General features: G+C 65.0%; 31 protein-coding genes and 1 pseudogene. 18 read left to right on the top strand and 14 right to left on the bottom strand.

Annotation, left to right across the window (positions count from 1 at the left end; genetic code table 11):
• Positions 1-53 precede the first annotated feature (53 nt).
• The 4 genes from B7Z66_11220 to B7Z66_11205 all read right to left on the bottom strand — a co-directional run bounded on the left by B7Z66_11220 (position 54) and on the right by B7Z66_11205 (position 2,948).
• Positions 54-530, bottom strand: a complete 477-nt coding sequence (locus B7Z66_11220) for a hypothetical protein (GenBank protein OYV75879.1) — start codon at positions 528-530, stop codon at positions 54-56.
• A gap of 5 nt (positions 531-535) precedes the next feature.
• Positions 536-853, bottom strand: coding sequence for a transcriptional regulator (locus tag B7Z66_11215; GenBank protein OYV75878.1), 318 nt, complete (start codon positions 851-853; stop codon positions 536-538).
• A 165-nt stretch (positions 854-1,018) separates the two neighbouring features.
• Complete coding sequence (locus B7Z66_11210) at positions 1,019-1,474, bottom strand: phosphatase (protein ID OYV75877.1); 456 nt, start codon at positions 1,472-1,474, stop codon at positions 1,019-1,021.
• Positions 1,475-1,658: 184 nt separating this feature from the next.
• Positions 1,659-2,948 (bottom strand): MFS transporter, encoded by a 1,290-nt coding sequence (locus tag B7Z66_11205; protein OYV75884.1) that lies wholly within the window; start codon positions 2,946-2,948, stop codon positions 1,659-1,661.
• Positions 2,949-3,307: 359 nt separating this feature from the next.
• Here B7Z66_11205 and B7Z66_11200 point away from each other — a divergent pair, with 359 nt between their 5' ends.
• Positions 3,308-3,619 carry a transcriptional regulator gene (locus B7Z66_11200; GenBank protein ID OYV75876.1) on the top strand — a complete coding sequence of 104 codons (312 nt, stop codon included), beginning with the start codon at positions 3,308-3,310 and terminating at the stop codon, positions 3,617-3,619.
• A 531-nt stretch (positions 3,620-4,150) separates the two neighbouring features.
• Here the strand turns inward: B7Z66_11200 and B7Z66_11195 are convergent.
• Both B7Z66_11195 and B7Z66_11190 read right to left on the bottom strand, forming a co-directional pair.
• Entirely contained in the window at positions 4,151-4,762 is a 612-nt protein-coding gene (locus B7Z66_11195) for a hypothetical protein (protein ID OYV75875.1), read from the bottom strand.
• A gap of 469 nt (positions 4,763-5,231) precedes the next feature.
• Positions 5,232-6,127 (bottom strand): annotated as a pseudogene (locus B7Z66_11190) (hypothetical protein).
• Between the two features lie 108 nt (positions 6,128-6,235).
• On the opposite strand from B7Z66_11190, the gene B7Z66_11185 reads away from it, so the two are divergent.
• Both B7Z66_11185 and B7Z66_11180 read left to right on the top strand, forming a co-directional pair.
• Entirely contained in the window at positions 6,236-6,976 is a 741-nt protein-coding gene (locus B7Z66_11185) for a hypothetical protein (GenBank protein ID OYV75874.1), read from the top strand.
• A 373-nt stretch (positions 6,977-7,349) separates the two neighbouring features.
• Positions 7,350-9,272 carry a phosphoesterase gene (locus tag B7Z66_11180; GenBank protein ID OYV75873.1) on the top strand — a complete coding sequence of 641 codons (1,923 nt, stop codon included), beginning with the start codon at positions 7,350-7,352 and terminating at the stop codon, positions 9,270-9,272.
• Positions 9,273-9,693: 421 nt separating this feature from the next.
• On the opposite strand, the gene B7Z66_11175 is transcribed toward B7Z66_11180, so the two are convergent.
• The 6 genes from B7Z66_11175 to B7Z66_11150 form a co-directional block, all read right to left on the bottom strand.
• Positions 9,694-10,059, bottom strand: a complete 366-nt coding sequence (locus B7Z66_11175; protein ID OYV75872.1) for a hypothetical protein — start codon at positions 10,057-10,059, stop codon at positions 9,694-9,696.
• Positions 10,060-10,115: 56 nt separating this feature from the next.
• Positions 10,116-12,596: a hypothetical protein gene (locus tag B7Z66_11170; protein OYV75871.1), complete on the bottom strand. Its 2,481-nt coding sequence runs from the start codon at positions 12,594-12,596 to the stop codon at positions 10,116-10,118.
• A gap of 410 nt (positions 12,597-13,006) precedes the next feature.
• Entirely contained in the window at positions 13,007-13,948 is a 942-nt protein-coding gene (locus B7Z66_11165; GenBank protein OYV75870.1) for a paraslipin, read from the bottom strand.
• A 4-nt stretch (positions 13,949-13,952) separates the two neighbouring features.
• Positions 13,953-14,399 (bottom strand): hypothetical protein, encoded by a 447-nt coding sequence (locus B7Z66_11160; protein OYV75869.1) that lies wholly within the window; start codon positions 14,397-14,399, stop codon positions 13,953-13,955.
• A 211-nt stretch (positions 14,400-14,610) separates the two neighbouring features.
• Positions 14,611-16,545 carry a hypothetical protein gene (locus B7Z66_11155; protein ID OYV75868.1) on the bottom strand — a complete coding sequence of 645 codons (1,935 nt, stop codon included), beginning with the start codon at positions 16,543-16,545 and terminating at the stop codon, positions 14,611-14,613.
• A 29-nt stretch (positions 16,546-16,574) separates the two neighbouring features.
• Positions 16,575-17,057, bottom strand: a complete 483-nt coding sequence (locus B7Z66_11150) for a hypothetical protein (protein OYV75883.1) — start codon at positions 17,055-17,057, stop codon at positions 16,575-16,577.
• Positions 17,058-17,605: 548 nt separating this feature from the next.
• Here B7Z66_11150 and B7Z66_11145 point away from each other — a divergent pair.
• From B7Z66_11145 to B7Z66_11120, 6 genes are all read left to right on the top strand, one after another.
• Complete coding sequence (locus B7Z66_11145; protein ID OYV75867.1) at positions 17,606-20,737, top strand: hypothetical protein; 3,132 nt, start codon at positions 17,606-17,608, stop codon at positions 20,735-20,737.
• A gap of 398 nt (positions 20,738-21,135) precedes the next feature.
• Positions 21,136-22,242, top strand: a complete 1,107-nt coding sequence (locus B7Z66_11140) for an oxidoreductase (GenBank protein OYV75866.1) — start codon at positions 21,136-21,138, stop codon at positions 22,240-22,242.
• Between the two features lie 520 nt (positions 22,243-22,762).
• Complete coding sequence (locus tag B7Z66_11135; GenBank protein ID OYV75882.1) at positions 22,763-24,151, top strand: cytochrome D ubiquinol oxidase subunit I; 1,389 nt, start codon at positions 22,763-22,765, stop codon at positions 24,149-24,151.
• Entirely contained in the window at positions 24,148-25,383 is a 1,236-nt protein-coding gene (locus B7Z66_11130; protein ID OYV75865.1) for a glutathione synthase, read from the top strand. The genes B7Z66_11135 and B7Z66_11130 overlap by 4 nt, the downstream gene beginning before the upstream one ends.
• The gene (locus B7Z66_11125) at positions 25,380-26,912 is read left to right on the top strand and encodes a hypothetical protein (protein OYV75864.1); all 1,533 of its coding nucleotides are present in this window, start codon (positions 25,380-25,382) and stop codon (positions 26,910-26,912) included. Before B7Z66_11130 ends, B7Z66_11125 begins: the two co-directional genes overlap by 4 nt.
• 608 nt (positions 26,913-27,520) lie before the next feature.
• On the top strand, positions 27,521-27,898 hold the full coding sequence (locus B7Z66_11120; GenBank protein OYV75863.1) for a hypothetical protein: 378 nt from the start codon (positions 27,521-27,523) through the stop codon (positions 27,896-27,898).
• A 46-nt stretch (positions 27,899-27,944) separates the two neighbouring features.
• Here B7Z66_11120 and B7Z66_11115 read toward each other — a convergent pair whose 3' ends face one another.
• Complete coding sequence (locus B7Z66_11115; protein ID OYV75862.1) at positions 27,945-30,005, bottom strand: hypothetical protein; 2,061 nt, start codon at positions 30,003-30,005, stop codon at positions 27,945-27,947.
• A gap of 412 nt (positions 30,006-30,417) precedes the next feature.
• On the opposite strand from B7Z66_11115, the gene B7Z66_11110 reads away from it, so the two are divergent.
• Complete coding sequence (locus tag B7Z66_11110; protein OYV75861.1) at positions 30,418-31,113, top strand: hypothetical protein; 696 nt, start codon at positions 30,418-30,420, stop codon at positions 31,111-31,113.
• Positions 31,114-31,329: 216 nt separating this feature from the next.
• Here B7Z66_11110 and B7Z66_11105 read toward each other — a convergent pair whose 3' ends face one another.
• The gene (locus tag B7Z66_11105; GenBank protein ID OYV75860.1) at positions 31,330-33,228 is read right to left on the bottom strand and encodes an ABC transporter ATP-binding protein; all 1,899 of its coding nucleotides are present in this window, start codon (positions 33,226-33,228) and stop codon (positions 31,330-31,332) included.
• Between the two features lie 465 nt (positions 33,229-33,693).
• Here B7Z66_11105 and B7Z66_11100 point away from each other — a divergent pair, with 465 nt between their 5' ends.
• The 8 genes from B7Z66_11100 (at position 33,694) to B7Z66_11065 (ending at position 40,849) form a co-directional block, all read left to right on the top strand.
• Positions 33,694-33,984: a hypothetical protein gene (locus B7Z66_11100; protein OYV75859.1), complete on the top strand. Its 291-nt coding sequence runs from the start codon at positions 33,694-33,696 to the stop codon at positions 33,982-33,984.
• Positions 33,985-34,054: 70 nt separating this feature from the next.
• Positions 34,055-35,233 (top strand): hypothetical protein, encoded by a 1,179-nt coding sequence (locus B7Z66_11095; GenBank protein ID OYV75858.1) that lies wholly within the window; start codon positions 34,055-34,057, stop codon positions 35,231-35,233.
• Positions 35,234-35,311: 78 nt separating this feature from the next.
• Positions 35,312-35,809 carry a sulfurtransferase gene (locus B7Z66_11090; protein ID OYV75857.1) on the top strand — a complete coding sequence of 166 codons (498 nt, stop codon included), beginning with the start codon at positions 35,312-35,314 and terminating at the stop codon, positions 35,807-35,809.
• Between the two features lie 161 nt (positions 35,810-35,970).
• Positions 35,971-36,486, top strand: a complete 516-nt coding sequence (locus B7Z66_11085; protein OYV75856.1) for an adenine phosphoribosyltransferase — start codon at positions 35,971-35,973, stop codon at positions 36,484-36,486.
• A 90-nt stretch (positions 36,487-36,576) separates the two neighbouring features.
• Positions 36,577-36,819, top strand: coding sequence for a hypothetical protein (locus B7Z66_11080; GenBank protein OYV75855.1), 243 nt, complete (start codon positions 36,577-36,579; stop codon positions 36,817-36,819).
• 376 nt (positions 36,820-37,195) lie between these two features.
• Positions 37,196-37,420: a hypothetical protein gene (locus B7Z66_11075; protein OYV75881.1), complete on the top strand. Its 225-nt coding sequence runs from the start codon at positions 37,196-37,198 to the stop codon at positions 37,418-37,420.
• 206 nt (positions 37,421-37,626) lie between these two features.
• A complete protein-coding gene (locus tag B7Z66_11070; GenBank protein ID OYV75854.1) occupies positions 37,627-39,093 on the top strand; it encodes a hypothetical protein in 1,467 nt (488 codons plus the stop codon).
• 589 nt (positions 39,094-39,682) lie between these two features.
• The gene (locus tag B7Z66_11065; protein OYV75880.1) at positions 39,683-40,849 is read left to right on the top strand and encodes an NRAMP family metal ion transporter; all 1,167 of its coding nucleotides are present in this window, start codon (positions 39,683-39,685) and stop codon (positions 40,847-40,849) included.
• The last annotated feature ends 26 nt before the right edge of the window (positions 40,850-40,875 follow it).

The raw sequence follows: 40,875 nt of genomic DNA, 5'->3' as shown, positions 1-40,875 counted from the left end.
AAACTTTATTCCCTCCGTCCCCTTAAGACCCACAGGGCGGCCTCGTTCCGCCGTCAGGCGGCGGCGTAGGTCATCGGTTCTCCGGTCTCGAGCAGGCTCTTGAGGCTGCTGATGACGGCCGGCCAGCCGTTGTTGATGCCGCGGAACGTGTCGGGATTCGCCTCGAGGTCCTCCGGCAGGAGGTTCTCGTGGATCAGACGCAGCCGGACCTGCCGGCCCACCGGCGTAAGTTCGTAGGTGACGCGCGAAGGACCCTCGCGCATCGCGGCGACTTCGGGCGCGTCCTTCATGCTCCAGGTGTAGACCAGCTTGCGGCAGGGTTCCCAGACCAAAACCTCACCGGTGTGATCGCCGCACCCTTCCGTGCCCTTGGGCGCAAGGATGCGGATCCGTCCGCCCGTCCTCGGCTCCAGCTCGATGCGGAAGCCGAACCAGTATTTCTCGCTGAAGTCGCCGTTGGTCAGCGCCTCCCAGAGTTTCTCGGGCGTGGTGCGGATATAGGTCGCATAGACGAATGTCGGCTTTTCCATGGTGGTCATCCTTTTTTGCGGTTTTCGAGACCCTTTTTCAGTTCACTCAAGGCCTGCAACCGATGGCGCTCGTATTTGCCGATCCAGCGCGCGTAGATCTCGTGCAGTGGCATCGGGTTGAGATAATGCAGCTTCTCGCGCCCGCGCCGGACCACGGCCACCAGGTCCGCCGCCTCGAGCAGCGCCAGGTGCTTCGCAACCGCCTGCCGCGTCATGTCGAGGTGCGCCGACAGCTGGGTCAGCGTCTGGCCGTTGTCCTTGTACAGTTCATCGAGCAGCTTGCGGCGGCTCTCATCTGCCAAGGCCTTGAACACGGCATCCATGTGACCCGATAATATGCAACTGAATGGTTGCATGTCAAGCCGTCCCATACGACGGGCACGACCGACCAGGGCGCCACGGCACGGCACGGCCTGATAAGGATGGGACGTTCGTTGGATGCCTGCGGGGCGCCGCTACCCTGCCCAAGCGCGCGCGGGACGGCCCCGTCACGCCCGTTGGTGCGGGGCTTCCGGCGGCTGCGCCATGAAGGCGCGCCACGTCGGGTTCGGCTGCCAGGCCGGGAGCAGCGCCGTGCGCGCCTCGTCTTCAGGCATGCCCTGCCAGCGGCGATAGAGATAGAGAAAAGCGGACACGCGGTAGTTCGCGGCGCAGTGTACCCAGACGCGCTCGTCCTTAAGGCCCTCCATGAGGCCGATGAAACGCTTGAGGTGTTTGGGCCCGGGCGCGTCGAACGGCACCGGGATGTGGTGGTAGCTCATGCCGAGCTCGGTGACGATGCTGCCTTCCTCGGGGATGGCGCGCTCGGAATCGGGCATCGCCAGGTTGATGACCGCGCTGAATCCGGCCGCCGCGATGGCCTGGAACCCCGCCTCGTCGGGCTGGCCGGACGAGCACAGCCGCTCCGAGATGCGCAGGTAGTGGGTAATACGTTCAATGCTCACGCCCTCCCCCCTCCCGTTGCGGAACCGCTAACCATCCCCCACACAGGGTGTAATAGGCCCCGCGATTGCACCGGACGGCACGACAGGAACCGCCCGTGGCTTCCGGTCGTTCCACCCAACTGCGCTGCGCGCACTGTGCCCGACCCGGCTTTGCCGATGCGGGTGAAATTGACCCGTCCCCGCGTTATTGCCCCGTCTCCTCCCGCAGGTTGGTCGCGGTCCCGATGCCGGTGGCCACCGCCGGCAGGATACCCCGCTCCACGTAGACCGGCCGCGCGATCGCGCGCAGCGCCGGCAGTTTGCGCGCGAACACGACGGCGCCGATGACGCAGATCACACCGCAGCCCAGGACCGTCTCCGGCGCCCCGACGCGCGCGGCGATCGCCCCGGCGAGCAGGCTGCCGAACGGGGTCATTCCCATGAACGCCATGATGTAGAGCGCCATCACCCGGCCGCGCATCTCCTCGCGCACGAGGACCTGGACCAGGGTGTTGCTGGCGGCCATCTGGATCATAAAGCCGACGCCCGTCACGGCCATCAGGACGAGGGACAGGGGCAGCGAGCGCGACAGGCCCAGGGCGATCAGGCTGATCCCGAACGTGCCGGCCGCCAGCGGAATCAGCCGTCCGAGACCGAGCACCGTGCGCCGCGTAGCGAGGAACAGCGCGCCCGCGAGTGCCCCGACCCCCATGGCGCCCATAAGGAAGCCCAGGGTATGCGCGCCACCGTGCAGGGTGCGGGCGGCGATGACGGGCAGCAGCACGGTGTAGGGCATGCCCACCAGGCCGAGCAGCACCAGCAGCAGGAGTATGGCGCGGATGGGCGCAAACCCGTGGACGTAGCGCACGGCGTCGCGCAGTTCGTGCAGGACCTTGTGCGTGCTGCGCGCGGGCCGGCGCGCGATCACACCCATGGCGAGCAGCGAGGCGATGACTGCCAGGTAGCTGACGCCGTCGGCGAGAAAGCACCAGCCCTCTCCCACCCAGGCGATGAGCAGGCCGGCGATGCTGGGCCCGATCAGGCGCGCGGCGTTCACCATCGAGGAGTTGAGCGCCACGGCGTTGGGCAGGTCCGCGCGGTCCTCGATCAGGTCCACCAGCAGCGCCTGCCGGGTGGGCATGTCGAAGGCGTTGATCCCGCCCTGCAGCGCCTGCAGCACGAGGATCTGCCACACCTGGATGGTACCCGAGAGCGCCAGCGCCGCCAGGACGAAGGATTCCACCATGGCCAGGGCCTGCGTGACGATCAGCAGGCGGTGGCGGTTGAGCCGGTCGACCCACACACCGGCGAACGGGGCGAGCAGGAAGGTCGGCAGCTGGCCGACGAAACCGAGCAGCCCCAACACGTCGGCGGAACGGGTCAGGCGCCACACCAGCCAACTGGTGGCCAGGCGCGTCATCCAGGTGCCGATGAGCGAGATGCTCTGGCCGGCGAAATAGAGCCGGTAGTTGCGATGCCGCAGCGCGCGCAGCAGCAGCGACAGCCGCGGCTCGGTGTGCCGCACTTCGGTGTTGCGCCGCCACCCCAATGGCTCCGCCCTCTACGTAGTCCCGTCATCGGCCGAGGCGTCAGGGTACCGGGAAATGCGCTGGTCCGAAACGCACCGTGCGGCGTGACTAACGGTCCACGATCGGTCGTGCCGCCCGGAGATGGATGGGTCCCGTCAGCGTGCTATCGGCGCGAGATCGGGTTCAGAAACCGTGGGTGTCCCGGTTTTACGTCCCGGTTTTACGCCGGTTTTACGGGGTTGGAGCCCCGCGGGCCAGAAGCGGGCCGGCTATTTAGTAAAGTCTTTGGTTGACTATTTGTGGCGGGCGTTCGATAGTAAAGCTTATGCTTAACTCTTTGGCACCGCTCGACGGGGTGTTCCGTGCGCTGGCGGATCCCACGCGCCGCGCAATCGTGGAACGGTTGATGCGCGAAGACGCCTCGGTCAGCCAACTTGCCAGGCCCCTCCCAATGTCGCTGGCGGCGGTCGTGCAGCATGTCGCGATACTCGAAGAAAGCGGCCTGGTGCGAACGCAAAAGACCGGTCGGGTCCGCACTTGCCGAATCGATCCACAGGCCCTAGCCGTGGTTGAGGACTGGCTCGCGCAGCGGCGCTGCATCTGGGAGGGGCGCCTCGATCGCCCTGGACGGCACTGAGGGCGGTGCGGGCACGTCCTCACGAGAGCACGGCACGGCCGCGCACTTGGATCGACTCGGGCAGCTCTTTAAAGAGCGCGGTTGCCCATGCGGCGTTGCGGACGCCACTGCGGTGCCCATTTACTTGGGTGTAAATTGCGCTTCTCGCAGGGGAAATCGGGGACAGACCACGAATCCCACGCAACTTCCGGTAGCAAGGTAGAATCCGTGGTCTGTCCCCGATTTTCCGTCCCCGATTTTCCGATTTCCCCCTCGTCGGTCTCCGTCAAGGGTCCTCCCGGTGCAACGCCGTCTCCATGCCCCGAGGGGACAGGAGAATCTCGGATTCCGTTTCTTGCGTGCCGGAGCTGCCGTCGATCCGTCAGCGGCTAAACGTCAGGTATCCGACCCGGACCGACCCCTCAAATGTCCCGTCTGCGGAAACGACGGCCGGCGGCAGTCGACCGCTGGGCGAGGGATCCCCCGCTCAGCGGTCAAGAAATATCCGTTGGCCTCCGAAATCAGGTCAGACCGACGCGAGCGAAATAATAATTATGCGGCCTTGCGGCGGCGCAGAAAGACCAGTCCCCATCCGAGCACCCCGGCACCGAGCAGCGCGAGCGTGGGGGGGTCGGCTACAGTTGGAGCGGACGCTTGCACATCGACTGTGAAGCTTCGATCCGCTCCCGTCCCCCACGTCCAGACGTAGGTGCCGGGCGTCAGCCCGAGGGAGGCGAAACTGCCGTTCCATGTTGCGCTATTGGTGAGATTGGTATCGGAGACGTAGTTTGCAGGGACGTACACGTCGGGATAATAGTAGTTGGTATTGGAAACATTAATTCCGACATCCGAACCGGATGAGCTGGCAGCAGCGGTAAAACCGCCAGTCCCAAAAGGCTGCGAGACAAGGGATGGGATCGTATAAGCCCAAAGGGTTGGGGAAGCGCCCATGCTTATGAACGATGCCGATGGGTCTACATGCGACGTGTGAGATGTGTAGGTGAATGAACCGAGGCCGGTCGTATCGATCGCACCGCTACCATTCGCGACGACATTGCTGCCCTGCTGCGTGAGTGTCACCGTGTAGGGACTCGCCTGAGCGTGCGGGGCGGTCAGCCCGACAAGCATGAGACCCAGCGAGCCGGCTAAGAGAAGATTCTTCATGGCCTTGTCTTCCTCAATCCATGTGGATGAAATTTCGGTTGCACCTAACCTAGGCACGAGTGCAGCCCGCGTTCGGAGCAGCTTCGCGGGCGCTGAGGCAAGAATGGGGCCATCATAATATTAACTTTACATATCAAATAGATAAAATAACTCTTGGGCTTCGTGACCGATCTGCGGGCAGACTCTGTAAAATTCCGTGACGTTGGGTCTCCGGCCCATACCCGGGAAGATTCTACATATCATTTAAAAACAATATGATATATTAAACGTACGCGATTGAGGTCGCGTCGCTCATATTGTTTTACATAATTATTAATATATAGTTATAAAAATGTCATTTCGTAGCGCAGCGTAATTCAACTTACTGTTAATAAACTAGAAAAAAATTTCGTAGGCCTGTAAAAAAACTGACACTGGGATCCTCCTGAGGTCGCAGGCATGGCCATCGCGGCCCGGTAACCATTCCGGTTCAGGGCCCGTTACGTCCCAGGTCCAGGTGGTACTTGTTGGCGAGGGCGTAGAACGTGGGGCGGGTGATGCCCAATAGTTCCGCGGCCTGGGAGACGTTGCCGTTGGCGCAGCGCCCGCAGCAGCGCCTGGCACTCGGCGTTCTCCCGCACCTGGCGCAGGCTGAAAGGCAGGGGGTCCGCGTCGCCGGGTTCCAACTCCAGCTCCTGGGCGGTGATCTGCTTGCCCTCGGCCATGATCACCGCGCGTTTGACGCGGTTCCCCAGCTCGCGGATGTTGCCCGGCCAGGTATGGGCCTCGATCGCCTTCAATGCGTCGGCGGAGAAGGAGAGCACCGTGCGTCCGTGCTGCTGGGCGTAGCGGTCCAGAAAGTGGCGGGCCAGTACTACTGCCTCGCCTTGGCGTTCACGCAGCGCCGGGATGCGGATGGTCACTTCGCTGATGCGGTAGTAGAGATCCTCGCGGAACGCGCCCTCCGGAACCAATTTCTGGAGATTCCGATGGGTGGCGCATACCACGCGCACGTCCACCGGAATCTCTTCGAAAATGAGCATATACAAATTGGTTTCAATCCGCGCCCGCTCTCACTAGCGAGCGATGCTGCCGAATCTGCACGAGTGGCGCCCAGAAATTACGAGCTTCAATCCGCACATCTGCCGTAATGAACGTCTTCCACTGAATGGTGTTAAAATGTCGCCAGCGTCGCGGGCGGCTATCATAGCCCGGTACCGCCGCATTGCAGTGCGGACAGCGCAACGGGACATCCGCTCGCCACTGAACGGTGACGGCAATCTCCCCCAGCGGGCGGTCGGCCGAGGCTTGCGTGACGTTCACTGCCGTTACCTCCCATGGCAGGGTGAGGCCCAAAAGCGTTTGGTAGAGTTCCGTATCGCGCATAGTTCCGCGATACTCCCCCGGGGCCAGGGTTTAGGCTAGATCTCCTCTGCCCACTCAGGAACCCTGAAGAGCCACAATTTTTCACCAATTGTTGCGGGAACTGCAATCATGGCCCTTAAAGTCATTGGCGCCGGATTTGGGCGGACCGGGACATTGTCGGTGTACACGGCGCTCAAGCAACTTGGCTTCCCGTGCTACCACATGTTCGAAGTGCTGGAGAACAAGGACAACAAGTCGCACCTGGACTTCTGGCGCAAGGTGGCCAATACGGAGGCGGGTACGCAGCATGACTGGGAACAGGTATTGTCAAAATATACCGCAACGATAGACAACCCCGCCTGTTGTGTATGGCGTGAACTGTTGGCCGCGTATCCCGACGCCAAGGTGATACTTACGCTGCACCCGCGTGGTGCCGACGCCTGGTATGAGAGCACCATGGACACCATCTATTTCACGGAGACCATGTGGCAGTTCAAGGTGCTGAAATTTACCACACCCTTCGGGCACAAATTTGGCGACATGTCTCACAAGCTCATCTGGGAACGCTCACACAAGGGAACGATGAATGACCGTGGAAAGGCCATCGCCCATTATCATCAGCACATCGCGGATGTTAAGCGCGCGGTTCCGGCGGATCGGCTGCTGGTATTTTCCGCCGACCAGGGTTGGAAACCCCTTTGTGATTTTCTTGGTGTCGCGGTACCTGAAACCGAATTTCCCAACGTCAACGATCGCACCGCCATTAAAAAGACGTTGAGTGACCTGACCCGGGGCGCCTATGGCATCCTTGGCATAGGCGCGGCGCTCATTGCCGGTTCGATTTATGAAGCAGTGCGCTTGTTCGGCTGAATGCGGACGCAAACGGTGACTGGTTCTGTCTCACGACCCGGCGATTCACTGCATCGCAGGTCGATGCGTTCCCAACATTGATAAACTGATCCACCCCCTTACCCCCGCGCTCCAATCCACTGATTAACGGCCAGCAGCCGTGGTCCCAATGCCGGCTTCGCTCCGATTTCGTCGTGCCCGTTTCATCCATCGACAAATATTGTGTTGCATTTTTCACTACAAATAGTGGCCCACGTGGCGTGACGTCGTGCGGCCTTCGCGTTTCATCCTGGCGTCATTTTCCGGTCACCGTGCGGCAACACCACGGTGGATAAGCTACGCGACGACTGCTGAGTCCCCCGCCGGGGGCGGCGTTTGAGGGAAGGAGGGTGTCATGGGACCAATCGGAAAGAAACCGCTGACGGTCGCGCTTGGTACGCTACTGGGAAGCGCACTGGGAGCGATATCACCGCTGCACGCTCAGGATCACGACCAGCATATCCACGCGACTGCCACACCAATCAAGCACGTCATACTAATCATCGGCGAGAACCGCACGTTCGATCACGTGTTCGGCACCTTCAAGCCGAATCCGGGGGAAACCATCGAGAACCTGCTGTCCGAAGGCATCGTCAACGCGGATGGCTCACCGGGGCCGAATTTCAACCGTGCCATTCAGTGGCAAGCCACCGATACCGGCGCCTACTCGATCCATCCAGTTAAAACCGTGCCTTACCAGACCCTCGGCCCGGTAACCACGACTGGGACACCAGCGGACGCGCCCTACTCCTCGGTAAGCGCCGCGCAGGCAGTCGAGCCGGCGCTTCCGACCGACGCGTACCGCCTGCTTACCATCGGCGGCAGCGGCTTGGCGGCGGGCAGCACCGTCGACACGCGTTTCCCTGCCGATCTGGCCAATGGCCCCTACGACATTACCCAATATCTCAGCTACGACGATTACGCCGGCAGCCCCGTGCATCGCTTCTTCCAGATGTGGCAGCAGGCCGACTGCGACCGTAGCGCCGCGACGCCACGTAACCCCAGTGGTTGCCAGAACGATCTGTGGCCCTGGGTAGAGGCCACCGTGGGCGCCGGCAGCAATGGCAAGCCGCAAGCCGCCGACTACGCCCAAAACGGCTACCACGAAGGACCGATCTCCATGGGCTTCTACAACATGGCGGACGGAGACGAAAGTTACTTCGCGCAGCTGGCACGTGAATATGCCATGAGCGACAATTTCCACCAAGCGGTGATGGGTGGGACAGGCGCGAATCATGTCGCGATCGGCTACGGCACGGCGCTGTACTACGCCAACGCCAAGGGCAAACCGGCCACACCGCCCGCGAACCAGATCGAGAACCCCGATGCGCAGCCCGGTACCAACAACTTTTATACCGAGGACGGATACAGCGGGGGCTCCTACGTGAACTGCGCGGACGCTGCTCAGCCCGGAGTGGCTCCGATCCGCGACTACTTGAAGTCGCTCCCGTACCCGGCGTTTCGCAACGGAGATTGTCAACCGCACGCGTACTATCTCGTGAACAATTACAACCCCGGCTATTTGGGCACCGGACAGCCAGCGCCGCTCGGGCCGGACAAGTTCACGGTCCCTCCAACCCGACAGCCCAACCTGGGTCTGCTGCTAAGCCGCCATCACATCTCGTGGCATTACTATGGGGAAGGCTGGGCCGGCGGGCAGGAGACCGGTGAGAATAGCTCGTACTGCAACATCTGCAATCCGTTCCTGTATTCCACCCAGATCATGACTAACCCCGCGTTGCGTCAGAACCTCAAGGGCATACGCGATCTGTACGCCGACATCGGGGACGGCACGCTCCCGGCGGTATCGATCGTCAAACCCGACGGCTACCTGGACGGCCATCCCGCGTCCTCGAAATTCGAGCTGTTTGAAGCGTTCTCGCGCAAGATCGTCGACGCGGTGAAGGCCAATCCATCGCTATGGAAGGATACGGCTATCATCATTACGGTGGATGAGGGCGGTGGTTACTACGACTCGGGTTATATCGAACCGATCGATTTCTTCGGCGATGGCCCGCGTATTCCGCTTATCGTAGTATCGCCGTACTCCAAGGGAATCGGCGTAGTTCATACTTACGGCGATCACATTTCATTCGATAAGTTCGTCGAAGCGAACTGGCGGATCGGGACCATCTCGTCGCGCAGCCGCGACAACTTGCCCGATCCGATCACGGCCAAAGGCAATCCTTACGTACCGATCAATGCACCTGCGATTGGCAACCTGATGACGATGTTCGATTTCGGGCATCGGGAAACGGACGACCGCGAGCGTCACTGACCAGACGTTCGCGCTCCGCGACTTGAGGGCGGCGGATGCCGCCCTCTTTTTTTCGGCTAAACGCGACCACCCATTGGTCAGTCTGATTTCGCAAGCGAGCACCATCCACCGCAACGGTTCGTGACGGCGGGGAACCGGCCACGGCGTCGGTAAAGTTGGACGACCGCCTCGCATGCATTATGGAATTGGGCATTATCGGGAATGTCTCTTAGTTGGTGCCCGGGTACCCGTATCGTTAAAGAAATGTCCACGGAACCCACGAACCAAGGTCCGAGGTTCACATACGTTCCATGGCTGACCTCAGCACGGCTTGGCTGGGGGCTTGAACGCCCGGCCCTTCGATAAGCACCATCGGATTAGCGGGATTCAAGTATGAGCCCCTACTCGCCCCCCTTACCCCCGGGATGCTTTCGGCTTGTGCTTATTCGTCCGACCCCGTCGCAGCTTGCTGACGGCGGAGGCGTACCATCAAGGTCGCGACCGCCCTGCTATAGGGCGCGCGCGGGTGCGCCGCGCAATATCGTTTGATCCAAGCCATTGCGCCATTGAATTTGGGGCGTGCGATGATATTGTCGGTTTTTGGGCTAAACATGTCGTAGGCCGTGATGAACCCCGCCGTCCATTCCCTGTACACGAAATACTTCGGCTTCGATTCGGACATTGACATAAACTGGCCGCAGGAGTGCGCACCGATTCCATACATGCGGGATTGGCCGTTCGAATCGGCGGCCAGAACCGGGGCAGTCAAGATCACCCCGGTCAATGCCAACAATAATAGCTTACGCATACGATTCCACCTCCATGGCCGTCCGGTGCGCACGTACCGGGTCACGTCAACGGAACTTAGAATAAATGTGGCACCGGCGGCGGGGGCGGTCCGCCCTGGCCCTTTACCGTCGGGGCGTAGCGCCCGCGGAAGGTGATGAAAACGGCACCGGGATCGTCGATGCCGGCCGGCTGGCCGGTACGCGAATTGATGCGCACCGTCACCAAGCCCGGTGGCTGCGGGAGGAATCTTTCCGGCTGCCCCTTGAGCGCCGCGCGCATGAACGACATCCACATCGGCAGTGCCGCGCGGGCACCGGTCTCGGCGTGGCCGAGCGGCGTCACATGATCGAAGCCGACCCATGAGACCGTGACCAGCGCCGGATTGAACCCCGCAAACCAGGCATCACGTTGACGATTGGTGGTGCCGGTCTTCCCGGCGAGATCGTTGCGCCCGAGGGCGCGTGCCGCCTGGCCGGTGCCGTGCTGAATCACCCGGTGCAGCATCTGTACCATTAGATAGTCGTTCTGGGCGCTGATCGCACGCGGTGCGGGTCGCGGCGCGGCCGGTGGGGCCGCGGCCGCCGCGGTGGCATCGGAGGCAGTGGCATCGGACACTGTTGCGTCGGAGACAGTGGCATCTTCGGCGCTCGCGGGTAACGCCGCGGCACCGGCACCGGCCGCGGCCGGCTGGGGGGGCTCGGATACCGGGCAATCGGGGCATGCCACTTCGGGATCCGACTGGAATACGACATTGCCCTGCTGATCGACGATACGGTTGATGAACCACGGCTTGATCCGGAATCCGCCGTTGGCGAATACGCTGTAGGCGCGCGCGGATTCCAACGGAGATATGCTTCCGCTGCCGAGTACCAGGGTCAGATTATCCGGGATGCGCGCCGGGTCGAACCCGAAGCGCGCTGCGTACTGGCGCGCATAGTCAACGCCAATATCCTGGAGGATGCGGATCGAGACCAGGTTGAGGGAATCGATCAGGCCGGTCTGCAGCAGTACCGGCCCCAGGAAGGTCTTTTCGTAGTCCTCGGGACGCCAGTCGAATCCCTGCCCGGCGGGGAGCACGACCGGGGCGTCATTGATCATGGTAGCCGCTGTGAATCCCTTGGCCAGCGCGGCGGAGTAGACGAACGGCTTGAAACTCGACCCCGGTTGGCGATAGGCCTGGGTAACGCGGTTGAAATGGCTCAGCCGGAACGAGAAGCCGCCGACCAGCGCGCGGATTGCGCCGTCGCGCGGCGCGATCGACACGAGCGCTCCCTGGACCTTGGGGATTTGGGCGAGGCGCCAGGAACCGTTGGCGAGGTGCTGAATACGCACCACATCGCCGAGCTTTGCGATCTGCGCCGCGTTCGCCGGCACCGGGCCGGTGTGATCCTGATCGACATAGGGCCGAGCCCAGGAAAGTCCACTCCAGCCGACCGTCACTTGTTTACCGGCGCCGAGGTAGACCTGGATGCTGTTCACCCCCACCCCCGACACAACCCCGGGCACTAGGCCGGCGATCGTACTGAGCCGCTGCAGCGCCTTGTCCATCGCCGCGGGGCTCAGTTCTGCGGCGTTGAGGTGCGCCTCCGGTCCGCGATAGCCATGTTCGGTGGTGTAGCGCAATAAGTCCCAGCGCAGTGCGTGGTTGGCGGCGGCCTGCAGGCGGGCGTTGATTGTCGTATAGACCCGGTAACCGTCGGTCAGCGCGGCGGAGCCGTAGCGCTGATATACCGCGTCGCGCACCATTGCGCCGACGTAGGCCGCATCCACCTGCGGTGCGAACGAGTGCAGGGTGGCGGTAATGGGCGCCGCTGAAGCCGCTTGGTACTCTGCCTCACTGATGTCGTCCAGGTCGCGCATGCGCCCGAGCACGTAGGCACGCCGATGCAGCGCGGCGGTGGGATTGGTGATCGGGTTGATCTCCGAGGGTGCCTGCGGCAGACCCGCCAACATCGCGATCTCGGGCAATGTCAGCTGCATGAGGTCCTTGCCGTAATAGACACGCGCCGCTGCCTCGATCCCGTATGCCCCCTGTCCCAGGTAGATTTTATTGAGATAAAGCGCCAAGATCTGCTGCTTGGTGAGCAGTTGGTGCATACGGATCGCAACCAGGATCTCGCGTGCCTTGCGTGCGTAGGTCTTGCGCGCCGTCAAGAAGAAATTGCGCGCGACCTGCATGGTGATCGTGCTACCGCCCTGGTCCTTGCGCCCGGTGAGCACCAAGTGAATCGCGGCGCGTAACAGTCCCTCCCAGGAGACGCCCGGCTCGTGGAAGAAATTGGCGTCTTCCGCGGCCAGAAATGCCTCGCGGACACGTGCGGGGATGCGCTCATAGGGGATCGGGATGCGCTGTTTGGTGCCGTATTCGGCGATCAGCCCGCCGCCCGCCGCGTATACGCGCAGCGGTTCCTGCATGTGCATGTCGCGAATCTGCGCCGCAGTGGGTAGGCCCGGCAACACCACACGATAGACCCATACAGACGCCGCCACAGCGACCATCGCGCCCAATGCTGCAAGCGCGATCATGGTGCGGCCAAACCAGCGTCGGATGGACATGGGCAGGGGTGGACCGTTTCAATACGTCTTCGGCGGCATGCGTACCGGCGCGCCGGCGGAGCGACTGGCGCTAAAACCGAGGGATGCCGGACCTCAAGTTTACAACAGTGCCCGCTCATTGTTGAACGTTGCACACGCTGGGGCCGCCCAGGCCCGCAGGCCGCCCATGCAGGGATTGGATTCGGAACCGCCCCAACGGTTCCAATGCAAGACAAGGCAGGCGCCGCTGTCAGCACTACATAAAATAACAACTAAATGTATTTATTAATATTTAAGCGGTGAGAACCCGAAGCAGGTTTATCTTCCCGGCACACGCGATCCACTGGGACGGAGATCGCGTGTGTCGCCAAGGCGGGAAAATAAACCTGGGTCGTTTGTCACTGGGCAGCGCCCAGGATGACGCGCGGTGCTTACTTGGGGACGGACCCGCCGGTCGCGGACTTGACCCCTTCCACAATGCGAAACGCGGTGCCCACCGTCTTGGCAATATCGCCCATATCGGCCGGTACGATCATGACGTTTGCTTGCTTGGCGATGCCACCCCATTGGGCGATAAACGACTCCGCAACCTGCATCTGCATGGCGTCCCGGGCCCCCGCCGCTTCCAGGGCTTTACCTACCATCTGCAGGGATTGGGCAGTCGCCTCGGCTACGACCAAAATGGCCTTGGCCTCGCCTTCGGCGCGCAATACGCGGGCCTGCTGCTCACCCTGTGCTTGATTGATAGCGCCCTGACGCGCGCCCTCTGAGACATTTATCGCCTGCTGGCGTTCGCCTTCCGACGTGGCCACGCGCGCGCGTTTCTCCCGCTCGGCCGTGATCTGCAGTTCCATCGCGCGAATGACATCTTCGGGCGGCGTAATGTCTCGGATTTCATAACGCAGCACCTTGAGCCCCCAAGTCGTCGCGGCTTTGTCGAGCTCGGAGACCACGGCCGCGTTCAGCGCCACGCGCGAGGACAGGACCTCATCCAGATTGCGCTGGCCCACATCAGAGCGCATAACAGTCTGGGCCAATTGAATCATCGAGGCGGTTGGATTACTGGTCCCATAGGCCGCGGCCTTAGGATCGGTGATCTGAAGGTATAGCACCCCGTCGATCGCGATCTGGGTATTATCTTTGGTGATACACACCTGCTTTTGGACATCAATCGGTGTTTCCCGCAGATCAAAGGCGTATGCCACTCGGTCCATGACGGGGATCAGCACGTTGAGTCCGGGCCCGAGCACCTTATGAAAGCGGCCCATGCGCTCCACAACCAGGGCGTGCTGCTGGGGGACTGTTTTGATACCCGCTCCTGCGATCAGTAGCGCGACTACGGCCAAGACGGCCAGAACAATCAGTAGGTCCATGGTATTACTCCGGGGTGGTGCGGTGAGTGTCCAAGGGGGCGAGTTGCAAGGTGTTGCCCTGGCGGCCAGCGATGCGCAGCAAGTCACCGGGCTGAACCGGGTCTACCGGCAACTCCAACAGTTTCGCGCCCCAGGTCGTGCCACGGTATTCGACCCGAAAACCTTCGGGCAGGACGGTCTCGACACGTACCAATTGCCCCGTATCTTCCGCCTCCAACTGGCGCGTGCCCGCAGTGGGTTTAAGCAGGCGCCGGCGCAGGAAGTGCGCCACCGGCAAGCTCACGAGGGCCGCCACGGCGACCCCGCCCAGCACTACCGTTGTAGCAAACCCCATAAAGGCGAGCGCACTGCCCACCGCAAACGCCGCGGCGATCGCCATCAGATAAAACGTCAGGGTCTGGATTTCAATGGCCAGCGTGACGGCGGCCAAGACTGCGAGGATCAGGCCCATCGGGCACCTCCGCGCATAGGTCGTAACGCGCTACGGATATGATTGTACATTGCTTATGACCGAACTGCACCAAATGGCACAACGCAACCGACCGTCATATTCATCCGTGCCGGGTTCCGGCAACTGCACGGGGCACCGGCACGGCACGCTCCCACGCCGAACGCCGAACGCCGAACGCCGAACGCCGGTTCGATATGATCCGCCGCCGGCTTCAGAAGTAGTGCTCCCAACCCAGCTCCACGCTTGCCAGATTGTAGCGCTGATGGCCATAGCTGGCCGTCAGACGTAGTCCGTTTTGTTTTCCCAACGTGAATTGCGCGCTGGCGCGCAAACGCCAGCCGGGCACCGTACCACCCAGCATCCGGCCCTGCCAGTGGGCTGAAACCTCACTGGTAACACCCCGCGGCCACTGTGCCGCCAATCCCGCCCGCACCCCGCCGGCCAGCGCATAGTTACCACTCACCGAACCGTTGACGTCGAGCGCTGCGATCGAAAATACATAGGCCTGCAGATGGTCCGTAAGAGGCCATGCCATGCCGGGGCCACCCTCCAGGTAACCGCCGAGGTCGCCGCGCGGTGCGGCCCGTTCCCCGTCCAGCCCGTAGCGGCGCACGCCGGTGGCGACCTGCCAGGACCAAGGATGAAACAGGCCGTCGCGCATACCAAGCTGCTGCACACTGAGCACCCGCGCGTCGGCCAAGGTCACCTGGCCGGGGCGAACCAGAAGTCCGAGGTTCAGAAACTCGATCTCGCTGCCCTTCAGGTACCCGCCGGGCGGATCGAGCCGGTCATGGTAAGCGGGCCGCCAGCGCAACAGTGCCGCGGTGGTTCCGTCGCTTGCGCGCATACCGAGACTCACCCGCCCGCTGGCGTGGCCCTCGTCCGGAGACAGCCGGGGCTGCTGCAACGCCTCGAAGTTCGGTTGCTGCTCGATCTTGCTGCGTGCCAACAGCGCCGCGCGATCGCGCGGCAGTCCCGCGGCGCGTTTCAGACTGCCGTTCTGGAAGTGGTAATACAGCGCTTCGTGGGCCACCTCGAGTTCGCCCGCCTGTTGGGCTGGACCGCCGGGCGGTGGCAGTTTTCGGCGCCCATCCACATAGCCGCGCACCCAGGCGCGCTGCGGGGCACCGAGCTGTCCATACCGCCAGCGCAACCGCCGCGCGGCTGACGGCTGGTACAGTGGCTTGCCCACCAGTCCGGCGTCACGCAGCCGACGCACCGTGTCGATCGGGATCGCGTAGGGTATGCCGCGGTCGAAACGGCGCGTGAGGTCGATCGTCGGGACGGTAACGGCCAATAGCGTCAGCAATTCGTAGGAACAGTTGCGCGAGAAAAAATAATAGCGGCTACCGATACCGCGCAGCTCCCATAGGTGCCACAGCAACATCTGCTTCTGGCGGGCGTCGAGCCGCAGTGGATATTCCCACAGGTCGCGGTGATCGAAACCTTCGTACTGGCGGATCTTGTCGTAGTAGGGCATCACGGAATAGTAGCCGGTGAAGTTGCCAGTCAGCCCGCGTAGCGCGTAGCTCATGCCGTTGACGGTGCCGGTCTGAGCAGCGTAGTTCACCGCATAGGCCAGATAGCGCTCGCCAGGCACCTCCGTTTTCTGATCAACACGCAGTAGCGTGTGTCCAAACATCGAGGCTGGACTATCGAGATCGTTGGCGGCGAACACGACGTAGATCCGGCCCACGTCGAGCGCCTTGAGCCAGTCAGTAAGGGCTGGGCAGGACGGCGGCGGAAGCCCCTGCGGATTGAAGTGGAGCTGTGTATCGAGCCACTCGTAGCGCGCATGGAAGCGGCACGCGACACTCTCGCCCGCCACGGACGGATGGCCGAAAAAGCCTGCCAATGTGGCATTTAGCTCCGCCTGCGGGTTGCGGCGGCCACGCTTCGCGAGGAAGAAGAGCGGGTCGGAGATCTGGCTTTCGAGGGCGCCCAAGGATCCCGGTTCCATGTGCAGCAGGCGCAGCCATTCCGGTCGCCGCGCCAGTCCTAGCGCGGCAGCGCGACGCTGCAGCGCAATCAGGTAGGGCGCGTGATCGTTCGCGGCGATAGCGCGCCGCGGCGCGGCCGTCAGCCCGAGCGCCAACAGCAGAATTGCGGCGATCGTTGGTCCACAAAAAAGGGCAGCAGCGCGCAACGCTGCCGCCCTGTGACAGCGGTCCGGGATCAGGCCGCGTAGCGCGCCAGGCGCGCGTCGGATTTCAGAAGTGTATCGAGCGTGGATACCATGTCGTTGGAGGTCGTGGCGCTGCTCGGGAACAACTTGGCGTAGTTCTTCTGGGTCAGCGCGTAGAACGCCGGGCGGTCTGCATTGGCCACGCGATACAGCGAGGCCAGCGCAGTGAGCGCCGCACCGTGACCGGCGGCCATATCGCCAGACAATTGGTCGAGGTTGGCCTTGGCGAACAGCGGAATGCGTGCCGAGGCGGTGACAACACCGTTCTGGCTGCAGCCCAGCGTACCGGAACTGATGCCGAAGGTCTGGTTGCCGAACGATCCATTGGTGGTCGCCGCAAGCAGCTTGTACGGTGTACCGCTCTGACCGGCCCAGATCTTTGTGCCGGCGCCGCAGCCGGCGTCCGGATCGGCGTGCGCGACTGCCAACGGTGCGAGCGCCAAAATTGCGATTGCCATGGTTCGGTTGCGCATGGAGAAGTCCCCCTTGATGAGGCCGCTGCCGCGGCAAATTTGTAGAGGCATAGGCAGCATAGGCATCATTTTACACACGAGTCAACACAGCATGCCCCGGCGGCAGAGGTTCGACGCACCCAGCGCGCCCCACGGCATCTTTGTCTGGTGTGAATACTCACCATTGAGCATCGTCTCGGGGCCGCGCCAGTTTTCAGTCGCTGTTCGCATCAGCGGTAGTGGGGCCACGATTTCGACCTGCCTCAAAGGATGAGCGGCAGACGGGACACCGTGGAGGCACGTCAAACCGGGCGATGGTATTGCTACCAGCACGCCCGGCAGCCATCAAAAATAGTCTATTATTTCGAGTAACATCCCCCAGGATAACGGGAGCACCGTGATGTCGGTGGAAGCGTGGGAAGTTCGACGCCCGGAAACCAGGGTTTGGGTCCCGGAACCGGGACGCTGGGATGCGCTGCCCGCGGCCGTTTCCACGTCGGGCCCTAGCCCACGTATGCCCGGTTGAGCCCCTGGAACGGCCAGCCCGGCCGCCCATGTAAACTGCGCACATGATCGAACCGCTCACCACGCTTATCGACCTCGGCCGCCGTCTGCTGCGGGTCGAGAGCCGGGAAGCGCTCGATCAGGTCCTGGTGGACTGGGTGCTTGCAAGCGGGGTTGACGGCGCTTGGTCCGGGCGCCCGGACGCCGAGGGGCACATGCGATATTGCGCATGGGGGGGCGCCGGTGTCGCGGAGTACCTCCGTGCAGTCACGATCCGCGCCGACACCGGGCCCAGCGCCGAGGGCCCGGCGGGGCGAGCGTGGCGCACCGGCACGATTCAGACCACCGCTGACTGGGATAGGTCCCCGGAAATGGCACCCTGGAGGGAAGCCGGCGCTTTGGCCGGTTGGCGCTCGACCAGTGCGGTCCCGCTCGCAGGGCCCGAAGGACCCGTAGGCGTCCTGCTACTTTACAGCCATGAGCCGGACCGCTTTTCAACGCACCCTTGGCATCAAGTCCTCGAACATGTCGCACTCGTGGCCGGCATGACCCTCCATCGCCTGAATCTGGCGCTCACCGATCACCTGACCGGCCTGCCCAACCGCCGCGCCATGGAAGCACAGCTCGAGGGCGCACTGAACCGCAGCGCGCGCCACAAGCGGCTTCTTGCGATCGGCCTGTTGGACCTGGACGACTTCAAGCCCGTCAACGACACCTACGGACACACCATGGGCGACAAGGTGCTCAGGGAACTCGCCGAACGACTCAGGGACACCTCGCGATCCAATGACTTCGTCGCACGCATGGGGGGAGACGAATTTCTCCTGATTTTCGAAGATCTCGAAGACCTCGATGATCTGGAACCCCTACTCGAGCGCGTGGACGCCCGTCTGACCGCCCCGCTGCCGATAGACGACCTCACCGTTCGGGTGGGCGCAAGCCTGGGCCTCGTGATCTATCCGTTGTGCGAGCAGGATTCGCCGGGCGAACTGCTGCGCTTGGCCGACCGGGCGCTCTATCAGGCCAAGGCCCGAAAAGGGACACGCACGACTTGGTGGAGCCTGCCTGGCGAAGACCACGCACCGGCCTTGAACAGGCAACGAGTGCTGCCCCACCCGGCAACGGAATCCGTGCCCCTGTACGGAGAGACGGCGGCACGCCTGCTTATTCCACTGCGCGAAGTCCTGGCACGCTCGACGGAGGACCTGATCCGGGCCTTTCGCGACCACATCGCCACCAACCCGGGGGCGGCCGAGATCCTCGGGAAACTCACCGCGGTGGAATCGGCCCGCATTGAAGATAACCTGGCCGCGCACTTTCGGATGATCTCTGATCCGGAACTCAGCGAACTCCGCCACCGCGTGGCCGCCGAGCGCGCTGGCTGCGTCCACTGCATCATGGGGGTGGACCAAGGCTGGTTGATCAACGTCTACAGTCTGTGGCTGGCTCGTTTACGGTCGATCGCGGGGAGCGGCGTCTTGCGGGCACATCTCGCGCTGCCGATACTCGATCAACGGCTCACTGCGGACGCTGAATTTCAGGCGGCGGGTTACGAACAGGTGGCCCGTGCGCGCGAACAGGTCCGAACACGCATTGACACGCTCGCCTGGACGAGCGAGCGCTACGCGGATCTCATCGAAGGGGCCGTGCAGGCCGTGGTGGAACTCCAGGAGGTCGTCGCGGCCGCCATTGCCCGCCCAAACGAGCAGTCCATCTTTCTGCCTGAGGCCATCGCCGGCGATGCGTGCCTGCGCTACCTCGAAGCGGTCCAGTCGGGGGCGGTACCGCCGATCGCGACCGACCCCTCGTTCCCCGGAGGCCGGGGCATCGGACCACAGAGCTGGCGCACCCACACGATACAGCGCAACATCCACTTCGCGACCGATCCCGATGTCTCCCCGTGGCGCGACCTTGCCCTGGACGCCGGCGTGTGCTCCGTCGCCTCCGTGCCTCTATCAGGCGTCGGCGGGCAGACGGAGGCGATCCTGCTGCTCTTTTCGCCGTTCCCCGGTGGACTGAACACCGCTGGCCAGCGCGCTCTGCTCGAACACCTCGAGCGCACCCTGTCGCTGGGCATTACCCGTATCGAAGCCGAAGCCGGCCGCACGCAGGTACAGGCGCTTCCCGAGCGTCTGCACTATCGCGTTCTGCTCCGGAACGGCGGCCTGGTCATGCACTACCAACCCGTCGTCAACCTCAGGACGGGCCATGTGGTCAAGATGGAGGCCCTGGCCCGTCTGCGGCATGGTGAGGAATTGATTCCGCCGGCCCGGTTCCTCCCGGCCTTCGTCGCCGAGGATCTCTTCGAGCTGTTTCGTCTCGGCTTGGTTACAGCGCTGGACGCGAGCCGCAGCTGGGCCCGCGAAGGCCTGTCGGTGGGTGTGTCGGTCAACCTGCCCCCGGAGGGCCTGCTCGATCGCCGCTATCTCGAGGTCACGCGGGAGGCCCTGGCCGATCATCCTTTGCCCGAAGGCTGTCACCTCTCCCTCGAGGTGCTCGAAACCAAGGAGTTCGCGCGCGCCGATCGACCGCTGGTCGAACATATCGCCCCGTACCGCGCCCTCGGGGTGGAATTCGCCGAGGACGACCTGGGTACTGGCTACAGCAACCTTTCCCGGCTCCGGGAGCTCCCCTTCGATGTGGTAAAGATCGACAAATCCCTGGTGCTACCCGGACGGGAAGATCCCACCCGGCTGCTCAACCTCATCGGCCAACTCACCGCGCTGGCCCACGCGTTAGGCGCCCGGGTCGTGGTGGAGGGGCTGGCGGACGCGTCCCTGATCGAGGCGGTCGCGACCCTGGGTGCCGATTTTGGTCAGGGCTTCGGTATTTCGCCACCGTTACCGGCCGAAGATATCCCGCGCTGGGCCAAGGCCCACCTGCCGTGGGTGCGATCCGATCCGCGGCGACCGCGCTCGGCCCTGGCGGTGCTGGCGGGTTTTCTGCAATGGCAAGCACGCGTGGTGTTGCTGGGCAGCGATACACCACTTACCGAGCAGCTCGCCGCGCACCTGTCAACCCTCGTGGCCCCTTACCTCGAAGCCCACACCCTCCAAGAAAGCGCCTTGGCCCGGATCGTTCATCAACTCGGGGAGACGGCGCGCACCGGCGACCTGGAAGCCCCAGACTACTGCACCCACCGTCAGCGCTTCGTGACGTTGCTTGCGGAACACATCCGCACTGAGGCCTCTGAGTGATAGCCCCATCACCCACGCACTGGGTCAACCCTATAGTGTATGGCTCGACTTCGCTAATCCGCCTTCCTGTCGCCCGCCCGCTTGGGATTGGAATCGGCAGCGGTCAATATAGCGGTAGCCAATCATACCCGATGCGATAAACATAACCCCTAGGCCGGTCACGAACAGGTGGTAGGGATGAACACCATTGAGCAAAACAGCGTTCGCACGGATAAACTGGAGGCGCTACGCGTCGGCAGCGGGACATCTTACGATGTGTTCCGCCGGGCCCGTCGCATGTAACGCTACGTAGCACGGGCACCCAGATGAAGTCACCCGCGTCGCGACGATGGACAAAATCTGCGCGGGGCTTTTTTCATCATGAATAAGGATCTACAAATATCCAAGGAGTTTATGCCATGAGCCGGCTTTTCGAGCCCCTGACCCTGCGCAAGCTGACGTTACCCAACCGCATCGTGGTGTCGCCGATGTGCCAATATTCTTCCACGGACGGGCTGGCCAATGACTGGCACCTGGTCCATCTGGGCAGCCGTGCCGTGGGCGGCGCGGGGCTAGTGATGACCGAGGCGAGCGCGGTGCTGCCGGAAGGCCGGATCACCGCGGAAGATCTGGGGATCTGGTCCGACGAACATATCGAGCCATTGCGCAGGATCAGCCGTTTCATCGCCTCGCAGGGCGCGGCGGCGGGCATCCAGTTGGCCCATGCCGGACGCAAGGCCAGCACCTGGACGCCCTGGTCCGGCAAGCACGGATCGGCATCCGTCGGCGAGGGCGGCTGGATCCCGGTGGCACCGTCGGCGCTAGCGTTTGATCCGCAACACACGATTCCCAACGCGCTCGATGACGGGGGGATCAGCAAGGTCATACAGGCCTTCGTGCGTGCCGCGGAACGCGCGCTGCGAGCCGGTTTCCAGGTCGCTGAGGTGCACGCGGCGCATGGTTACCTGCTGCATCAATTCCTCTCGCCGCTCTCCAATCAGCGTCGCGATGGCTACGGCGGCAGCTTCGACAACCGCATCCGCCTGTTGCTGGAGGTGACCACGGCGGTACGCGATACCTGGCCGCAGGACCTGCCGTTGTTCGTGCGGCTGTCGGCAACCGACTGGGCCGAAGCTGGCTGGAACGCGGATGAGACCGTGGAACTGGCACGCCGCCTGAAGACGCTCGGCGTGGACGTGATCGACGTATCGTCCGGAGGCACTGTGGCGAACGCCGCGATTCCAGTCGGGCCGGGATACCAGGCGCCATTTGCCGAGCGCGTACGGCGTGAGGCCGGCATCGCCAGCGCCACCGTCGGCATGATCACGCATCCGACACAGGCCGAACACATCCTGCATACCGGTCAGGCCGATCTGATCCTGATGGCGCGGGAATTCCTGCGTGACCCGTATTGGCCGTTGCATGCCGCTGACCAACTGGGCGGTCACGACGTATCCTGGCCGGCGCAGTATGTACGTGCAGCACACCGCACCACGCCGATCCGTCATCCATTCGACGGCGATTGAGCAAATAAGGGTCTGGCGCTTACTTTTATACCCTGACTTGGCGGCTCCCACCTCACGATGAGCGGGCGCTTGCGTCTTGCAGCCTCCAGGCGGTGGCAAACGCGGGCACCGCGAAACGGTCCCCTACGCTTTTGCGGTCTGCAACACCGGCCCGATGTCTCACTCGGTGCGGGAACCGCAGCCGGGTGCGGCAGCGGGATTCCGGACCGGGTCCGAAAATGCCGCGCAACCGGCCATGGGGGGCGCCGCTGCCACGTTTTGCCCTACCTCCGTACGGTCTTCAGCACCTGCGGCACGGGTCTTGCTTCTCCAAAGTGCGTGTGGCTGATTTTTGACGCATAGGGCACCCACGCCCGTTTTTTGCCCCCAACCCTTCGTGGATGGCGGGCGCGAGCCGCTACCTTTCACGGTACGGCACCGGCCGCCGTGGTACTGGCAGCAACCCAGGGGAGAACCCGTGACGGGGGACAACTCGCTCGATCCAACGGACTGGCAGGCCTTCCGCGCCCAGGGCCACCACATGCTGGACGATATCCTCTACTACCTGGAAGACATCCGTCGCCGGCCGGTCTGGCAACCCATCCCCCAGGCAGTACGCGACGGCTTTCGGACGCCCCTGCCCCGGGAGCCGGGTGACCTGGACGCCGCCCACGCCACCTTCATGGAGCACATTCTCCCCTACGCCGTGGGCAACGCCCATCCGGGCTTCATGGGCTGGGTCCACGGCGGCGGTACGCCGGTGGGCCTGCTGGCGGAGATGCTGGCAGCGGGACTGAATGCGAATCTCGGTGGGCGCGACCAGATCCCCATCGAGGTCGAGCGCCAAGTGGTCCAGTGGATGCGGGAACTGTTCGGCTTTCCGGATACTGCCAGCGGCCTGTTCGTCACCGGGACTTCCATGGCCAACTTCATCGGGCTGCTGGTGGCCCGCACTGCCGCGCTCGGACCGGATGTGCGCCGCCGCGGCACTGGCCACGCGCGGCTCACCGCCTATACCTCCGCTGCTGCCCATGGCTGCGTCGCCCAGGCCATGGACCTGGCTGGTCTCGGCACCGATGCGCTGCGCACTATCCCCACCGATGCCGAACAGCGCATGGACATCGCAGCCCTGGAACACGCCATCACGGTGGACCGCGGCGCCGGGCTGCACCCCTTCTTCGTCGCCGGGACCGCCGGCACCGTGGACACCGGGGCCATCGACGACCTCGGCGCGATCGCCGCGATCGCCGCCCGGGAACATATCTGGTTCCACGTGGACGGCGCCTACGGCGCACTCGGCATGCTGGCGCCGGACATCGCGCCGCGACTGGCGGGCATCGAACGGGCCGACTCCCTCGCCTTCGATTTCCACAAGTGGGGGCAGGTACCCTACGACGCGGGTCTGGTGCTGGTGCGCGACGCGGCCCTGCACCAAGCCACCTTCGCCGCGCCCACCACCTATCTACGCCGCGAGGCGCGCGGGTTGGCGGGCGGGTCCCCGTGGCCCTGCGACTTCGGCCCCGACCTGTCGCGCGGTTTCCGCGCCCTCAAGGCGTGGTTCACCCTCAAGGTCTATGGCGCCAACCGGATCGGTGAAGTGATCTCTGGCACCTGCGTGCTGGCCCGCTACCTGGCGGAGCGCATCGCGGCAATCCCGGAGCTGGAACTCCTGGCGCCGGTATCCCTGAATATCGTGTGCTTCCGCTACCGCAGCACGGATGCCAACCGCGTGAACGCGGACATCGTAGCCCAGTTGCAGGCTTCCGGGGTCGCGGCCCCCTCCACCACCACCATCGGCGGCAAGCTCGCGATCCGCACCGCCATCGTCAACCATCGCACCAACACCGCCGACATCGATGCCCTGCTCGACGCGACCGTCACGCTCGGGGCGACATTCACCGACACCGACGCACGCAGGAAAACCTCATGACAAACCCTCTCTCCGTCGCGCAAGCCACCGACGACCGTGAACCACTGATCGGCATTGCGGCCCTAATGCGCATGGCCCTCGCGGGCGACGGTCTCCCGGCACTGGGCCAGCAGTTGCTCCGACGCGCCGCTGACCATCCGGAGCATGCCGAAACCCTGCTGGATTTGTCCACGGTCTTGCAGTTTACCGGCCAACGCGATATCGCCTTATCCATGCAGGGCCAAGCCCTGGGGATGCAGCGGCTCTACCACATGGCGGCCGCACAGCAACCCGCGGCCCTGCGCTTGCTGGCCTTGCTGGCGCCCGGCGACCTGATGGCGAACACACCCCTGGAATTTCTCATCGAGGATTCCGATGTCGATCTGGACCTGCTCTATGTGACAGCGGACGCGCCACTGCCACCCTCGGTTCCAGACCACGACGTGCTGTTCGTGGCGGTGGGCGAGTCGGACGCGAGCCAGCCCCTGCTGGACGCACTGGAGGTCCTGCTCAAGGCCTGGCCGCGGCCGATGATAAATTCGTCGGCCGCCATCGCCAATCTGTCCCGGGACGGGGCCTGCGAGTTACTGCGCAACGCCCCCGGCCTCGTGCTGCCTCAGTCCGTGCGTGTGGAACGCCACACGCTGGAACGCGTCGCCAGTGGGGCCCTGCCCTTGGCCGACATCCTCGAAGTCGGCGGATTCCCGGCCCTTGTGCGCCCGGTTGGATCTCACGCCGGGCATGGTCTGGTGCGCCTGGCCGATCCCGAGGCGTTGGTGGAATACCTCGCTGCCAACAACGCGATGACGTTCTTCGTAACCCCCTTCATCGACTATCGCAGCGACGACGGCCAGTACCGCAAGTATCGCATCGTGCTGATCGACGACCGGCCCTATATCTGCCACATGGCCATATCCGATCACTGGATGGTCCACTATGCGAATGCCGGCATGACGGAGAGCGCGGAAAAACGCGCCGAGGAGGCCCGTTTCATGGAGGGCTTCGATCAAGAGTTCGCGGTCCGCCATGATGCCGCCCTGCGCGCGATTGCCGCGCGGGCACGCCTCGATTACCTGGGCATCGACTGCGCAGAGACCCCGGACGGTCGCCTGCTGATCTTTGAGGTCGACACCGCCATGGTGGTACACGCCCTGGATCCGGTGGACCTGTTCCCCTACAAGCAGCCGCAGATGCGCAAGGTCTTCGACGCGTTCCGCGCCCTGCTGGCCAAGAAACGGCACCGACCGAAATGAACGGCACCGTCCCCGCTACCCCCCACCGGCTCCGCTCCGCGACCTCGGGGCTGCGCAACGTCCATTGCGCAGCCTCCCTGCCGCCCACCGAACAACTGTTAGTCGGCGGCGGCGACACCCGCATCGCCCTGGTCCCCGGGAGAGAGGTCAACCGCTACGGCTGTGGAGTACGCCCCGATCCGACCCTCGCGGCGTTCGGCTCCTCGACGGCGTCGGTGATCTCCGAGGCGGCCTACGCGGCAGCGGACACACTGCGCACCACCCTGGCGGCGGAGCTGCGCCACGCATCCCCCGACGCAGTCTATGCGCGGGAAACGGGGCGTGTCCGCCGCGAACTGCTCCAGCTTTGCGGACTGGAAGGACCTGCGGCACCGGAGGTGATGCTGGCGCCATCGGGGACTGACCTCCACGCGGTCGCGGGACAATGGCTGGCGGATGCCCGTACCCTGATCATCATGGTGGACCCGTGCGAGACCGGCCGCGGCGTTGCCGCCGCCATGGCCACCGGCACGGGCGCCGCCACCGTCGCCACCATCCGCCTGCGCGACGCCGACGGTGTGCCGCGGCCGGCGGCGGCCGTCGACACCGAAGTCGAAGATCTCGCCACCGCGGCGATCGCCACCGGCCGGCGGGTACTGGTGGTGATGGTCGACGTCTCCAAGACCGGACTCGTCGCGCCCAGCCCCGCGTGCGTCGCGGCCCTGCATGGGCGGCTACCGCAGGCCGTGCAGGTCCTTGTCGACGGCTGCCAGTTCCGGCTGGCACCCGCGACGTTGCGGGCCTACCTGGACCGGGGATTCCTGGTGGCGCTGACCGGCTCGAAATTCATCACTGGGCCCTCCTTCGCCGGGGCCCTGCTGGTTCCCCGCGACGCCGCCCGGCGGCTGGCTGCGCAACTCCCGGCGGCGGATCATCCGCTGCGGCTGGTACGGGGCGATCTGCCACCACACTGGAACGCGGCGGAGCACCTTCCCGCTGCGACGAACTTCGGCCTGCTGCTGCGGTGGGAGGCGGCCCTCACGCAACTGCACGCCTTCCGCGCGTTGCCGGATGCGGCGGTGAGGGAATTCCTGGCGCGGTTCGCCGACGCGGTTCGCACACGTCTGGATACCGACCCCGTATTCATGCCCGTGCCGGTGGGACCCCTCGAACGCGGCCTGCTTGCCGGCGGCACGGGCTGGGATCACATCCAGACCATCTTTCCCTTCCTGCTCTGCCGTCCCTCCCACGGTGGCCACCGCCGGCCCTTGAGCCACACCGAGAGCGCTGCCGTCTTCCGGCTGCTGTCCCATTCCGCCCGCTCCGACACCGGGGTGGACGTGCAATCAAGCCTGCGCTGCCAACTCGGCCAGCCGGTGGGCTGCGGTACGCGGGACGGCGTCGCGGTCAGCGCATTGCGTCTGTGCGCGAGCGCGCGCTTGGTGGTGGAGGGGGCCGCCGACGGCGGCCGCCAAGGAGCGGCCGTTATCGCCCGGGCGATGACGGCCCTCGACAAGGCTGCCCGGATCGCCGCCGGACGGATCGCCTGAACCGGTAGCGCATGACGCGTATCGTTGCGCGGGTCACCCCGCGCGACCTTCCAGCGCCCGGATCACCATCGGTTACCCTATCCAGTGCCACTACCTGCGAGGGTATCGCTCCCGCGCGGGTACGATGCGGATATCTCCATAGCACGAACGCCGGCGCGAAACGCACGCCAGTCGCACCGGCGTGGATCCCATCTCCGGCGCCGGCGCCAATGCAGTGCAGACGCTCAGACCCCGCCATCCCTACATGAAATTTCAACTCACTGTTTCTGCAGCCATCCAGATACGCGCGGGGAACTGGCACGGCTGATGCTAGGTATCCAGTGTCCGGACCCGGTACGTGGCGCATATCGCCGGTTACATGGACCCTCCTCCGGTCACGGACAGTTGGCAAGCGGTCGCGTTGGGCGCGGCCGGATCCTGGGTGTCCCCGCGGACGCCGGCCGCGCCCTCTGTGTTCCCCGCACGCCACCCGGGCTCGCGCTTGCAGAGATACCGGGTCGTTCTGGAAAACGGGGCACGGTACACCGGTCCTGATCTGGAGAGCTGCAGTGAAAGCACTATCATGGTTGGCCGAAACCGGTTCGGGATGCGGCCCGAGGGCCCTCCCCGTGATAAACGGCACGGAACACCCCGATGATCCGGAGGACGCCCGCGACGTCGAACCCCCATTCCTGGTACTGACCGGTCATACGCCGGACGGAAATCGAATCGATCCTGAAGACTGGGCGGAACGTCTGACCGACATGGCTGGCGCCTACACCCAGCCACGCAGCAACGGTCATCCCCAGGTGTTGGAGTGCCGGGCATGCCCGGACCGCACGTGTGTGCGGATCGGTCGTTCGGTAGCCAAGACCCACCCCGGACTGTTCACTGATTTGCTGTTGTTCGCCCAGTTGGCTCAAGCGATGGACTACACCGCGTTTTGCCCGCGCCTGAAACCGACCCGCGTGGTAGCCCAGCGTCGGGAGGTTCGCAAGTACGCCTGAGCACGCGCTATGATCCGGGAGCAGCCGAACGCCGCAGCGCCTGCGCTCAGTCGCGTAACACCGGTCGGCTTGGCGCGGAGGATGCATAGACGTTTTCATGCAGTATCGTGGTAATCCGGCTAGTGTCGCCGGTGAGCCGAAGTTCATACACGACCTTGTTGAAGAGCACCGCCTGCAGATACTCGCGCGTCTCTCCGTAGGGCAGGGTCTCAATCCAGCGCGCGCTACCGGGCGCGGGACCACCGACCACCCAGGTAGCCACGCGCGCCGGACCGGCGTTGTAAGCGGCACCCGCGATCACCAAGCTGCCGAAACGGTCCTTGAGTTCGCCCAGATAGCGGCTTCCCAGGGCAATGTTCTGACCCGGCTCGCTGAGGGTCTCCAACGGCGCCGCATCCTGCCCCTCGATGCGGCGGTAGAGCGACTGGGCGGTCCCGGGGATGAGTTGCATCAACCCGCAGGCGCCGGCGTGGGAACACACTCCCGGTTTGAAGGCGCTCTCGCGACGGATCATGGCGAGCAGCCAGGGCGCCGGGATACCACTACGCGCTGAGCTCGTCCTGACTTCCTGCAGATACCCGAGCGGAAATATGAGCCCGGAAGCGTTGCGCACCCCGGCGCTCGCCGCAGCGTACATGGCGGCCCAAGGCCAGTGCGCCGCTGCGGCGACCCGCGCCGCAGCGAGTTGTGCTCGGTCATCCAGCCCCCCCCGGACCAGCGCGCGCCACTCGCGTTGCGCGTCTGCCGGCTGATCCGCCCGATGCAGCAACAGCGCCCGTACCGCGCCGGGTTCGTTCCGAACCTTGGCTTGCCGGGCTGGATCAGGGGATGGAATGGCATCACCCCAGTAATAGGGCGCGCCGATGGCGTCGGCGGCCAGAAAACCGTAATAGCTGAACCGGCGGGCGCACTGGCGGAAGCGCGCCCGAGCCTGCTTGCCGTTGCCCAACGCGTCCAGCGCCCGGGCATCCCAGTAGCACCATGCATCCTGATCCCGTTGCGCTTGAGGCATGACGGCGATGGCCTTTACCACCGTGCGCCAGTCGCCGGCCCGCAGGGCATTGCGCACCCGCCACGCGCGCACGATGTCGTTGGTGGAGGCGGGCGGCAACCGGGCCAGCCAGCGTTCCGCCTGTGGCAGCTCATCGTAGGCCGCGTACAGGGCGATGCTACCGTCGACCCGGGCGCGGACCTCGGCATCGACGCCGTAGCGGGCCGCCACTTTTCCCCATAGGACATGGGCCGCCGCTGGGTCCTGGGTGGCGGCATGCGTGAACGCCGCCTCCAGGGCCTGCTGGGCCTGAGCCGGCTCCCCCAGCGCGGCGGGCGGGAAAGTCAGGCTGCGCCCTGGGTCACGGTAGACCGTGACCCAGGCGCTGGCGACCGGCTGTTCCGGGCCCGGGAGCTGAGCGATCAGATAGTCCGCGAGCCGCACGTGGCCCGCGCCCAGCATGAGCAGCAACCGTTGCCGGACCAGATCCGGCGTGAGTGCCCCGTTATTCGCGAGCAGTTCGAAGGTCGCGTCGCAACTGGCTGGCTGGGCATAACCGACCCGCCACAAACTCTTGGCCTGGGCCAGGGCCTCATCCTTGTGTCCCGTAGCGGCTTGGGCCTGGGCCAGAAAACAGCGGACCACCACGTCTTGTTCGCCGCGGTAATCGGCCAGCAGCGTGCTCCAATCCTGCCGGCGGCCGAGTTGGCGCAACCACGCCGTGCGCAGCAGCGGCGTAATCGGAAGTTGCGGATACCGGGACAGGAACTGCTCCACGGTCTGGTCCGGTACCGTCGTGAAATCCCGCTGGATGGCGGCATACTGCAGGTAGGGATAGAGGGGAAATGATCGCAGCTTGGTCTCCAACTGCTGGAACCCCGCCAAGTCCCCGGCCGCGAGACGTGCCCGCGCCTGGCCGTACAGCGCCAGCTGCGCGGTCTCGGCGCCGGCGTTTGCATTGTTGAAGACCCCCATGAGGAGGATCAGCAGGGCCGCCAGACTCCGGCGCCCATACCACCAACGGTATTCCATGCCCGAGTCCGTCGGATGCGACACGGCCGTGTCCATGGACCATCCTCCTCCCGGCCGGCGCGCGGCGGCGCGACCAGCACACATTCCCAGCGTCGTCACGATGAATCAGGGGAAAGCGGCACGCCAAGAGCGAACGGGCGAGCCCCTTGGTGGGGCGTAGGGCGCGGGCCGTGTACCGGATTCCCAACGTGCAAGCCCTGACGGCACAGTATACCCCCATCCCCGGCGCGCCGCTGGGACACACGGCACCCACGGGCACCGCAGGCGGCGGTATTCGGCGGTACCTAAGGGGCATTACGCGAACACGCCGGTATCGCGCGCGCCGTGCTGACTTGCCGCATCGCCGATCGCGCGGCAGCGGCCGCGGGACCCGTTACACGCCCCACCATTGACAGCAACGCCGATCCGGCGTTGACTTGAGCTATCCGGTAGACCCAACGATACACCGAAGGAGTAGCCGTACCGGAACCGCCGGTGGAACAAACAGGGGCGTATCATGCGCAGCTTGGCCGCAGTTTTTCTGATCGTCGCCTTCGCCCCAGCGGCCCGGGCGGCCGGCCCGGTGGATCTGGCGGGTATCCAGCTGGGTATGTCTCCGACGCAGGCCATCCGGGCCATCCAGACCCTCCACAGGGCGCTGCGAATCCGTGCCGGCCACGCGCAATTCCCTGGCGACCCACACCCCTACGTGGACACCCTCATCGCCCTGCTGCCCAACGCCACCGCCACGGAGATCACGGACGATCTGGGCATTGCATTCGCAACGCCACCCACCAGTAACGAGGCGATGAGCGTCTTCAGCGACATCCAGTATCAGTCCCGCCGGGCCCCTACGCTGGCGGAATTCCGGTCGTCGCTGATCAGCAAATACGGCCGCCCCGCTTGGCAATCCGAGGGTGCCGATGCCGCCGCCTACCGCTGGCTGATCCCCGCCCAGGGCATGGACTGTCTGGACACCCGGGTCTACCAGCTCCTGCGCGGATTCAAGAGTCCGTGGCAACCGCTGGACGGGGACCTGAAGCGGACCGCCCGCGATCCCGCGCGCTGCGCCTCGGTATTGACCTATGATCTGCGACTCGAGCGGGGGCGCGTGGCCGAGGCCAGCGCACACTTGATCGATGTCGCCGCCTCTCTGGCCAGCACCCAGGCCTCCAGCGCCTATCTCCAGAAGTTGCGCAACGCCGCTCCGTAGCCCCCCGTGGGCAGCGCTCGCGCGTAACACGAACGCCACGCGGAGGCCCGACGCGCCCGGATAAGCCGCCGGTGTCAGGGGCGCGCTCACCAGACTTCCGTGGGGCCCTACCAGTGGTGGGGCAACACGCGGGAATTCCAGCGCACCGACACGACGCCCGATCTTCGCCCCGCAGCGCTACGCGGTGGACCGGACCGGGCATCCTATGCAGCGGATTCAGTCCCCGCCGCCCCGCTGCAATTCATCCCGGAGCGCTTCGAGCGCTTCCCAGCGGGCATAGCGTTCCTCCAGCCTCTGCTTGAGTCCCGCCAAGTCTTCCTGAGCAACCTTGATGTCCTCCAGGGCCTGCCGGTGGAAGGTCGACTGGTTCATGGCCTCGTAGCGGCCCTCGATCTGCGCCTCCAGTTCCTCGAGTTCCTGGGGCAACCCGTCCAGTTCGCGCTGGTCGCGGTAGCTGAGTTTCCGGGCCAGTGGCCGGTGGGCGGGTTTGGGCGCGACGCTCCGCGGGGCGGAAGGCTGCGGCGCGAGCCCCTGAGGGCCGTCCTGGCGCTGCCGGCGCCAGTCATCGTAGTTGCCCACGTAGTAGCGGAATCCCGCCGCCCCCTCATGCACCAGGAGCCCGTCCACAACGCCGTTCACGAAGGCCCGGTCATGGGACACGAGGATGACGGTCCCCGGATACCCATGCACCAGGTCCTCCAGCAACTCCAGGGTCTCCATATCCAGGTCGTTGGTCGGCTCATCCAGGATCAGCACGTTCGACGGATGGGCGAATAGCCGCGCCAACAACAGGCGGTTGCGCTCTCCACCCGAGAGCAGCCGGACCGCGGTCCGCGCCCGGTCGGCGGTAAACAGAAAGGCGCGCAGATACCCGAGCACGTGCAGGTTGTGACCTTCAAAATCGATGCGGTCAGCGCCTTCCGCCACGTTCCAGGCGGCGTCCTGTTCCAGGTTCAACTGGCGGCGATTTTGGTCAAAGTAGGCGATCTGCAGGTTCTCGCCATAGCGGATACTCCCGCTATCCGGCGCGTGGTCGCCCAGCAGCACCCGCAACAAGGTGGTCTTGCCGCAACCGTTCGGCCCCATCACGCCCAGCACCTGTCCACGCGGGATCCGCAGGCTGAAATCCCGCAGCACCGTCTGTCCGGCGATGCTCGCGGTGACGCGGTGCGCCTCGACCACGCGCCGGCTGCTCGCTGCGCCGAAATGGGCCTTGAGCTGCGCGCGGCCCTGGTAGTTGCGCCGCTCGTCCGCCTGCTCCCGCATCTGTTCCAAGGCGCGCACGCGGCCCATGTTCCGCGTGGTCCGCGCCTTGACGCCTTGGCGAATCCAGTCCTCTTCTTCAGCGAGGCGCTTGTCGAATTCCCGGTTCGCGTTGCGTTCCACCTCAAGGGCGGCCTGTTTGCGCCGGCGGTACTCCGCGTAGCGTCCGGGCCAGCTGTAGAGCCGGCCGCGGTCCACCTCCACAATACGGGTGGCGATTCGATCCAAGAACGCCCGGTCATGACTGATGAATACCAGCGCCGCCGCGGACTGGAGCAGCAGATTTTCCAGCCACGTCACCCCTTCGATATCCAGGTGATTGGTGGGCTCGTCGAGGAGCAGCAGGTCGGGTTCGCTGACCACCGCCTGGGCGAGCAGCACACGGCGCTTGAGACCACCGGAGAGCTGCGCGAACTCGGCCTCCGGATCGAGCTGCATACGCGAGAGAACCGTATCCACGCGGACCTTCGCGCCCCAGGCCCCCGCGGCCTCCAAGGCGTGTTGGAGTTCGGCCAGACGCGTAGGATCGGCGCCGGCATGGGCGGCGTGGTCGTGGTCCAGGAGCAGACGGCCGCTATCCCCCAAGCCGCGGATGACCACATCGTAGACCGACCCGACGAGATCCGGCGGGATATCCTGCTCCAGTTGGGCGACGCGCAGGGTAGCGCGGCGGTCGATCTCCCCCTGGTCCGGCTGAATCCCGCCGGCGAGCACCCGCATCAGGGTAGACTTCCCGGCGCCGTTGCGCCCGACCAGGCAGACCCGTTCCCCCTCCTCGATGGTGAGGCTGACCCGGTCCAGAACCGGATCCTGGGTAAACTGGACGTGCACGTCACGCAGTGTAATGAGCATATCGGTCTCGCTATCCGGCGCGACATTGTAGGGAGGGGCAAGGCTGCGTGACAAATCATACCGGTTTGCGCAACCACCCGTGGGGCCAGGTCGCGTTCTCGCACGTCCGCCCTGGAAAATGGGGGCATCGCCGCGCGGCACCGGGCCCGGTCAACCGGCCGGACCCCACGAATTCCACCGGCCGCGGTCCTGGCGTTCCGACGCCGACCGGATCGTTGCGTTGCGGTGCGGGTTCGACTGATCCACCGCGACCCCAAGCGCAGGAACTTGTCCCAACCCCAGCGTCGACTGAGCTGCAGCCGCAGTTCCCGGGTGCTCCAGGAGTGGCTACAATGCGCTATGCGTGGAATCATGGGCAAGGTCGCGTCGCGCGCTGCAACGACCGCTCGCAGGCCATGGAGACGCCGCTTGCGGAGGCTGCAGAGGTGGGACGCATCATCTTCCGGACACCCAAGGGTTGGGAAAATGGGGCAAGCTGTGGGGCCGCGCCGCCGCAAATTGGCACCGGCCACGGAGCGCCTTTCCAACCCCCTGCCGGACCGCCGCCGCCGCGATGTGAAGGAGGTCTTCTTGCCCGGGGAACTGCCGGACCGCATGGCGACAGGGTGGCACCCGCTACGGATGCACGCGTTAGATCAAATGCACGACGGCGCCCACGTCGGCGGATGGCGCGCCATACCGATAAACGCCGTGGCGCGGCCGTCCCCCGGCGCTTGGAATCCGCACGATCCGCGCATGCCGCGGCGTTGCATATGACGCGTATGCCGCGCCCACGTTTCCCTGCCGCTGGAGCCGGCCGCACGTGACCACCCGCGACTCGGGCTCCATGGCCGATCTCCGCTCCCGGCGCCGCCGCCTGCTCACGGCGTTGCGCGCCCTCTGGCCCCAGGTGCCGCTGGCCGCCGCGCTCGCGGCGAGCGGGCTGTTCAACGTGCTGCGCGGTCTACATCACCAGCTGCCACTACCGAGCGAGATTCAGGCCCTCGCCAACGTCGCCAGCCCGCTCGCCGCCCTTGGCAACACCACCGAGGTCATCCTCGGTGCGGGACTGGTCCTGGTCGGTATCGGCCTGCTGTGGCGGCTGCGCGCGGCGTGGGCATTCGCAATGCTGCTGGTGGCGATCACCACGGGCGTGAACGCCTTCCGCGCGCAGGGTACGCTGGCCGTGAGCCTGCCGGCGCTGTGGCTGCTCGCACTGACATTCCTGCGCCACCATTTCCGGCGCCACACCGCGCTCGGCAGCGTGCTGATCACCCTGATCAGCGTGCTGAGCGTGTTCGCCTACGGGAGCTTCGGCAGCCTGCTGCTCGGAACCGGGTTCCGGCCCCCGATCCGCGATCTCACCGCCGGCTTCTACTTCACGGTGGTCACGCTGTCGACGGTGGGCTACGGCGATATCGTGCCGGTGACTACCGAGGCGCGCATGTTCGTCGTATCACTACTGGTGATCGGCCTGAGTATCTTCGCCACCGCCGTGGTCTCCACCTTGGGTCCGGCCATTTCCGGAGAGCTGGCGCGGATCTTCACCCCGGAGGAACGCAAGATGAACCTGAAGGACCACGTGATCCTGCTCGGCGCGGGGGCGATTGCGCGCAACACCGCCCGCGAACTGGCCGCCCGCGGCATCCGCTTCGTGCAGGTGGTGACAGCCGACGAGGAGGCCCCGCTCGCGGACCAGCCAGTGGTGAAGGGTGACGCCAGTGAGGACCCGGTGCTCCAGGAGGCGGGCATTGCGCACGCACGGCTGGTGATCGCCGCACGCGAAGACGACGGTGAAAACGCCTTCATCTCCCTGGCGTCCAAGGACCTCAATCCCGCGGTCCAGGTGTTGGCGGTAGCCGGCACGGTGCGCTCCATCCGCCGCCTCAAGCTCGCGCGCGCCGACCTGGTGTTTGCGCCGGCCGCCGTGGGCGGCCGCCTGCTGGCCAATTTGGTCGAGGGGGGCGAAATCCCCACGCAGTTCCAGGATCTGCTGGAAGGACACCCCGCGCCGAAGGGCACCTGAGACCGGCTGGCGTTGCGTTTTACCCCGACGGCCGCTAGCGGCTACAATGCCTCGGAACCGAGCGCCGGGTAACCCCAAATGCAGCGTTTTACCGATCTGGTGGAAAAGTGCCGCGGCGCGGTACGCGAGGTCCTGCCCTGGGATCTGTGTGATCGGCTCGCAGATGGCGACGCGCCGCTGCTGCTCGATGTGCGCGAGCCCGACGAGTTCGCCCAGATGCGCATCGCCGGATCCCGGAACGTGCCGCGCGGCATCCTGGAAGCCGCCTGCGAGTACGGCTACGAGGACACGGTCCCCGAGCTGGCTGCGGCCCGCGATCAGGAGATCGTCGTAATCTGCCGCTCGGGTCTGCGTAGCGTGCTCGCCGCCTACACACTCCGGCTCCTGGGCTACGAAAAGGTTTGTTCCCTGAAGACCGGCTTGCGGGGGTGGAACGATTTCGAGCAAGCCCTGGTGGACGACGCCGGCATGCCCGTGGAGATCGAGACCGCGGACGCCTACTTCACGGCCCGGCTGCGCCCGGAGCAGGAAGTGCCAGTCCCCGGGCGCCAGCGCGGCACCGGAAACGCGCGATGATACCCGCGCCCTTCAGCGCATCCCACGGCCGGTTCCGCGGCACCCCGTGCGACCAGCGTCCGGGGATCGAGCCCGCGGCGCTTCGCTGGTATGCTGCAAGATCATGTGGCGCTGGTCGGTCCGCGCCCGGGGTACGCTGAGAAATCCAAAGGAGACAGGCGTTGGAACGGCTGCGGTCGAAGATTCGCGACATCCCGGACTTTCCCAAGCCGGGGGTGATCTATCGGGACATCACGCCACTGGTACGGGACCCGGCGGCCCTGCGCCTCGCGGTGCACGAACTGGTGCATCCGTTTTTCGGCGACGCGCTAACAGCGGTGGTTGGCATGGAGGCCCGTGGGTTCATCTTCGGTGCTCTGGCGGCCTGGGAACTGGGAGTCGGGTTCGTTCCGCTGCGCAAGCCCGGGAAGCTGCCCTACGACGTCCACAGCATCTCCTATGATCTGGAGTACGGCTCCGAAAGCCTGGAGGTGCATGTGGATGCCCTCGGCCGCGATGATCGGGTCCTGGTAGTGGATGATGTGCTCGCCACCGGCGGCACCGCGGCGGCCAGCTGCGCGCTGATCGAGAAGCTCGGCGCAAAGATCGCAGCCTGCGCCTTCGTGGTTGAACTGGATTTCCTGTCGGGACGCGGCAAGCTGCCCGGGTATCCGGTCCACTCGCTCCTCCACTACTGAGCGGCGGCCCGTGCCGCACCCCGGTAGCGCCGGGGACGAACCGCCGGGCCCGTTCCGCAGCAAGACCGCCCCGGCCTCGGAGGAATCATCATGCGCGGTCTGGTACCGCCCGATCCGGAAACCAACGTCTCCGAGGTACGCTACGCGGTCGTGTACCGGCCCCGGCAGGACCGCAAGCGCTTTGCAGCGGGCTGCGTGGAGGTAGTGGAGTCCCGGGAGGCGGCGCTACGCGACGCGGACCCCGGCGCACACCGCTATGCCGCCCAGGTGCTGGGCCCTTCCAAGTCCTCGGAAGGTCAATTCATCTATTATCTTGTGCAGTGGCTGGTCTAGTGTCGTTCATGTAGGGCCCTAAGGGTAGTGAGAGTCGCCGCCCAGCGAGCCGGTCGGATTCCTCCGTGCAATCCCTGGCGCACTGCAGAAGTGGTCGGCGGCGTTCCGGAGCAACGCGGGCTCGAACCAGCGCCTTGGGTAGTATTTTACACTTGGATGTCCATGAACCGACCCTCCCGCCACCGCCTGCAGCGGAATGCATTGAGAGGCGCTCTTTATGAACGATGATTCCAAGCCGCTTTCCGGCGCGCCCGTGCGGACCGTCCCGGACGCCCCGAAAGGGGCCCAGTGCCCGACGCCCGCTCCCCGGAACTTCTCTCAGCTGACCGTGGCGGAGCTCCATCCCGACCCACCCGTGGCGGAGTACCGCGCAGCCATGGCCCTGGCCGATGCCGAGGCCGGCACCCGGCTTGGATCGTTTATGATGTTGTCCTGGTATGACCGCGACCGCGACTTCGAGTCGCCGCAACATGTCAGCGAGTGCCACCAAGCAGGCGCAGTACCCGGGTATGTGGACTACGGCTTGTACCACGGCGCCACTCTCAAGGTGGATGTAGAGAACGGGCGGTTCGTGTTCTTTTACCTTCCAGTGGATCTCTAGTCGCGCCTGTTTTCCGGCGCTTGGGCCGCGGACGCGCCGGGCCCCGTCACGCCATTCGGGACCGGGAACCGCGCTGCCATGGATACCGCGCCATGACCAGACGCCATCGGGATGGTGGCACGATATTTGCTGACCACAGCGGGGGATAGCCGAGTCTTTGTGGAACACCGTCCCCGTCATCGTCCTCGGATACCGGAGCCAACACTATGCCGGGCAAGCATGCGCTGATCGTGGACGACTCCAAGGCGGCCCGCTCCGCGCTGCGCCGGATGGTCGAAGTCCATGGACTGGCCGTGGACGAAGCGGAGTCCGGCGAGGATGCCCTGGACTACCTGCGCAACCGCCGCCCCGACGTGGTCTTCATGGACCATATGATGCCGGGGATAAGCGGGCTGGAGACGGTGCGACTCATCAAGGCGGATCCGGAGCTGGCCACGGTACCGGTGGTCATGTACACCTCCAAGAGCGGGGAAGTGTATGTGGGTCAGGCCCGTGCCCTCGGTGCGCTGGACGTACTGCCGAAGGAAGTGAAACCTTCGGAACTGTTCCGGATCCTGCGTACCCTGAACTTGGTACCGGAGCGCCGCGAGCCCGCCGGCGACGACGCGGCAAGCCCGCCGGGGTCCGCGCCGGTTGCGGTGCCGCCGGCGCGGACCCCGACGCCCGCCGCCGCGTTACCCGCGGAAACCCTGGAGGAGATTGGCCGCAGCGCCGCCCGATCCCTCGCGCTGGGTACCCACTTGGCGCGCCTGCAGGAATCCATCGGCCTGCAGATCTCTGCCTTGCGCCACGACATCCAATCACAATGCCGGGCGTTGGCCCAGGAGACCGCCCGTCAAGGTCGAGATACGCCGACCACCGCAGCGCCATCCGCGGGGTGTGGTCAGGCGCGCAGCGGATTCGGCGCCCTGATCCTGTTGATCGTAAGCGCCCTGTTGATCATCACCAGCTACTGGCTGTACAACCTCTACACCGATACCGAGGCCAACCTGCGCAACACGGGCGCCGCGTTGGCGACGCTGCACGCGCGGGACATTCACCTGCGCAACCGGGATGACACCCGGCTTGCCCAGGCCGCCACACAGGATGAGATGGATGCGCGCCGACGCCAGGGTCTGCTGCTCGACGCGCTCCAATGGGCCCTGAACCGCGACACTACCTTCGGCTACGATCAAGTCGCCCTGGGAGACCCGCAGGTAAGAATACTCCGTATCCTGGTCGCACGTCTGGCCGCCTCCGGATTCCAGGGCACTATCAGGCTCAACGTACACTTCGCCCGCTTCTGTCTGGCGCGCGCCGCAGACGGCACGTTGCGGCTGGCACCGGACGCGACGCCGGTCTCAGCCTGCGACGAGATTGGCTACGCCCGCGCACACTCGCCAGACCTTGCCGGGGATGAATCCCTGGGATTCGCGGCATTTCTCACCGGCTCGCCGCTGCTCCAGAACAGCGGGATACGCGTGCAGGCCGCGGTCGCCAAAGACACCGCTCCACAGGACAACAGTGCCGAGCAGCAGGCGGCGCAGACCGCGGGCGAATGGAACCGGGTCGCGAGCCGCTACAATCGCGTGGCCATCGTCCTCATCCCAGAGCGCGGCGCCACACCGGCACCCGGACACGCGGCGGAAGGACTCATGCCCCGGGCCGGCACCGATGCGCCAGGCAACAACTAGCTCGGTTACCCCGCCCCACCGGGGTTCCACCGCACGAACCGCAGGGCATGAAACGCGTAGCGGACCGTCGAGATAAGGACAGATTTCCTTTTCTGCGGCTGCCGTGCCCGGGAACGTCGACGCGCCGGCCCGATCGCGCGAACTCTCGCACGCGGTACATCCGCCGAAGCGCCTGGCAGACCGGGCAAGCGACCCGCCGCCGCGTAGTGCGCGGTGCGCGGCCCACGGCGCCGACAACACCCGATTCGCCAGCTTCCGTCCACGGCCGGGGTTGCGCAGTCCTGCCGGTGCTCCGGCGTTCGAGGCACCTGTAGGGTAGACCTTGGCCCCCGGTGACGTTGGGGTGTGGTCGGGGCCAGCGGGGTGAGGCGGTCCTAACCGGATGTCCGGTGACATCCCTCTGGCCGAACGCTCGCCGATCGTACCGGGCGCTTGAATGGAATCATGCCTCCATTTATATTAACAGTAATGCGAATCGTTCGTATCCGTCGTAAGGAACCATTAAGTGGACCTTTCTTCGCCGCGCCTGCGAGGTGCCCTCCCGCGGTGGCGGATGTTCCTGTTAGTGGCCGGCCCCGGCTTGGTCGTCATGCTCGCCGATACCGATGCCGGCAGCGTGATCACGGCCGCACAAAGTGGTGCGCGCTGGGGCTACCGGCTCTTGTTGCTTCAGGTCTTACTAATCCCGGTCCTCTATGTGGTACAGGAGCTCACCGTGCGCCTCGGGTTGGTCAGCGGCCGCGGGCACGGAGAACTCATCCAGGAACGGTTCGGGCGTGGTTGGGCATGGCTGTCGGTCTCGACCCTGGTACTGGCCTGCCTGGGAGCCCTGATCTCAGAACTGAGCGGCATGGCGGGGGTGGGTCTGCTCTATGGGATCCCGACCTGGCTCACCATGCTGCTGACCCTCGCCCTTATCCTGACGGTGGTGTGGACCGGTTCATATCATTCGGTGGAACGTATCGCGATCCTCCTTGGCCTCTTCGAATTTGCTTTCCTATGGGTCGCTTGGCGCGCGCATCCCGAGGCTGCTCGGCTGGTGGACGGCATAACGCATCTTCCGTTGGGCGATCCGCAGTATCTGTATCTCGCCGCCGCTAATATCGGCGCGGTAATCATGCCGTGGATGGTCTTCTATCAGCAATCGGCGGTCGTGGACAAGGGGTTGGGCCCCGAGCAGCTACGCGCCGCGCGTCTGGACACGGCCATCGGCGCCGTGGTCACTCAGGTCATCATGGCAGCGGTCCTCATCGCCGCGGCCGCAACCATCGGTCGTGTGCGGCCCGACGCTGCGCTCGACACCGTGCAACAGATCGCGGCGGCACTGACCCCTTATCTGGGGGCCGACGCCGGCCGTGCGGTGTTCGCCGTGGGTATGAGCGGCGCGGCGCTGGTCGCCACCCTGGTAGTCATGCTCGCCGCCGCCTGGGGCCTCGGTGAGGTCACGGGCTACCGCCGCTCACTGGAACACCATCCGCGCGATGCGCCGTGGTTCTACGGCACGTTCAGCGCCGGTCTGATCCTTGGCGCGATCGTGGTTGGCTCAGGGATCAATCTTGTAACATTGAACGTCGCGGTCGAGGTCATGAACGCCCTGCTCTTGCCGGTGGTGCTCGGATTCCTGTTCCTGCTCGCTCACAAGGCGCTCCCGGAGCCTTATCGCCTCCGCGGCGCCTATGCCTGGATCGTCGGCGCGGTCATCCTCGTCACTGCGGGGTTCGGCGTGTACGCCGGATTGAGCGGCGTCTTTGGCTGACCGCCGCACGGACATCCGCGACCGCT

It is taken from the genome of Chromatiales bacterium 21-64-14, assembly GCA_002255365.1.
In the GTDB taxonomy this organism is placed as follows: Bacteria; Pseudomonadota; Gammaproteobacteria; order 21-64-14; family 21-64-14; genus 21-64-14.
This window is presented reverse-complemented; position numbering and strand designations above follow the sequence as displayed.

Coding starts and splice junctions, on each gene's coding strand:
- B7Z66_11220 (OYV75879.1), bottom strand. CDS start 530: ATGGAAAAGCCGACATTCGTCTATGCGACCTATATCCGCACCACGCCC.
- B7Z66_11215 (OYV75878.1), bottom strand. CDS start 853: ATGGATGCCGTGTTCAAGGCCTTGGCAGATGAGAGCCGCCGCAAGCTG.
- B7Z66_11200 (OYV75876.1), top strand. CDS start 3,308: ATGCTTAACTCTTTGGCACCGCTCGACGGGGTGTTCCGTGCGCTGGCG.
- B7Z66_11195 (OYV75875.1), bottom strand. CDS start 4,762: ATGAAGAATCTTCTCTTAGCCGGCTCGCTGGGTCTCATGCTTGTCGGG.
- B7Z66_11185 (OYV75874.1), top strand. CDS start 6,236: ATGGCCCTTAAAGTCATTGGCGCCGGATTTGGGCGGACCGGGACATTG.
- B7Z66_11180 (OYV75873.1), top strand. CDS start 7,350: ATGGGACCAATCGGAAAGAAACCGCTGACGGTCGCGCTTGGTACGCTA.
- B7Z66_11175 (OYV75872.1), bottom strand. CDS start 10,059: ATGCGTAAGCTATTATTGTTGGCATTGACCGGGGTGATCTTGACTGCC.
- B7Z66_11170 (OYV75871.1), bottom strand. CDS start 12,596: ATGTCCATCCGACGCTGGTTTGGCCGCACCATGATCGCGCTTGCAGCA.
- B7Z66_11165 (OYV75870.1), bottom strand. CDS start 13,948: ATGGACCTACTGATTGTTCTGGCCGTCTTGGCCGTAGTCGCGCTACTG.
- B7Z66_11160 (OYV75869.1), bottom strand. CDS start 14,399: ATGGGCCTGATCCTCGCAGTCTTGGCCGCCGTCACGCTGGCCATTGAA.
- B7Z66_11150 (OYV75883.1), bottom strand. CDS start 17,057: ATGCGCAACCGAACCATGGCAATCGCAATTTTGGCGCTCGCACCGTTG.
- B7Z66_11145 (OYV75867.1), top strand. CDS start 17,606: ATGATCGAACCGCTCACCACGCTTATCGACCTCGGCCGCCGTCTGCTG.
- B7Z66_11140 (OYV75866.1), top strand. CDS start 21,136: ATGAGCCGGCTTTTCGAGCCCCTGACCCTGCGCAAGCTGACGTTACCC.
- B7Z66_11135 (OYV75882.1), top strand. CDS start 22,763: ATGCTGGACGATATCCTCTACTACCTGGAAGACATCCGTCGCCGGCCG.
- B7Z66_11130 (OYV75865.1), top strand. CDS start 24,148: ATGACAAACCCTCTCTCCGTCGCGCAAGCCACCGACGACCGTGAACCA.
- B7Z66_11125 (OYV75864.1), top strand. CDS start 25,380: ATGAACGGCACCGTCCCCGCTACCCCCCACCGGCTCCGCTCCGCGACC.
- B7Z66_11115 (OYV75862.1), bottom strand. CDS start 30,005: ATGTGTGCTGGTCGCGCCGCCGCGCGCCGGCCGGGAGGAGGATGGTCC.
- B7Z66_11110 (OYV75861.1), top strand. CDS start 30,418: ATGCGCAGCTTGGCCGCAGTTTTTCTGATCGTCGCCTTCGCCCCAGCG.
- B7Z66_11105 (OYV75860.1), bottom strand. CDS start 33,228: ATGCTCATTACACTGCGTGACGTGCACGTCCAGTTTACCCAGGATCCG.
- B7Z66_11100 (OYV75859.1), top strand. CDS start 33,694: ATGGGGCAAGCTGTGGGGCCGCGCCGCCGCAAATTGGCACCGGCCACG.
- B7Z66_11095 (OYV75858.1), top strand. CDS start 34,055: ATGGCCGATCTCCGCTCCCGGCGCCGCCGCCTGCTCACGGCGTTGCGC.
- B7Z66_11090 (OYV75857.1), top strand. CDS start 35,312: ATGCAGCGTTTTACCGATCTGGTGGAAAAGTGCCGCGGCGCGGTACGC.
- B7Z66_11080 (OYV75855.1), top strand. CDS start 36,577: ATGCGCGGTCTGGTACCGCCCGATCCGGAAACCAACGTCTCCGAGGTA.
- B7Z66_11075 (OYV75881.1), top strand. CDS start 37,196: ATGGCCCTGGCCGATGCCGAGGCCGGCACCCGGCTTGGATCGTTTATG.
- B7Z66_11070 (OYV75854.1), top strand. CDS start 37,627: ATGCCGGGCAAGCATGCGCTGATCGTGGACGACTCCAAGGCGGCCCGC.
- B7Z66_11065 (OYV75880.1), top strand. CDS start 39,683: ATGCTCGCCGATACCGATGCCGGCAGCGTGATCACGGCCGCACAAAGT.